We start from the raw sequence: 55,255 nt of genomic DNA, 5'->3' as shown, positions 1-55,255 counted from the left end.
CGTAAATTTCGGGGATCGAGCCTGCGAACAGCTTGTCGGTCGTCGCCATGGAATTGCTCCACCGAATCGGCGCAGAATGATAGCACATACGACAAGCGCCCCGGGTGAAACGCCATGAAGATCATCGACGCCCAGATCCACATCTGGACAAAGACCGTCACACCGCCGTCCGGCCTGCATCGCAAGGTCGAGAAGTACACCGCCGAGGAGGCGCTGAAGGAGATGGACGAGGCGGGCGTCGATGCTGCGCTGATCCATCCGCCCTACAGCTGGGACCCCGACTCGAATGCCTATGCCGTCGAGTCGGCAAAGAAGTATCCCGACCGCTTCGCCGTGATGGGTCAGTTCCCGCTCGACGATCCGGAAAGCCGCAAGCGCATCGTCGGCTGGCGCAACCAGCCCGGCATGATGGGCCTGCGCTGGGCGCTGCTCTACCCCGACCAGCAGAAGGCGCTGCACGAGGGCAAGCTCGACTGGGTGTGGCCGGCGGCCGAGAAGGAAGGGCTCCCCGTGGCCACCATGGCCGGCCTGTTCCTGCCGCAATTCAAGAAGATCGCCGAGGCGCATCCGCAGCTCAGGCTGATCATCGACCATTGCGGCCTGCTGCGGCTCGAGAAGGATGCCGCGGCGTTCGGCAAGCTCGACGAGCTGTGCGCGCTCGCCAAGCTGCCCAACGTCGCCGTCAAGGCGACCGGCGCGCCGGGCTACTCGACCCAGCCCTACCCGTTCCGCAACCTGCACGACGGGCTGCACCGCATCTTCGACGCCTACGGCCCCAAGCGCTTCTTCTGGGGCACCGACATCACCCGCATGCCCTGCACCTGGCGCCAATGCGTGACCATGTTCACCGAGGAGCTGCCGTGGCTCAAAGGCAACGACCTCGAGCAGGTCATGGGCCGCGGCCTCGCTGACTGGATCGGCTGGAAATACAAGTTCGACTAGGCAGTCCAGCAGCTCGATTGCGGCTCTGCGGTCGAACCCTCATAATGTCGTACCGTTTACGGACATGGATGATGGCCAGCGACCTTGAGGAACTCGCCACGCGCGTGGATGCGAAAACCCTCGCAGCGTTGCGTCGACTCGCCGAGAAGGAGGGTCGACAGCTCGAGGCGCTGGTTGACGAGGCGTTGAGGGACCTGCTCGAAAAGCGTGAGCTTGGACGGCCTCGGGATCATGTCATGGAAGCCTATCAGCGCAGTCATGCCCGATACGGCGAGCTCTACAAGAAGCTGGCTCGGTGAGCGACTGGCTCACCGTCGCCGACGTTCTCGCTATTCACGCCGATCAAATCGAGAAGTATGGGGGCTCGTTCGGCCTCCGAGACGGCAACCTTCTGGATGCGGCACTGTCGCGTCCGCAAATCGGCTACTATGCCGACATCATTGAAGAAGCTGCGGCTCTCTGGGAGAGCCTTGGCCAGAATCACCCCTTCATTGATGGTAACAAGCGAACGGCATTCGCTGCCACCTACACCTTCCTGATCATCAACAACGTTGAGATCAAAGAATCCGCCGACGAAACCTACAGCTTTATCGCCAACCTTTACGAAACGAACTCGTTCCGGTTCGAAGCTCTCGTGAGATGGCTCAGGAGCAACACCTAGCCTCCTACTTCTTCAGCGGCAGGATCTGCCCGCGGATCTCGCCGTCGGGATGGTTCACCGTCAGCACGTTGACGTACCAGCGGCCGGCCAGCACCTGGGCGGCCTGCTGCTCGGTCAAGGTGACGCCGTCCCAGATCGTGTAGTCGTAGATTGGGATGTTGATCGGCGCGACCTGCTGGGCGTTCTCGCCGGGCCCGGCCGGGCCCTGCAGGTAGCCCATGGTGATGGGGCTGCTGAGCCCCACCAGATTCAGGCGATATTCCAGCACCTTGGTCGATGGGCGATAGACCGCCTCGAAGTAGCCCCAGGCGCGGCTGTCGGTGGGCGGTACCTCGCTGGCGCCGTTCAGGGTGGCGCGGAAGTCGGTCTTCGCCACCCTGGGCTCGCCGAGATAGGCCGAGCAGCCCGCGGCGAAGAGGATGGTCAGCGCCAGGAAGGCGCGGGCAACGGCGGCGATCATGCAATGGTCTCCCCGACCATCATACGCAGGAACCGCCGGCCGTCTCCCTGCCACAGCATCATGCGGCGAGGCGCGCACCCTGCGACGCCTCGGCCAGCGTCAGCGAACCGCGGTACTGGCCAACGCTGGTCGCCAGCTGCCCGTGCTCGACAGCCTGCGCGAACTGCACGCCGGCTCGCGCTCCAGTCGCGCCCGCAGCGCCGCGCCGAGCAGCATCATCGATTCGTCCGCGGCCATCCGGAAGCGCGGTGTCCCCGCGACCTCCCGCCCGGCGTCGCGGTGCAGTCGCCAGGTGCTGGCGATCTCGTTGGCCAGCAGCCCGTCATGATCGGCGAGGTCCACGGGCTGGTCCGGCATGCCGCGCGCTGCGAGATAGGCCTGGCGAAGTGACGACAACCATCCTCATGCCGCATCACCGCAGCCAACTGCCGGCGGTGCGTGCGGTCGTCGATTTCCTCGTCGCGAACGGAAAGCCGGCATGAGCCGTGCCCGACGGCGACACCTTTGTTGGGCTCTGACAGGACATTCGGCACTGCTCCCGTCCAAGTGGTCTGATCGTTACGATCCGGCGGTCGGTCCTATCGGGAGAGGTCTATCCGGCTCGCCCGCGAGTGCCGGAGCAACGCACAAAGGAGCGTCGTGCTCGTACCCGATTTGTTTCGCATGAAACGCTAGCGGAATATGCACATGAGAACGCGCGTCAGACGGTCTATCTTCGCCTCGAGTTAAAATGCACCGTTCTCTAGGGGGAGAGAATGCTCGGAACAATTCAAGCCGCATCAAAGAAAGCCGCGATCACCTACCGCATTGGTACCAAAAGCATTCTCGATCTCATCAACCTCTACAACAACGAGCATCTAAATCTTGAACCGGGGTTCCAGCGACAGTCCGTGTGGACCGAGCGCGACCGAGCCAAGCTCATCGACAGCATCCTGCGGAACTACCCACTACCAGCAATCTTTCTCTACCGTCGGGAGGAAAATGGCCACCTCGTGTTCGACGTGATTGACGGCAAACAGCGCCTCGAGTCGATTCTGAAGTTCACCGGCAACATGCGCGGTCGCTTCAGGACTAAAACGCAATTGCCGAGCGACGAGGAAGCGGATTGGTTGGATTGGAGTTGGCTGCGCCGCGCCGGCGAGCAACATCGCATCACGGGCTATGAAATCCCAGTAGTTGAAGTAGATGGTGAGATTGGCGACATCATCGATGTGTTCGTGCGCATCAACTCCACCGGCAAAGCGTTGACCAGTCAGGAGCAACGCCACGCCCGTTACTATAATAGTCCCCTCCTCAAGGAGGCAGCTAAAATAGCTCGGCGATACGAGCGCTATTTTCTAGACAACGGCGTCTTCAGCTCCGGTCATATCAGCCGTATGAAGCATGTAGAGTTGATTTGCGAATTGATGCTGTCGATGGTGCAAGGTGACGTTCTGAACAAGAAGACAGCCCTCGACCGCGTGATGAAAACTCAATCCTTCGATGGACGGCAGATCGGGAAGGCCAACAGACTGGTGACGTCGGCCCTAAACCGAGTCCGTAGAATGTTTCCGCAGCTCAGGACTACGCGCCTACGCCAAGTGACGGATTTTTATTCCCTTGCAGTTCTGATCGGAAAATTTGAGCAAGAAGGATTGATCCTCACGGACCGGCACCGCAACCGGCTGGCTTGGGATCTGCTGAAGGCTTTCGCCACTCGCGTAGATGAAGTGCGCGAGCTGCAGCGCAAAGCTAAAGGCGCCGAGCCGCACCAGGAGCTGTATCGCTCGTATCTCATCACTGTCTCGCAAATGACCGACGACGTGAACCAACGCCGCAAACGGGAAGAAGTCCTACGAGGTATTCTCGGCAGCCTGTTCGCCAGCAAAGACACGCAACGTGGCTTCAGCGCGGAGCAGCGCCGTATCCTTTGGAATACGGCGAATGCCCGCGTCTGCGCCGTCGCCGGCTGCAGTACGAAGCTGTCCTGGGAGGACTTCACCATTGATCACATCGACCCGCACAGCAAAGGGGGCCGCAGTCGGCTCGACAATGCCGCCCTGATGTGCCGCAAGCACAACTCTGCTAAGGGCAATCGGCGGCGATGAAAAGCGTTACTACAAGCGCACTTTATGGCAAACGACGATGAGGTCCTTCGCTTACGACGCTTGCTCCTAAGCGTCGGACTCGGGACGACTGAAAGTCGATGTTACGGGACGGCGAGCACCGTCTCCTATTCCCTGTGATGCACCGGGCCGCGACCATAGACCGGCGTCGGCAGGCCCTCGAGACGCGCCTTGAGCTGCAGGGCGAGGTAGCGCGAGTAATGGCGCGACTGGGCGAGATTGCCGCCGTGGAACCACAGGCCATCCTGCGCCGTCGGCTTCCACATGTTGCGCAGCTCGCCTTCCCACGGGCCGGGATCCTTGGCGGTCTGCGAGCCTAGTCCCCAGCACTTGCCGACCTTGTCGGCGACCTCCTGCGAGATCAACGCTGCCGCCCATTGGTTCATCGAGCCATAGCCGGTGGCATAGACGACGAGGTCGGCGGTGATCTCGCGACCATCCGTCAGCACGACGGCCTGCTCGGTGAGCCGCGCCACCTCGACGCCGGAGCAGAGCTTGATCTCGCCGCTGGCCACGAGCTCGGATGCGCCGACATCGATGTAGTAGCCCGAGCCGCGCCTGATATACATCGGCCCGATGCCCGACTCGTCGTCGCCGTGGGTGAGCTTGAAGCCGGCAGCGGCAAGCCGGGCATAGAACTCGGCGTCGTCGCGCTTGATCTGCTCGACCGTCGGCCGTGAGGCCGCGGGCTGCAGGGCATAGGGTAGCGAGGCGACGGTGAGATCAGCATGATCGGTCGTGATCCCGGCCTTCACCGCGGTTTCCGAATAGAGCGTGCGGAATCGCGCCAGGGTCTCGGCGCGCGCCACCAGGGTCGGCGAGCGCTGGATCATGGTGACGTGGGCGCCGTGCTCCCAGAGGTCGGCGGCAATGTCGTGCGCCGAATTGTTCGAGCCGACGACGACGCAACGCTTGCCCTGCCAGCCTTCGCCGCCGGCGTGCTGGCTGGAATGGTGCTGGGCGCCGGCGAAGCGGTCGGCCCCCGGGATGCGCGGTATCTCCGGGAAGCCCGACATGCCGGTCGCCAGCACCACGTGCTTGGGACGCAGGATATGCGGCTGGCCGGCGCGCTCGACCTCGACTGTCCATTCCTGGCGCTGCTCGTCCCATGCCGCGCGGACGCAGGCGGTGTCCGGCCAATAGTCGAGCTCCATGATGCGCGTATAGGATTCGAGCCAGTCCCCCATCTTGTCCTTGGGCGTGTAGATCGGCCAATGATCGGGGAACGGCAGGTACGGCAGATGGTCGTACCAGACCGGGTCGTGCAGGCAGAGCGATTTGTAACGCCGACGCCACGCATCGCCGGGACGCGGCAGCCTGTCGATGATCAGCGCCGGCACGCCGATCCGCTTCAGCCGCGCGCCCAGCCCGATGCCGCCCTGCCCGCCGCCGACAACCAGCACGAAGGGCTGGCGCGTGATGCCGAGCTCTGCCGCATCGGCGGCACGGCGGTCGCCCCAGGTGCGGCGGCCGCGGAAAGCGCCGTGCTCGACGCCGCTTTCGCGCGTCGGCCCGCTGGTTTCCTCGAACCCGTCGAGGCTCATCAAGGCGGTGAACAGGGTGTGGCACTTGCCATCCTTCAGGCGGATGTGCCCGCGCCCGCGGCCGACCGAGGTTGTGAAGGTGAACCAGCCGTCGCTGCCCTCGAGCTCGAACGAGTCGGGCCGCACGTCGGACAGGCGCGCCGCGAGCATGTCAGCAATCGCACTGCGGCTCTCGAAGGTCACGATGTTCCACGTGAAGGCGACGAGATCGCGCCAGTAACTGGTCTCGTGGAAACCGGCGGCTGCCGCCGCGATATCGCCGCGCTTCAGATCAGACGCGAAGCAGGCGAGCCATTCCGAACGGTCCATCGTTCTTCCATTGCAGCGAAAGGTGGAGGGGCGCAGTCTAAACGGTCACTGGCCTGCGAGGAATGTCGCCATGAAATACGATGTCATCTCCGCCGATGGTCATGTCGATCTGATCTGGCTGCCGCCCGACCTGTTCACCGCCAATGCATCGTCGGCGCTGAAGGACCGCATGCCCCACGTCGTCGAGGGACCGAAGGGACCGGAATGGGTCAGCGCCAAAGGCGCCAAGTTCGGGCTGATGAACGGCATGGGCTCGGCCGGCCGCGAGTATGTGCCGGGCGTGATCCATCGTTCCGACCGCATGGCCTCGACCGGCCTCTACGACGACGGCAAGAAGGGGGTGCGCCGCCTGACCGAGCCGGAGCTGCGGCTGAAGGACCAGGACCGCGATGGCGTGCAGGCCGAGATCCTCTACGGCGTCCTGGGCTCGAGCGGCCGGCTGAACGATCCCGAAGCCGCGTTGGAAATGCTGTGCATCTACAACGACTGGCTGCACGATTTCTGCAAGGCGGCGCCCGACAGGTTGATCGGGCTGGCCAACATTCCCGGCTACAACATGGAAGAGTCGGTCGCCGAGATGATGCGCAACGCCAAGCGCGGCGTGCGCGGCTTCGACGTCGCCAACCGGCCGGACATGACGCCGTTGTGGGATCCGTTCTGGGAACCGCTGTGGAAGTGCGCCCACGAGACCGGCATCCCCGTGCACTTCCACACGATCGGCGGCCGCTCGCCCGACACCAGCAAGCTGCCGCACTACGTCGTGCGCCGCGTGCAGGCCGCACAGATCACCAACTTCCAGATGCACATGAGCTACATGCTGATGTCGCTGATCTACTCCGGCGCGCCCGAGCGCTATCCCAACCTCAAGATCGTGATCGGCGAGGCGGGATTGGGCTGGATCCCCTACGTTCTGCAGCATATGGACCTCGAATGGGAGGACCAGTTCAAGGATCTCGAGCTCAAGATAAAGCCGAGCGAGTACTGGTACCGGCAATTCTACGCCACCTACCAGACCGACCCGATCGGCATCCGCCTGCTCGACGTGCTGGGCGAGGACAACGTGATGTGGGGCTCCGACTATCCGCATCCCGACGGCATCTGGCCCGATTCGCAGGAGTTCCTCGATCGCGAGCTCACCGGTGTCACGCCCGAGGTGCGCCGCAAGCTCACGCGCGACAACGCGATGAAGCTCTATCATCTCGGCAACAACTGACGCTCATTCTCTCCTCCCCAAGCGTAGCTTGGGGAGGTGGCCGCGTAATCGCGGACGGAGGGGTCATGAGCAGCGCGACTGGGGCTCATGACCCCTCCGTCGGCGAAGACGCCGACACCTCCCCAGCGGAGCTGGGGAGGAGTATTCGGGAGGAATGACTCCCCCTGCCATCAGCCCGCGCGTCGTCCTTCTCACCGTGCTGGCGATGCTGGCGTTCGCCAGCAACTCGATCCTGTGCCGGTTGGCGCTCACCAGCACGACCATCGACGCGGCGAGCTTCACGGCGATCCGCCTGGTCTCGGGCGCGCTGACCCTGGTCGCCATTCTGCGCCTGCGCGGCGTGCGCCCGACCACGGGGGGCAGCTGGCCAATGGCGGCCATGCTGTCGGCCTATGCCGCGTTCTTCTCCTTTGCCTATCGCGACCTCACGGCGGCGACCGGCGCACTGCTGCTGTTCGGCGCCGTGCAGTTCACCATGACCGGCTACGGCCTGTGGCGGGGCGAGCGCTTCCACGGCCTGCGGCTGGTCGGCCTGATCGTCGCGGCCGCCGGCCTGGTCGGCCTGCTGCTGCCGGGTCTCGCCGCGCCTCCGATCGCCGCTGCTGTGATGATGCTGCTGGCCGGCGTCGCGTGGGGCGTCTATTCCCTGCTCGGGAGATCGGCCGGCGAGCCGATCGCGGCGACCGGCGGCAATTTCCTGCGCTCCGTGCCATTCGCCGCCGTGCTGATCCTGAGCACCTTCGGCCGCGTCGACAGCGACCTCGCCGGCGCGCTCTACGCCGTGCTGTCGGGCGCCGTGACCTCCGGCCTGGGCTACGTCCTGTGGTACGCCGTCCTGCCGGCGCTCAGCGCAACCTCCGCCGCCACAATCCAGCTCAGCGTTCCCGCCATTGCGGCGATCGGGGGAGCAATGCTACTCGCCGAGCCGGTAACCCCGCGGCTGCTGCTGGCTTCGGCGGCGATCCTGGGCGGCATCGCTCTGGTGATCAACAAGAAGGACTAGAAGAAGACCATGTTCGAAGTCGCCGAGCGTCTCAGGAACGTCAAGGTGTCGGCCTCGGCCGCGATGACCCGCAAGGTGCGCGAGCTGCGCGCCCAAGGCGTCAAGATCGTCGGCCTGTCGTCGGGCGAGCCCGACTTCCCGACCCCAAGCCACGCCATCGAGGCAGCGCACAAGGCGGCCCTGGCCGGCGACACCAAGTATCCGCCGCAGGACGGCGTGAAGCCGCTCAAGGAAGCGATCCAGCACAAGTTCAAGCGCGACAACCGGCTCGACTACGCGCTCGACGAGATCATGGTCAGCAACGGCAGCAAGCAGATCATGTACGACGCGCTGATGGCGAGCGTGAACCCGGGCGACGAGGTGATCATCCCGGCGCCGGGCTGGATCTCCTATGCCGACCAGGCGGTGATCGCCGGCGCCAAGCCGGTGCCGGTGTCGTGCCCGGAGAACAACCACTTTAAGCTGCGCGCCGCCGATCTCGAGGCCGCCATTACGCCGCGCACCAAGTGGACGGTGCTGAACTTCCCCAACAATCCGACCGGAGCGGTGTGCTCGCGCGCCGAGATGAAAGAGATCGCCGAGGTGCTGCTGGCGCACCCGCAGGTGCTGATCATGTCGGACGACGTCTACGAGCACCTCGTCTATGACGGCTTCGGCTTCTGCACCATCGCCGAGGTCGAGCCCAGGCTGCGCGAGCGCACCCTGACGGTGAACGGCGCGTCGAAGGCCTATGCCATGACCGGCTGGCGTGTCGGCTTCGCCGGCGGGCCGAAGCCCATGATCGCGGCGATGACCAACATGCAGGGCCAGATCGGCTCGGGCATCTCGACCATCAGCCAGGCCGCGGCGACGGCGGCGCTGATGGGGCCGCAGGAGCTGATCGCCGAGCGGGCTGCCGACTACTGCAAGCGGCGCGACGAGGTGGTGGAGATGCTGCGCCAGGCCCGCGGCATCACCTGCCACAAGCCCGAAGGCGCATTCTACGTTTTCCCCAACATCGCGGGCTGCATCGGCAAGACCACCAAGGGCGGCCGCAAGCTTGCGACCGACACCGACTTCGTCACGGCGTTGCTGGAGGAGAAGCACGTCGCCACGGTGCAGGGCGCGGCCTACGGCATGAGCCCGTACTTCCGCATCTCGTACGCGACCGACATGGCGAGCCTGCGCGAAGGCTGCCGCCGCATCCAGGAATTCTGTTCAGAGCTCAGCTGAGCGCTGCCGGGAGAGAGCGAAAAAGAGAAAGGTCCCTCGCTGCGCTCGGGATGACACTACTGCCGTCAGGGCAGCAGTATTGTTGTCATCCTGAGCGCAGCGAGGGACCTTTCCCCTTGTCCGAGGCCCGGCGTGTCACCGCACCTGGGCCTGCATCGACAGGATCTTGATGTGGGCCATCTGATCGCGCAGGCCGATCTTTCGCGAGCACAGTGGCCAGTGATACGGCTCCTCGAGCTCGAAGATCATGTACTTCGCCAGATCCATGGCACGCTCGTAGTCGTGCGCCAGCTCGGCGGCTTCGCGGCCATTGAGCTGGGTGCCGTCGCGTCGACGCTGGTAATTGATCACCGTGGTCACCGAGAACTGGAAGCGACCGAGATACGTACCGCGGCCGCCGTAGATCGGCCGATCGGACGGACCCGAGCCGCCCGACTCGCAATGGGCGAGCTGACGCATCATCTCGTCCTTGCGCTCGTCGATCTCCGATTTGAGCGCGTCGTGCATCGAGTACGACACGAGGTTCATGGGTTGCTCTTGCGGCTTGCAGGCGCACAGAGCGAGGGCGGTCGTTGCGAGACCGATGGTCGAGGATATTCTTGTCACCACCGGTCAGTGTTCCCACGATTCGCAACACGAGGTAAACCCACAAAATCCACATCGTTGCCCGCACAACGAGACCGAAGCGGGAACGCGTCATGAACCTGGATGAGCTCTTTTGGTGATCGTCGTGAAGATTCACGCAAGGCGCGCGATCAACCGACCTGTCGTGACTGGCCGCTCCAGTATTTCGCACGCAGCACTTTCTTGTCGACCTTGCCAACTGCGGTGAGAGGCAGCGCTTCGACGAACTCGATCTGCTTCGGCGTGTGTGCGCCGCCCTTGCGTTCGCGGACGTGCTGCATCAAGGCATCGGCCGCGGGTTGAGTGCCCGCCTTCCTCACAATCAGGGCGGTCACCGCCTCGCCCCATTTTTCGTGCGGCACGCCGATCACTGCTGCCATGGCGACATCGGGATGCGAGGACAGAGCGTCCTCGACCTCGCGTGGATAGATGTTGAAGCCGCCCGAGACGATCATGTCCTTCTTGCGATCGACTATATAGAGGTAGCCGCGCTCGTCGGCGCGCGCGATGTCGCCGGTATGCAGCCAACCGCCGGCGAAGGCCTCCTCGGTCTGCTCGGGGCGCTTCCAGTAGCGTTCCATGGCATGCGGCCCGCGCACGCAGATCTCGCCCGCCTCGCCCGGCGCCACCTCCTCGTTGGCCTCGTTGCGCAGGCTGACGCTGCAGGCGGCGACGGGGAAGCCGCACGAGGCGAACAGCTCGGGCCGCGCCGCATCGTGATCGACCCGGCGCAGCACGCTCACCGGATAGCATTCGGTCTGGCCGTAGAGCTGGCTGAACACCGGACCGATCCGCTCCAGCCCCTCGACCAGCCGTGTCGGCGACATCGGCGAGGCGCCATAGAGGATGAGCTCGAGCGACGACAGGTCGGTCCTGTCGAGCCCGGGATGATCCAGCAGCACGTAGATCATCGTCGGCACCATCAAGGTGAAGTTGATGCGCTCGCGCTCGATAGTGGCGAGGAACTTCTCTGGATCGAAGCCCTTCAGCAGATGCACGGTGCCGCCGCGCAGCAGCGAGGGCACCACCTTGGTGCCCGAGACATGGGTGATCGGCGCCGCGGCGAGATAGCGCGGCGTGGCGGGAAACTCGAAGTCGGCGGCGATCGCCAGGGTCGAGGCCACGCTCGAGCGATGGCGGCGGATCGCACCCTTCGACTTGCCGGTTGTACCGCCGGTGTAGTTGAGGATCGCGTAATCGTCGGGATGGCTGACGTCGACCGGCGTGGCAGCGCCGATCGCCTCGCCGGCCAACATCACGTCGCGGCCGAAATCGGCCTTGCCCATGGTGAGCACAATTTCGAGGCGATCAGCCGCCTTGGCCGCGAGCTCGGCGCCGCGCGCCCCGTGGGTGCGCGGATCGACGATCAGCGCCGTGGCGCCCGAATCCTCGATGACGTCGAGATGGTCGGCGAGTGCGCCGAGCGGATGCAGCCAGGTCGAGACAAGGCCGAGACCGCTGCTCGCCACGCCGGCGCACCAGGTCTCGGCGCTGTTGGCGCTGAGGAAGGCCGCGGTCTGCCCCTTCTTCAGGCCGGCCACGACCATGGCCGCCTGCAGCCGGCCGATCAGGTCGAAGGCGCCGCGGTAGGTCAGGCTGCCGCCGTCCCAGACGAAGGCCATGCGGTCGGGGAAGCGCGCCAGCGCGCGCAGGACGAGCGTCGTGGAGGTAGGGATCTGGTGGAGCGCGGCAGTCATGAGGCATCGTTTACCATGGTCGTCTCGTTGCATACGACAGGGCATGATCCCGTCTGGCCAACGTGGCGAGACGACAGGAACCTGCCGTCGCCTGGCGACTTGTTGGCAGCAAGACAGAGGTGAAACCATGACCGAATCGCTCATCGTCGCCTGCCCCTCGTGCAATACCCTGAACCGCGCGCCGCGCGACAAGCTTGCCAGCGGCGGCAAATGCGGCCACTGCAAGTCGCCCTTGTTCTCCGGCCATCCCGTGGCGCTCGATGCGACGAGCTTCGACCCGCATGCGGTGAAGAGCGACATCCCGCTGCTGGTCGATTTCTGGGCACCGTGGTGCGGCCCGTGCAAGGCGATGGCGCCGCACTTCGAGAAGGCGGCCGGCCGTCTCGAGCCCACGGTGCGCCTGGCCAAGATCAACACCGACGACGAGCAGCCGCTCGCCGGCCAGTTCGGCATCCGCGGCATCCCGACCCTGATCCTGTTCAAGCACGGTCGCGAGATCGGCCGGCAATCCGGCATGATGGACGCCGCCGGCATCGAGAGCTGGGTCAGCGGGATGCTGGGCGGGTAGATCTCACTTCGCCCTCCCCAGCGAAGCTGGGGAGGTGTCCGCGTAATCGCGGACGGAGGGGTCATGGGCTCATGGCCGGGAGCGCGCCACTCCGTGGCGCTCAAGGGATAGCGGACACACCGATTGCGGATCGAAGATGAGCATGAGCGCCACGGAGAGGCGCGCTCCCGGCCCATGACCCCTCCGTCGCCGTAAGACGGCGACACCTCCCCAGCGAAGCTGGGGAGGTGTCCGAACTCACCCCTGCGCCGGATGCACCTTCATCCAGTGACGGGCGATCTCCTCGCGGGTTGCCACCCAGACCTTGGGCTTGGAGGCGACGTAGTCGAGGAAGCGGGCCAGGGTGGCGGCGCGGCTCGGCCGGCCGCACAGGCGGCAGTGCAGGCCGATCGACATCATCTTGGGGCTGCGCGCGCCTTCGGCGTAGAGCAGGTCGAAGCTGTCCTTCATCGCCTGCAGCCAGCCGTCGCCGGCCGTGTAGCCGGGCGGCACGGCGAACTTCATGTCGTTCACCTCCAGCGTGTAGGGCACGATCAGGTGCGGCATGCCGTCGACGCTCACCCAGTAGGGCAGGTCGTCCGAGTAGGAGTCGCTCGAGTACAGGAAGCCACCGTGCTTGATCACGGCCGCCAGCGTGTGCATGCCGAAGCGACCGGTGTACCAGCCGACCGGCGGCTTGCCGGCGGTGTCGACGATCGCCTTGACCGCGCGGCGCATGTGCTGGAGCTCCTGCTCCAGGGTGAAGTCCTTGTAGTTGATCCAGCGCCAGCCATGGCTCGCCACCTCGTGACCGGCCTGGGCCATCGCCTTGCCGGCGATCGGATTGAGCTCCAGCGCGCGGCCGACCGCCCATGACGTGAAGCGCATGTTGCGTTCGGCGAACAGGCGCAGGATGCGCCAGAAACCGGCGCGGCTGCCGTACTCGAACATCGACTCGGTCGACAGGTCGCGGCTGCCCTGGATCGGCGTGCCGCCGGGCGTCTCGGTGAGGAACACCTCGGAGGCGGCATCGCCGTTCAGGATGTTGTTCTCGCCGCCCTCCTCGTAGTTCAGCACGAAGCTGACGGCGATTCGCGCCTCGCCGGGCCATTGCGGATCGGGGGTGTTGGGGCCGTAGCCCAGGAAGTCGCGGTCGAGATGGCTGTGCATGGTGGAATCCCCCGGAAAACGCCGACGATTGAAGAGCAACTATGCCGCCGCTATAGCTCGCCGGACAAGGTCGGGGAGACAGCATGAGCGCGTTGGCGAACGCAGTGCGCGAAGATCGTCTGTGGCAGCGGCATGCCGACATGGCGAAGCTCGGCGGCACGCCCAAGGGCGGCGTCAACCGCCAGGCGTTGTCGCCCGAGGACGCCGCCGCCCGCAACCAGCTCGCCGCCTGGGCCAAGGCGCGCGGCTTCTCGATTTCGACCGATGCCATCGGCAACCTCTTCGTGCGCCGCGAGGGCAGCGATCCGGCTGCCCGGCCCGTGCTGAGCGGCTCGCACATGGACAGCCAGCCGACCGGCGGCCGCTTCGACGGCATGTACGGCGTGCTGGCCGCCTTCGAGGCGCTCGAGGCGCTGGAGGATGCCGGCGTCACGACCCGGCGGCCCGTCATCGCCGTCGCCTGGACCAACGAGGAAGGCTCGCGCTTCCAGCCCGGCGCCATGGGCTCGGCCGTCTTCGCCGGCCAATACCGGCTCGACGACATGTTGGCCGCCAAGGACTGGAAAGGCGTGAAGCTCGCCGATGCGCTGGCCGAGACGCTCGGCGCCGCGCCGGCGCCGATGCGCGGCGGCGAGCCGGGCTTCGCGCTCGACTATTATATCGAGGCGCATATCGAGCAGGGCCCGCGGCTGGAGAACGCCAGCACGACGATCGGCGTCGTTACCGGCATCCAGGGCAGCCGGCGCTACATCGTCGAGACCGACGGCGAGGAGGCGCACGCCGGCACCACGCCGCGCGCCGCCCGCAAGGACGCGTTCGCGGCGGCCACGCGCATCGCCGCGGCCATGTACGAGGCGACGACCGACGCCGACGACACGCTGCGCTTCACCATCGGCCGGGTCGAGGTCCAGCCCGGCTCGCCCAACACCGTCCCTGGCAAAGCCACCTTCACCATCGACATGCGCCATCCGCAGGATGCCGTGCTCGAATCGCACGAGAAGAAACTGCGCGATATCGTCGCCGGGCGCGCGGCGCCGTGCGCCGCACGGATCGAGCGCGTGACGGCCGTGGCACCGACCGACTTCGACCCGCGCGTCATCGACCTGGTGCGCGACAAGGCAGGTGCGCTCGGCCTCAGCCACATGGACATGCCCTCGGGCGCCGGCCACGACGCCATGCACATCGCCAAGCTCTGCCCCGCCGGCATGATCTTCGTGCCGTGCGAGCGCGGCATCAGCCACAACGAGATCGAGAACGCCACGCCCGCCGACCTCGCCGCCGGCACCCGCGTGCTGGTCGAGGTGCTGGCCGAGCTGGCGAATCGGTGATGTTCAAAGACTTGCATCGACCCAAAGTCACCTCATCCTGAGGAGCGCCCGCAGGGCGCGTCTCGAAGGATGGGGATCAGGCACGGTGCCGATTGCCCATGCTTCGAGACACTCGCTGCGCTCGCTCCTCAGCATGAGGTGTTTTGGTTGCCACGATGTGGGGCCACTCAACACGATCCTCAAAGGAACCATCTTCCGTGCCCAAGAAACCCGCCTCCGAACTCATCGCTATCCTGTCCGATCTGATCGCGCTGCCGAGTCCCTACCCGCCCGGCACGTCGGTCGAGATCTGCGCCTATGCGGCGAAGCGCCTGAAGAAGGCTGGCTACAAGGTCGAGGTCGCAGCCAAGACCAAGGGCGTCGACAACATCGTGGCGCGGCTCAAGGGCAAGGCGAAGGGACCGGTCGTCGCCTTCAACGCCCATGTCGACACGGTGGGCATCGGCGAACGCGCCAACTGGCGCAGCGATCCGTTCAAGGCGCTGGTCAAGGGCGGGCTGGTCTACGGGCTCGGCGCCGGCAACTGCAAGGGCAGCATGGCGGTGCAGATCTGGCTGGCGGAGGAGATCGCGCGCCGCGGCGGGCCGGCCAAGGGCGAGCTGATCTTCACCTTCGTGGCCGACGAGGAAAATCTCGGACCCGACGGCATGTCGTTCCTGCGCGACTCCGGCCGCGTGCGGCCCGACGCGCTGATCCTGGGCGCGCAGACCGAGAACAACCTGATCGTGGCCGAGCGCGGCGTGATGTGGGCCCGCATCACCACCCGGGGCAAGGCCGCGCACGCCGGCAACCCGTCGGCCGGCGACAACGCCATCCTGCGCATGATGCGCCTCGTGGGCGCGCTGCAGGCGCACTACGACAAGGTTCTGCCCAAGCGCGTCGCCGGCGCGATGAAGTCGACCGTGAACATCGGCATGTTCCATGGCGGGCACAACACCAACGTCGTGCCGTCGGCCTGCACGGTCGAGATCGATCGTCGCCTGCTGCCCGACGAGAAGGTGAAGGACGCCTTCAAGGAGCTGAAGCGCGTGGTCGACGGCGCGGGCGAGCCGCGCAAGCTCTACACCGTCGAGTTCCTGACCGGCACAAACGGCTTCTTTGCCCCGGAGAACGGCGCCGCCGTCGCCGCCTTCGAGGCGGCGGTGAAGGCGCAGACCAGGCGCAAGGTGAAATTCCTCAACGCCACCGGCGTGAGCGACGGCCGCTACTATGCCGACGACGGCATCGAGATCATCAATTTCGGCCCCGGTTCCGGCGCGCAGGGCCACGCCGCCAACGAATCGGTGCCGATCGCCGAGATGGTCCAGGCGGCGGCGATCCAGCTCGACGTCGTGCAGCGGCTGACGGGCACGATGCGATGAGTGTCGTGTTCAGTCGGACCGCCCCTCACCTCCGATGTCATCCCGAGGCCGCAGGCGGAGGGGCCTTTCCTGTGGCCCGAAAGATCCCTCGGCCTGCGGCCTCGGGATGACAAGGGAGTATGCGGCCGGAACGCCCGCGGCCCGATAGACCATGAGCATCCCTCCCTTCCGCGCTGATCACGTCGGCAGCCTGTTGCGCCCGGCGGCGCTCCGGCAGGCATTCCGCGATCACGCGGCAGGGCGCATCGACGACGACACCTTCGCCACGATCCAGGACCATGCGATCCGCAACGCCGTCAGGTTGCAGGAGGACGTTGGCCTGCCGGTCGTCAACGACGGCGAGTTCCGTCGCGGCTCCTACTGGGGACGCTTCGTCAAGCGCCTGCAGGGTCTCGCGATCGGTCCGGCACGCTTCAAGTTCCGCGACGATTCTGGCGCCGAGATCGATTTCACGGCGCCTATCGCCGAGGCGCCGCTCAGCCGCACCGTGCCACTCGCCGCCGACGAGGTCGCCTTCGTGGCGCCGCTCACCTCACGCGTCGTCAAGGTGACGATGCCGGCACCCTCGACCCTGCATTTCTATGCCGGCAGCGGCTTCGCCAAGCCCGGCCTCTATCCCGATCTCGACGCCTACTTCGCCGAGCTCGCGACGATCTATCGCGCCGAGATCGCCGACATCGCCCACGCCGGCGGCCGCTATATCCAGTTCGACGAAGTGGCGCTCGCCATGCTGTGCGATCCCATGGTGCGCGAGCTGGTGCGCAGCGACGGCCTCGATCCGACGCGCCTGATCGCGCTCTACGTCGAGGCGCTGAACCGGGCGGTCGAGGACGCACCGCCCGGTCTTGTGTTCGCGGTCCACATGTGCCGCGGCAATTTCGGGGGCCGCTATCTGTCGAGCGGCGGCTACGACGACGTCGCCGAGCAGCTGTTCGAGCGCGCCGAGGTGAGCCATTTCCTGCTGGAGTACGACACGCCGCGCGCCGGCGATTTTTCGCCGCTGCGCCATGTGCCGCGCGACAAGGGCGTCGTGCTGGGACTCGTCAGCTCCAAGGTGCCGGCCCTCGAGCCGGTCGACCTGCTGCGGCGGCGTCTCGACGAGGCGTCGCGCCACGTCGCTATCGACCGTCTCGGCATCAGCCCGCAATGCGGTTTCGCCAGCACGGTGGCCGGAAATCCGTTGAGCGAGGCCGACATGCGGGCCAAACTCGCCCGCTGCGTGGAAGTGGCAAACATCGTCTGGGGCTGAAGAGCCCTGGCCAAGGAGGAAGCGCCATGCCGACCTATGAAAGAGGCAAAGTCCGCATCCATTACGAAGAGATGGGCTCAGGCTTTCCGCTGCTGGTGATTCCGGGCGGCGGGCTCAACTCGACCATCGCCGGTCTCGACACCAGCCACCCCTTCAACGCCATGAAGGAGTTTGCCAAGGACGGGTTCCGCTGCATCGGCGCCGACCTGCGCAACGCCAATGCCGGCCAGTCGTCAGGCCCGCTTGAGATCGACCGGCCGTGGGATTCCTACACCGACGACCATATCGGCCTGATGGATCACTTGGGCATCGATAAGTTCATGGTGCTGGGCTACTGCATCGGCCAGCCGTTCATCTGGAACCTGATCAAGCGCGCGCCGAACCGGGTGGTCGCCGCCGTGCTGACCCAGCCCAGCGGCCATCGTCCGGAGCTGCCCGACCAGTTCTACCAGAACAACATGAACAACTGGGGCCCCGCCCTGGTCGCGCGCCGACCCGACATCACCATCGACCAGGTGAGCCAGTTCCTCGCCAAGATGTATCGCGCCAACGCCGACTTTGTCTTTACCGTGACGCGCGATTTCGTGCGCGCCTGCCAGATCCCGATCCTGGTCCTGCCCGACGACGTTCCGCCGCATCCCTACGCGGTGGCGATGGAGGTGGCGATGCTGGCGCCCAATTCCCAGGTCAGCATGTATCCATGGAAGGACGTGCCGGAGAAGATCCCGCTGGCCGTGCGCCACATCAGGACGTTCCTCAAGGCCAACAAGCCGGCGACGGCGGCGATCGAGCAGCGGGCGGCGGCGGACTGAGAATTGCCGGGAGCACGGCACTCCGATGGCGCTCTTCTTGTTGATTACACATCCCATGAGTGCCATCGGAGTGGTGCGTTCCCGGCGAAAGATGCGCTCCTGCGGGTGACCACTGATGGCGACTATTGCGGTCCAGCCTTGATGCGACCGCCCTTGTCGACCATCACATCGAAAGTTTCGCTGGGAACCTGGCGGCCGCGGACGCCCAGCAGCAGCCTGCCATCGACGGGCTGAATGAGCGGCTCGTCCGCATCGAGCGCTGCCTCGAGTTGCGCGACGCCTGATACGGGTCATCGTCTTCCGGACCGCGAGCAGCCTGCCCTGAGCTTGCCGAAAGGTCTCGCTTGCTCATGACTCTGAGCGAGCGAAATGCTCGTGGTCCGGAAGACGATAACTACGCCGTCTTCTCGGTCTTCAGGCCCAGCTTGCTGATCGTCTGCTCGCGCATGACGAACTTCTGAATCTTGCCGGTGATGGTCATCGGGAATTCGCCGACGAACTCGATGTAGCGCGGGATCTTGTAATGGGCGATCTGGCCCTTGCAGAACTCGCGGATCTCGTCGGCGGTCGCCTGCTTGCCGTCGTGCAGCTTGATCCAGGCGCAGATCTCCTCGCCGTAGCGCGAGTCGGGCACACCGATCACCTGGACGTCCTGGATCTTGGGATGGCGATAGAGGAACTCCTCGATCTCGCGCGGATAGACGTTCTCGCCGCCGCGGATCACCATGTCCTTCAGCCGGCCGACGATGTTGACGTAGCCCTGCTCGTCCATGGTCGCGAGGTCGCCGGTGCGCATCCAGCCGGCTTCGTCGATCGCCTCGCGCGTCTTGTCCTCGTCGTTCCAGTAGCCCTTCATCACCGAATAGCCGCGGGTGCAGAACTCGCCGGTCTCGCCGCGCGGCACCGCCTTGCCCTCGGCGTCGACGATCTTGATCTCGATGTGCGGCAGCACCTGGCCGACCGTCGAGACCCGCCGCTCGACCGGATCGTCGGTCGCACACTGGGTCGATACCGGCGAGGTCTCGGTCATGCCGTAGGCGATGGTGACCTCGCTCATGTTCATCTGGCTCTGCACCTTCTTCATCACCTCGATCGGGCAGGGCGAGCCGGCCATGATTCCGGTGCGCAGGCTCTTGAGGTCGAACTTGGCAAACTCGGGATGGTCGAGCTGGGCGATGAACATGGTCGGCACGCCGTAGAGGGCGGTGCAGCGTTCCTCGGCCACGGTCTGCAGGGTCGCCAGAGGATCGAAGGCCTCGGCCGGATAGACCATGGTCGAGCCGTGCGTCAGGCAGCCGAGATTGCCCATCACCATGCCGAAGCAATGGTAGAGCGGCACGGGGATGCAGAGCCGATCCGCGGGCGTGAGCTTCAGCCCCTCGGCGACGAAGAAGCCGTTGTTCAGGATATTGTGGTGGCTGAGCGTCGCCCCCTTGGGATGACCGGTCGTGCCCGAGGTGAACTGGATGTTGATGGCGTCGTCGAACTGCAGCTTGGGGCCGAGATCGGCGAGCTTCATCTTCTCGGCATTGCCGCCGGCCGTGGCGATGTCGTCGAAATTGAGCATGCCTGGGGTCTTCTCGCGGCCCAGCCGGATGATGTGCTTCAAGAGCGGCAGCTTGCCCGCCTTCACCAAGTCGGAGGCGATCTCGAGATAGTTCGAGGTCTTGAGCGCCGGCGCCAGCACCAGCGCCTTGCACTCGACCTTGTTCATCGCGTACTCGAGCTCGGCCCGCCGGTAGGCCGGGTTGACGTTGACCAGCACCAGCCCCGCCTTGGCGGTGGCGAACTGGATCAGCGCCCATTCCGAGTTGTTGGGCGACCAGATACCGACGCGATCGCCGCGCTCCAGCCCGAGCGTCATCAGGCCGGCAGCAAGGTCGTCGACCCGCCGGCCGAGCTCGTCCCAGCTCCAGCGCACGTTCTGCTGCCGCACCACCAGGGCCTCGCGCTCGCGGTAGGTATCGACGGTGCGGTCGAAGAACGCGCCGATCGTCTCGCCGATCAGCTTCTTGGTCGATACGCCGTGGTCGTAGGAGATCTGGGTCATGGGAGCGGACCTTAGCGGCCCAGTCGCCGCCCCTCAATTGTCGCGCGGCGGCTTGCTGCCGGGAATCGGCTGCCCGGAATGGCGCTCCTGGACTGCCTGATGAAAGCCCGCCTCCTCGGCCCGCTGCTCGAGCCAGCTGGTGGGCTTGCAGGCCAAAGGTTTTTCCTCGCGCGCCCGAGTTAATCTCGCGCAAGCGGCGGGCGGCAAGCCGCTAGGGTGCCGGCCCATGAAGCTCCCGTTCAGCACCGTCGACGTCTTCACCGATCGGCGATTCGGCGGCAATCCACTGGCTGTCGTCACCGACGGCCGCAGCCTGTCGACCGAGCAGATGCAGGCGGTCGCCGCCGAGTTCAATCTCGCCGAAACCACCTTCGTCCTGCCGCCCAAGGATGCCAGGCATACCGCCGAGGTCCGCATCTTCACGCCCAAGGCCGAGATGCCGTTCGCCGGCCATCCCAATGTCGGCACCGCCTTCGTGCTGGCGCGCGCCGGCGAGTGCCATGGCCGCAAGCTTTCGGGCGACCGCCTGGTGTTCGAGGAAAAGGCCGGTCTGGTGGCCATGGATCTGATGCGCGAGGGCGGTGCGGTCGTAGCAGCCCGCCTTGCAGCGCCGGTGCCGCTCGCCCTGGGCGAGGAGCATCCGGTCGAGCTGGTCGCCGAGGCTTGCTCGCTCGAGCCGGCCGATATCCGGATCGACACGCACCGTCCGCGCATCGCCTCGTGCGGCATCCCGCTGATCTTCGTCGAGCTCGTGTCGCGCGGCGCGCTCAAGGCGGCAGCGCCGCGCGGCGACGTCTTCACCCGCCATCTGCCGCGCGACCGCATCACCGGCATCCACCTCTACGTGCCGGCCAAGGAGCACGGTGTCGAGATCCAGTCGCGCATGTTCGCGCCGTTGCACGGCATCCCCGAGGATCCGGCGACCGGTGGCGCCAACGTCGCCCTGATCGGCCTGCTCGCCCACTACCGGCCCGAGACCGACCTCACGCTCGCCAAGACGATCGGTCAGGGCTTCGACATGGGCCGTCCCAGCATCCTCGAGGCGGCCGCGGAGAAGAAAGCCGGCAAGATCGTCGCCACCTATATCGGCGGTCGCTGCGTGCCGATGATGAGCGGCACGATCGAGGTGTGATCACCTCGTGTGGGCGCAGCCCTCATGTCATCCTGAGCGAAGCGAAGGATCTCATCGCCGTGTGCCACGAAGTGCTCCGGTTCCAGCGGCGATGAGATCCTTCGCTACGCTCAGGATGACAACGGTGGGTGTCTCTTACTCCGCCGCCTCGTCCTGCATCACATGGTCAGCGCGGGTCGGGTAGATGATGCGCTCGGCGAAGCGGTACATGTCCTCGATCTCAGCCTGCGTGCGATAGGCGACCTTGGTGCCCATCAGGGCGGCGTGCTGCTCAGCCAGCAGGCAGCGGCGGACCTCGGCGGTCAGCGTGTTCAGCCGGTGATAGGCTTCCGAGACGGTGCGGCCCAGGGTCGTGATGCCGTGGCCCACCAGCACGACCGAGTTGGTGTTCTGGATAAAGTCGGCCACCGAGCTCACGTCGGCTTCGACATCGACATGGGCCGGCACGAAATGCACAGGCTTGCCGAGCACGAAGGGCGGATCGAGCGACAGCACGTTGAACGCATGTGGCGCACCCGAGCCAAGCAGCGCGATGATCGCATCGTCATGCACGTGGATCGTGGCGTTGATGTCGGGTCGCAGCCGCAGGATCTCGCGGCTGAGATTGTGGCCGACGCTGGTCATGCGCTCGCCCCACACGATCCGGCTGGTCGGCACGTCGGTGATGACGATGTTCTCGAGCTCCATCTCCTCGAGCGAGATCTCGGCGTGCTTGGTGTAGGCGAGCCCGCGCGGATAGTCGGGATGCGGCGCGCGCATCACGATGTTGCCGAGCGTGTTGTGGATATAGCCGCGTCCCGCGACAAGGCGGGCGTACTTGATGAACTGGCGGCCGATGGCGGCATCGAAGGCGACTGGCGTCGGCATGGCTGGTTTCCTCCCGGCGCTGCCGAGCCTAGCAGATCGTCCTCCGTCATACGAACACCGGCACCAGCGACAGGACGAGCAGGCTGGCCATCGATCCGTTGAAGACCAGGCGGGCGCGTCGCCCTTCGCATCGGCACGATCGTGCATGGCGCCGCATCATGGTCACGAAAGGCCCCGCCGCAACTACCTGGGGGATACAGCCACCTAATCTCTCCTCCCCAGCTTCGCTGGGGAGGTGTCGCCGTCTTACGGCGACGAAGGGGCGATGAGCAACGGGACTGAGGCTCATGACCCCTCCGTCCGCGATTACGCGGACACCTCCCCAACGAAGTTGGGGAGGAGAATGATGGGGCCGCTCACATGCGAATGCGTGCCGGCACGATCGGCACGCAGCACGATGAAACGATAACGCCGGCGCCGGGCGAATGAAGTGGACACCGAGACTCAAAGATGAAAGACGCAAATCATGGGAAATTTCGCACTTCCAGGGAACCCTCGATATCAGCCAAAGGACCTGCAGTCGGTCTTCGGTTATGACAATCTCTTTCGCGCCGTTGCCGAAGTCGAGATCGCAACCCTGAAAACGTTGGCCGATATCGGGATCATCCCCGCGGCCAACATCGTATCGCTCACGCCCGCCGTCGAGCAGGAACTCCTGGCCATCACGACGTCAGAAGTCGATGACGTGGAACGCAGGGTGACCCGCCACGACATCCGCGCCTGGGTGCGGATCGCCCAGGGCAAGGTCGACCCGGGGCTGCGGCGCTGGATCCATGTTCCGCTCACGAGCTACGATGCCCTCGACACCGCCCGTGCCCTGCAGTTCGTGCGTGGGCACCAGGTGGTAAGGCGGCTCACCGACAAGGTGGTTGGTCTTTTTGCCGAGCAGGTCAATGCCTTCGCTCGACAGCCCCAGATCGGCCGGACACACGGCCAGCACGCGCTGCCCATCACCGTCGGCTTCTGGTTCGCGACGATCCTCAGCCGGATTCTGGCCAACATCCAAAGCGCCAACAGTGCCGCGGAGAGGTTGGTGGGAAAGATCTCCGGTGCCGTCGGTGTCTACAACGCCCAGGTCGGTCTCGGCATCGCCGCACGCTGCGGTGACAAGACCTTCGAGGCGCGGGTGCTCGAGAAGCTCGGTCTCGAGCCTGCGCCGATCAGCACGCAGATCCTTCCGCCGGAGCCGCTCGCCGACTACCTGTTCTGCTGCGTCAAGCTTTCCGCGGCCTTCGGCCAGTTCGGCCGCGACGGCCGCCATCTGATGCGGACGGAGATTGCCGAGCTCGGCGAACCCTTCGAGAAGGGACAGGTCGGCTCGTCGACCATGGCCCACAAGAGGAACCCGATCAATTTCGAGAACCTCGAGGGGACGTGGATCAAGAATCAGGTCGAGTTCGGCAAGGTTCTGGCGACGATGGTGAGCGAGCACCAGCGTGACCTGGTCGGCAGCCCTATCGCCCGGGATTTCCCGACGATCGTGATCAACCTGGTCAACCAGCTCAACACGCTGCTGCGCGAGGCCGACGGCAGACCCTTCCTCTCGCGTCTCTCGGTCGACGAAGCGTCGCTCAGGCGAAACTTCGACGCTCAAGGCGATGCCATTCTTGCCGAGCCGATCTACATCGCCCTCCAGATGGCGGGCTATGAGGGAGACGCTCACGAGCTGGTCAATCACATTGCCCTGCCCCACTCGAGAAAGGAGGGAGTTACCCTTCTCGAAGCGACGCAATGGGCGCTTCGGCAGCAATCGGCGGACGAGGTGTGGAGCAGGATCCCGCCGGAGACGGTCAAGATGCTGGGCAAGCCGGCGACCTACACCGGTGCCGCGGCCGTGAAGGCGCGCGAGATCGCCGGGAGAGCCGAGGCGTATCTCAAGGCGTAATAAAGGGGCGCTCTTCTCATTCTCCTCCCCAGCGCTTCGCTGGGGAGGTGTCTCGGTAATCCGAGACCGAGGGGTCTGAGGCCCGAGTCCCGCTGCTCATGACCCCTCCGCCCCCGATTACGGGTGCACCTCCCCAGCAAAGCTGGGGAGGAGAATGAAAGGGCGCCACTACCCCCCTCACTCCAGCGGCAGTGCGGTGCCCTGCTTCACCGGGCGCAGCGCGAAGGAGCTTCTGATCTGGGCGATGCCGGGGATCTTGGTGAAGTCCATGACGAAGCGTTCGTAGGCTTCGAGGTCGGGCACGACGACGCGCAGCAGGTAGTCGCTGTCGCCGGTCATCAGGTAGCATTCCATCACCTCGGGCCGCGCCGCGGCGGCGCGCTCGAAGGCCTGCAGCGCCTTCTCGATCTGGGTGGTGAGCGACACGCTCATGAAGACGTTGACCGACAGGCCGATCGCCTTGGCGTCGAGCTGCGCCGTGTAACCTTTGATCACGCCCGCCTCCTCGAGCGCCTTGACCCGGCGCCAGCACGGCGAGGAGGACAGGCCGACCTGCTGGGCGAGGTCGGCATTGCTCAGCCGGCCGTCGCGCTGCAGGCGGTCAAGAATGCGCCGATCGATGGCGTCCAGGTTGATCATTGCGCAAGCTAGCCCATTTCAGGAAGGATTTACCCAATACAGCCTGCCACGAGGCCCAAACGCAAGGACCTTTCACGCCACAAGGCGTATGCCTGCACCATGACCACGATCGCCCCCGTGCAACGTCTCAGGTTCCTGCGCGAGCTCGAGCGCAAGGTGCTGTGGCTCAGCGCCTGGACCATCCATCACGCCAATCATATCCGTCCCAACCGCGACGGGCTGAAGGTCGGCGGCCACCAAGCCTCGTGCGCCTCGCTCGCCACGGTGATGACGGCGCTCTATTTCTCGGTGCTGCGGCCGGAGGATCGCGTGGCGGTGAAGCCGCATGCCTCGCCGGTGTTCCACGCCATCCAGTACCTGTTCGGCCATCAGACGCGCGACAAGCTCGAGCGCTTCCGCGCGCTCGGCGGTGCGCAATCCTATCCGTCGCGCACCAAGGACGCCGACGACGTCGATTTCTCGACCGGCTCGGTCGGCCTCGGCGTCGCCATGACGCTGTTCTCCTCGCTGGTGCAGGACTACGTGCGGCTGAAGGCGCTCGGCGACGGCAATCGCCAAGGTAACGAAAAGAGGGCCGGCCGCATGGTGGCGCTGGTCGGTGACGCCGAGCTCGACGAAGGCAACATCTTCGAGGCCCTGCTCGAAGGCTGGAAGCACGACGTGCGGAACCTGTGGTGGGTGATCGACTACAATCGCCAGAGCCTCGACGGCGTGGTCAACGACCGGCTGTTCGGCCGCATCGGCGAGATGTTCGAGCTGGTCGGCTGGCGCGTCGTCACGTTGAAGTACGGCAAGCTCCTGGAAGCGGCCTTCGCCCAGCCCGACGGCGAGCAGCTGCGGCAATGGATCGATGCCTGCCCAAACTCACTCTACTCGGCGCTGGTGTTCATGGGCGGCGCCGGCTGGCGCGAGGCGCTGACCCGCGATCTCAACCAGTATCCCGGCATCCGCCGCATCCTCGACCAGCACGACGATGCCGCCCTGCACAGGCTGATGACCAACCTCGCCGGCAACGACATGCAGGCCGTGCTCGATGCCTTCGAGGAGGTCGACGACGACCGGCCAACCTGCTTCATCGCCTATACCATCAAGGGCCAGGGCCTGCCGTTTGCCGGCCACAAGGACAATCACTCCGGCCTGATGACGCTCGACCAGATGGCGGGCTTCAAGAAGGGCATGGCGATCGAGAACGGGCGCGAGTGGGACAAGTTCGCCGGTCTCTCGGCCAGCGCCGACGAGCTGCAGGCGTTCGTCGACGCCGCGCCTTTCAATGCCGCCGGGCGGCGGCGCACCGAGGCGCCGGTGGTCAAGATCCCGGCGGCGCTGCCGCGGCCCAACGACCGCAAGTCGAGCACGCAGGAAGGCTTCGGCAAGATCCTGAACGCCATCGCCACCGAGGACAACGAGCTGGCGCGCCGCATCGTCACGACGTCGCCCGACGTCACCGTGTCGACCAATCTCGGCGCGTGGGTGAACCGGCGCGGCCTGTGGGCCCATACCGAGGCCGAGGACGTGTTCCGCGAGCTCAAGGTCGTGTCGGCCCAGCTGTGGCGCAAGACGCCGCGCGGCCAGCATCTCGAGCTCGGCATCGCCGAGAACAACCTGTTCATCCAGCTCGCCGCGATGGGGCTCAGCCATCAGCTGTTCGGCGCCCGCCTGCTGCCGATCGGCACGCTCTACGACCCGTTCATCGCCCGCGGCCTCGATGCGCTGAATTACGCCTGCTACCAGGATGCGCGCTTCATGATCGTGGCGACGCCGTCGGGCACGACCCTGGCGCCCGAAGGCGGCGCGCACCAGAGCATCCACACGCCGCTGATCGGCATCGGCCAGCCCGGGCTGCTGAGCTACGAGCCCGCCTATGTCGACGAGCTCGCCGTGCTGATGCGCCATGGCCTCGCCTACATGCAGCAGGCCGACGGCGGCGCGGTCTATCTGCGCCTGTCGACCCGAAGCCTGGCGCAGCCGGCGCGCACCCTGTCGCCGCAGCAGGAGGCCGACATCGTCGCCGGCGGCTACTGGTACGCGCCGCCCGAGCCGGGTGCCGAGATCGCCATCGTCGCCATGGGCGCGGTCACGCCGGAAGCGATCGCCGCGCATGACAGCGTGGTGCGCGATTTTGCCGGCGCCGGCCTGCTGGTGCTGACCTCGCCCGATCGCCTGCATGGCGACTGGCTCGCCGCCCAGCGCAAGCGCGGCCGCACGGTCGGCCGCCTCGAGCCGGCCGAGAGCGCCGTCGAACGCCTGCTGGCGCCGTTGGCGCGCGAGGCGCGGCTGGTCACGGTGATGGACGGCCATCCGCTGGCGCTGTCGTGGCTCGGCTCGGTGCGCGGCCAGCGGGTGGTGCCGCTCGGCATCGAGAGCTTCGGCCAGTCGGGCGATATTCCCGACCTCTATCGCGCCTATCACATCGACACGGCCGCCGTCATCGATGCCGTGGCGCGCGCGATTGCTTGACGCGAGCGGCAAGAGGCCCGACACATCCTCATCGTTCCTCCCCAGCCCCGCTGGGGAGGTGCCCCGTCTTACGGGGCGGAGGGGTCATGGGCCACGAGCGTGCAACTCTGTGGCGCATGCTTTGCTCGCCGCAGCCGAAGAGTGCGCCACGGAGTAGCGCTCCGGCCCATGACCCCTCCGTCCGCGTAAGACGCGGACACCTCCCCACGCGAAGCGTGGGAAGGAGAGTTTATTGCGAGGCGATGACGTGAAGGTCGACGGCGCCCATTATCGCACCATCTGGCTCGGCGCCGACGGCACGACCGTGCAGGTGATCGACCAGACCCTGCTGCCGCACCAGTTCGTGGTGCGCGACTGGCGGAGCATGGCGGACGCCGAGCGCGGCATCCGCACCATGATCGTGCGGGGCGCGCCGTTGATCGGCGCCGCCGCTGCGTATGGCATGGCCCTTGCGATGGCGACGGATGCATCCGATGCCATGCTGACCGAGGCCTACATCAAGCTCATGGCGTCGCGCCCCACGGCGGTCAATCTCCGCTGGGCGCTCGACGATCTGCGCGCCCTGCTCGCCCCGCTGCAGGCGAGCCGGCGGCGCGAGGCGGCCTATCGCCGAGCCGCCGAAATCTGCGACGAGGATGCCGAGATCTGCCACAGCATCGGCCGGCACGGGCTGGCGCTGATCCGCCGCCTGAAGCCGAAGGGAAATCGCCTCGAGGCGCTGACCCATTGCAACGCCGGCTGGCTCGCCACCGTCGATTGGGGCACGGCGCTGTCGCCGATCTACCAGGCGCACGATGCCGGCATCCCGATCCATGTCTGGGTCGACGAGACGCGGCCGCGCAACCAGGGCGCCAGCCTGACGGCCTGGGAGCTGGCGCGGCACGGCGTGCCGCACACCGTGATCGCCGACAATGCCGGCGGCCACCTGATGCAGCACGGCAAGGTCGATTTCTGCATCGTCGGCACCGACCGCACGACACGCCGCGGCGATGTCTGCAACAAGATCGGCACCTACCTGAAGGCGCTGGCAGCGCACGACAACGGCGTGCCGTTCTATGTCGGCGCACCCTCGCCCAGCATCGACTGGACGATCGCCGACGGCCGGCGCGACATCCCGATCGAGGAGCGGCACGCCGACGAGGTCGGCCGCATCACCGGCCGCACCGCGTCGGGCGAGGTGGTGACGGTCGACGTGCTGCCTGCGGGCAGCGCCGCCGCCAACCCGGCATTCGACGTGACGCCAGCCCGGCTGGTCACCGCGCTGATCACCGAGCGCGGCGTCTGTGCGGCGAGCGAAGCGGGCCTGCTGTCGCTCTATCCCGAAAGGTCCCTGGCGGCGTGATCTTCTCGCCCGCCGTCCGGGCGACGATCGGCCTCGGCTTCACACAAATCGTGGGCTGGGGCACCACTTTCCTGATGCCCTCGGTGCTCGGCCGCCACATCGAGGACGCGCTCGGCATCCCGAGCGAGATCGTGTTCAGCGGCATCACCGTGATGTTCGCCGTCGGCGCGATCTTCGCGCCACGCGTCGGCCGCCTGATCGATCGCACCGGCGCGCGCAGCCTCATGGCGGCGGGCTCGGTGCTTTATGCCCTGTCGCTGGCGGCGCTGGCGCTGTCGCAGAACATGACGACGTACCTGCTGTGCTGGGCCGGCCTCGGCGTCGCCTCGACCCTGGCGCTCAGCACCCCGGCCAGCGTCGCGCTCGCCCAGGTGAGCGGCCCTGGCGCGCGCCGGGCAATTGCGCTGCTGGCGATCATCGGCGGCTTCGCTTCGACCGTGTTCTGGCCGTTGTCGGGCGCGCTCGACGTCGCGGTGGGCTGGCGCGGCACCTTGCTGGTCTATGCCGCGATCCATCTTTTCGCCTGCGCGCCGGTGCATTTCCTGGTGCTGCCGCGCCGGCGGCCGGCGCATCATACTGCCGGGACCGCCGCCGCGGCATCGAGCGGCATCCCGCCCGAGGTGCATTCGCGCGCCTTCCTGCTGCTGTCGCTCACGCTGGCCAGCGGCGCCTTCGTCTTCACCGGTGCGATGGTGCACATGATCGAGATCCTGCGCGGCCTCGGCCATCCGGCGGCCTCGGCGGTGCTGCTGGCCTCGATGATCGGGCCGTCGCAGGTCACCGTCCGCGTGTTCGAGCTGCTGTTCGGCCATCGCTACTCGATCATGCGCTCGGCGGTGTTCGGATCGGCCATGCTGACGCTTGGCCTGGGGCTCGCCATGCTGGCCGGCGTCAACTTCGTGGTCGCGCTGGTCTGCATCTTCGCCTACGGCATCGCCAACGGGCTGAAGGCGGTGCAGCGCGCTACCCTGCCGCTCGCCCTGTTCGGCCGCGCCCAGTTCGGCACCTACATGGGCCGGCTGGCGTTGCCGCAGGGCATCGTCTCGGCCATCGCGCCACCCACGATCGCGGCCGTGCTCAGCCTCTACGGCGCGATGGGCGCGCTATGGTTGTTGCTGGCCGCCGCTGCGGTATCGCTGCTGGCCATGGTGCTGCTGGCCCGGCTCGCGCGAACGGTGCGGTAAGTCGAAAGTTGCATGGAATTGCCATGCAACGCCCCTCGCGGGACGGCGTTCTCTGGCCGTCATCGACAAGGACCAAAGGAGTACGACCATGATCCGCACGACCCTGGCTACCCTCGGCCTGATCTGCGCCGCGGGTGTGGCCCACGCCCAGATGCAGCCGCCCAGCACGCCGGAGGGCCGCGACAACCGCTCCATGCCGGGCGCCACCAGCAATCCGAACACCAACCTCCCCAAAACTTCGCCGAACGCGTCGGCGGCCGAGGCAGCCGCCAAGTCGGCCATCGAGCAGAGAGGCTACAACGGGGTGAAGAGCCTCACCCGCGATTCGGCCGGCAACTGGGCGGCCAAGGCGATGCGCAACAACGTCGAGGTCGCGATCGTGCTTCAACCCGACGGCACGATCGTCGAGCAGTGAGACAGGAGGCGGCTTGCGGACCGCGCGGCAATGGCGCGGTCCGCGAGGCTCATGACGAGACAGCTGCATCGCCCTTCCAGCGCAGCAGCACGGACTCGGCGCGGACGACGGCGAAGTTGAGCGTCAACCCGATGACGGCCAGCACCAGAATGGTTCCCAGAACCCCTTCGGCGCGGAAGCTCGCGGCGTAGAAGGCGATGCGCTGGCCGAGGCCCATGCGGGCCGAGATCATCTCGCCGACCACGACGGCGAGCAGGGCGTAGACCACTCCCAGCCGCATGCCGCCGAAAATGGCCGGCACGGCGCCAGGCAGCATGACTTTCCAGAACAGCTGGCGATCGGTCGCGCCAAGCGCGCGCATGGTCAGAATCAGCTCGCGATCGAGCGATCGGATGCCGGCCTCCGTGTTCAGCATCAGGATGAAGAACACCAGGCTGACCGCGAGCGCCACCTTGGAGCCTTCGCCGACGCCGAACCAGATGATGAACATCGGCGCCAGCGCGACACGCGGCAGGACGTTCAGGATCGTCAGGAAGGGGTTGCTGACATCGGCAGCGAACGGGAACTGCATGCGCAGGATGCCGGCCGCGACGCCCGCCGCCGCCCCGAGCGCGAAGCCGACGAGGGTCTCGCGCAAGGTGACGAAGACATGCGGCCAGATGCTGCCGTCACGGATCTCGTCGAGCAGGAAGCCGCCAATGGCGGTGGGTTGGGAGAAGAAGAAGGGATCGATCAGCCGCACCTGGATCGCCCATTCCCACGAGCCCAGGAACAGCACGAGCACGATCAGGCGCGCCGTCCAGACCCAGAAGGTTCTCCGACGCCGGCGCGCAATGCGCTGCACCTCGCTTCGGGCGAGGGCGTCGAGCACGCGGTCGCCGGCAAGGCTGGTGTGGACGGTCACGGTGCGGCCTCCCCGGCTTTCAGCGCCTGCCAGACCTGTTCGCTGAGCTTGAGGTAGCGCTCGTCGAAGCGGATCCGCTCCGGATCGCGCGGCCGCGCCAGGTCGATGGCGATATCGGCCTGGATTCGACCGGGCCTGCGTGTCAGCACGATCACGCGGTCGGACAGCGCCACCGCCTCCGCAAGATCGTGCGTGACGAACAGCACCGTCTTGCGGTCGCGTTCCCAGATGCGCAGGAACTCGGCTTGCAGCATGAGCTTGGTCTGGGCATCGAGCGCGGCGAACGGCTCGTCCATCAGCAGGGTCTCGGGGTCGATGGCGAGCGTGCGCGCCAGCGCCACGCGCTGGCGCATGCCCTGCGAGAGCTGCCAGGGGTAGGCATGGCCAAAGGCGCCGAGGCCGATCATGTCGAGCAGCCGCCTGCCGACCGCGCCGCGATCGGCAAGCGGCACGCCGCGCAGCTCGAGCCCGACCTCGATATTGGAGCGCGCCGATCGCCAGGGCAGCAACCCGTCGCGCGCGAACATGTAGCCGGTGCGACGCGACGGCCGCGCGATGCGCTCGCCGTTCACCGTGATCGTGCCGGCGACCGGCTGGATCAGGCCGGCCGTCATGTTGAGGATCGTTGTCTTGCCGCAGCCGCTGGCGCCGACCAGAGAGAGGAACTGGCCGCGCGGCACGTCGAACGACACGTCGTCCAGGGCGAGCATTGGCCGGTCTTCCGCCGTCGGAAAGGCGTGCGAGACGCCCTCGACCCGGATGGCGAGGTCGGGCACGGCCGTCATCTGCCGGGCGAGGAGCTCATCGTTCATGCTCTTGCGGACCGCGAGCACATGAGCTCCCATGTTTGGCTCACGGCAGGTATTTCTTTGCTCCCGACCAGGCGAGCTGCTCGCAGCTCTGGACCTGATCCGGCTTGATCAGGCCGTTGTCGACCTGGAACTTGCCGACATTCTCGGTGCCCTTGCAGTTGAACTTGACGTCGAACGACTTGCCGAGCCGCGCCAGCACGCCCTTCATCTGCTCCGGCGTCAGCGCCTTGTTGTACTTCGACCATATCGCGGCCACCTTCTCGGCATTGGCAGGATCGCGCACGAAGGCGATCGCCTCCTCCTGCGCCGCCTGGAAGCGCTTCATCATCTCGGCGTTCTTGTCGGCGTGCGCCTTGGTCGAATGGTAGACGCTCGACGTCCACGACGCGAACTCCGGGATCGTCTTGTCGGCCAGCAGGTCGAGCACGACCTTGCCGCCCAGCGCCTCGAGCACCGTCTGCACCGGCTCGATCGCCATCACGGCGTCGAGCTGACCTGCCTTGAAGGCAGCCACCGCGTCGGGCCCGAGGCCGACTGCCAGGAAGGTCACGTCCTTCTCCGGATCCATGCCGGCGTCGCGCAGGAAGCGGCGCGCGAAGTTGTGGCCGTCGGAGCCGATCGCCGGCACGCCGATCTTCTTGCCCTTGAGGTCGCGCATCGGCGCAGGGTAGCCGGCGGCCTTGTTGGTCGTCGCCACGTCCTTGCCGGCGACCAGGCTCCAGACCGGTGCCGGGAAGTTGTCGACGACCGCCACCAGGTCGCGGCCGCGGCTGTTGACCAGCATCATGTTGCCGGGACTGTTGCTCATCAGGTCGACGGCACCGCTGAACAGGGCGGCGGTCGCGTCAGGCGCGGCACGGAAATCGAGCAGGCTGACGTTGAGGCCATGCTTGTCGTAGATGCCGAGATCCTTGGCGACATAGGTCGGCACGGTGACCAGCGCCCCGGTATAGACCGCGACATTGGCAGGCAGGGCCTGCGCCGCAGCGAGGCCGGGCAGCAGGCCCACCAGGGCCGCGGCGGTCATCATCATTCGCCTGTACATGGTCTTCCTCCCATTCTGATTTCGTGATTGCCCCGACTCTACACCCCGTCCACCAGGCGCACCGCGCCATCGCGCGCCAGCGATGCGATCTCCTCGCGCGCGAATCCCGCTTTCAACAGGATATCCCGCGTGTCGGCACCCAGGGTCGGCGCCCCACGCGGCGCTTCGTTGCCGAGCCCGAGCATGCCGGGCCCGAGCTGGAGAAAATCGCCGTCGCCGCCGACCAGCTGCTGCAGGTCGAGGCCGACATGCCGGCCGGCGCGCGCCTCGCGCAGGAATTCGCCCATGCGCCGCACCCGGGCGGCGGGCACGCCGGCTTCGTTGAGCTGCGCCTCGAGCTCTGCGGCCTTCCTGCCGGCAATGGCTTCATCGAGACGCCGCGTCATCTCGAGCGGCTCGACGTCCTCCTCGGGTGCCGGCAAGTCGAGACGATCGCAGAGCGTGGCGAACTGGCGCGGACTGTTGGCCGCGACGGCAAGCCAGCCATCGAGGCAGCGGAAGGTCGACGCCCCCGGCGAGCCGCTGAAGCCGCGATTGCCCGGCCGCGGCTCGTCGCGGTCGGAGGCGAGCACGCGGCTCGCCACCGGTCGCATCAACTGGATCGCTGCCTGCGCCAGCGAGGTGTCGATGTGGCATCCGAGAGTGGCGGCGTCGCGCCGCCGCAGGGCCGCCAGGACGGACATCGCGCCCAGCATGCCGGTGGCGATGTCGATCACCGGAAACCCGACCTTGGTCGGCGGACCATTCTCCTCGCCGTTGGTCATCATCATGCCGGTCAGAGCCTGCACCACCTGGTCGTAGGCGCCGAAACGGCTCCAGGCGCCCTGCTGCCCGTAACCCGAGATCGAGAGATAGACGATGCGCGGATTAAGGGCGCGCAGCGCCGGGTAGTCGAGCCCGAGCCGCGCGGCGGTGCCGGGCCGGAAGTTCTCGATGAACACATCGGCGTCGCGCACCAGGCCGAGCAGCAGATCGCGCAGCCGCGGGACCTTCAGATCGATGGCAAGTGACCGTTTGGCCGCATTGAGCGTCGCAAAGGTGTTCGAGGTCGCGCCGGCCTCGCCGCCGCGCATCACGTCGGGCGCACGCGGGTTCTCCACCTTGAGAACATCGGCGCCGAGAGCCGCGAGGTACATCGAGGCGGCCGGACCGGCGATGACATGGCTGAGATCGATGACCCGTACATCGGCCAGGCATTGCAACGCCATTGGGTTCGGCCGTCCTCCCTTTTTCCTTCAGGCGAGCATAGGCAATCCGGTGATCGGCTCGTAATACCGAATTTCGATATCTTGATATAAATTGCTTATCGCATGGACCATCTGCGCCTGCGCGCCCTCACCCTGGTCGAGACCTTGTCGACGACCGGCTCGCTTCACGAGGCCGCCCGGCGGCTGAACGTCTCGCAGCCCGCCCTGTCGGTCATGCTGCAGGAGATCGAGCGCGCCCTGGGCGGCCGTCTGTTCGAACGGTCGCGTCGCGGCCTGGTGCCGACCGACAAGGGCGACTACATGATCCGTCAGGCCCGACTCATGCTGGCCGATCTGCGGCGTGTCCGGAGCGAGTTCGATCCGGCGAACGAGGGCCGCGCCCTGCTGCGCATCGGCGCCCTGCCGCTGGTCATGCTGGAGATCGTGCCCAAGGCGCTGGCGCTGCTGCGCCGCAGCCAGCCGGCGGTTCGAGCCGAGTTTCACGAAGGGGCGGCACCGGACATCCTGACGGACCTGGCCGAAGGCAGGCTCGATCTGGTGATCGGCCGCATGCTGCCCGACTTCGCCGACAACGAGGACCTGTCGGCCGATTTCCTGTTCGCCGAGTCGTTCTGCATCGTCAGCGGCCCCGGCCATGCGCTCGCCCGGCGGCGCAAGATTTCCTGGCCACGGCTCGCCGAGGCCGACTGGATCGAAGCGCCGGCCAACACCGCCCTGCACGATTTCTTCGCCGAGGCCTTCCTGCGGCGCGGCCTGCGGCCGCCGCAACCGGCCTATCGCTCGGCCTCGTTCTATTCCTGCGTCGCCATCCTCGGCACGTCGGACTGCCTGATGATGGTTCCGCGCGAGGTCGGCCGGCACTTCGCCCGCCAGTCCCGCCTACGCCTCCTGCCGGTCGCGATCGAGGAGGCCTCGGCGCCGTTCTCGCTGATCGCGCGGCGCTCGCGTGCCCGCACGCGCGCCATGATGGCGTTCGAAGCCGCGGTGCGGCAAGTTGTGAGCGACAGGAGCAAGTCATGACGTCGCCCGCCGCAACAGCAGCTTTCGTCCGTTCGTCGACCGTCCGGCATGTCGGCTGGCTGGACTTCGACCGGCCGCCGGTCAACGCTTTCACCCACGCCATGGTCGACCAGACGCATGATGCGATCGCCGCTGCGCTGTCCGATTCCGAGGTGCGCGTGCTGGTCCTGGGAAGCGCCGTCGAAGCTTATTTCAGCGCCGGCGCCGATCTGAATGTCTTCAAGGGCATGACGCAGGACGGCATGCGGCAGTGGGCGATGCGTTGCCACGACATCGTGCGGCTGCTGCGCGGGTCGCCCAAGCCGCTTCTGGCGGCGATCAACGGCACGGCGGTGGGCGGCGGGCTGGAGATGACCCTGCATTGCGACCTTCGCTTCGCCGCGACCAACGCGCGCCTGGGGCAGCCGGAGATCCGCATCGGCTTCATTCCGCCGATCGCCACCACGCAGGCGCTGGCCCGCCTGATCGGCCGGCCACGCGCAATCCGCTACCTGTACGACGGCGGGCTGGTGCCGGCGACCGAGGCGCTGGGCTGGGGCCTGGTCGACGAGCTGGTCGAGCCGGCGGCCCTGCGCGATCGCGTGCAGGCCTATGCCGAGGAACTCGCGGCCAAGTCGCCCGCGGCGCTCGCCGCCATCCGCCGCACCGTCACCTTGGGCGGCGGCTTGACCTTCGAGGAAGGCATGGCCTACGAGCTCGAGACCGTGACCGAGCTCGCCGGGACGCCCGACTTCGTCGAAGGAGTCGACGCCTTCCTTTCCAAACGCTCTCCAGACTGGCCCAGACCATGACCCAGCTCGCCGAAGTCGACTCCCTCGACATCCAGATCCTCGTCGACAACGTCACCGATTCGCTGTCCTCGGTGCCAAGCTTCGTGGAGACCGAGCTGGGCGGTCTCGGGCGGCGACGCGGCCCCGCCTGGGTGCTGGGCGGCAACTGCCTGTGCTGCGCCGCGCACGGCCTGTCGTGCCTGCTTACGCTTCGCGTCGCCGGCAAGACCCACAGCGTGCTGTTCGACAGCGGGCCGGAGGATCGCACCTTCGAGCAGAACGTCTCGCGCCTGGGCATCGATCTCGGCCCGCTCGAAGCGATCGTGCTGAGCCACGGCCATTGGGACCATGCCGGCGCGATGCTGCGCGCCCTTCAGCTTGCGCTCGACCGCAACGGCGGCCGGACCGTGCCGTGCTACGTGCATCCGGACATGTTCCGCAGCCGCGCCGTGAAGCTGCCGGACGGCTCGTTCCGTCCGATGGAGGACGTCCCTTCTCCGGCCGCGCTCGCCGCTTACGGCGGCGCGGTGGTGAGCACGCGCGAGGCGCAGACGGCGGCCGGCGACACGGTGTTCGTGAGCGGCGAGATCCCGCGCCGCAGCGGCTTCGAGATCGGCTTGCCCGGCCAGCATCGCCGCACCGCCGACGGCAGCGGTTGGGAATTGGACGAGCTCCTGATCGACGAGCGCTTCATCGCCGTGAACGTGCGGGGCAAGGGCCTGGTCGTGTTGACTGCGTGTAGCCACGCTGGCGTGATCAACGTGCTTGCCCATGCGCGCGACTGCTTCCCCGGGGTCAAGCTGCACGCCGTGCTGGGCGGCCTGCATCTCTCCGGCCCCAACGAGCGCATCATCCCGCAGACGGTGACGGCGCTCGGCGGCTTCGGCCTCGACGTCATCGCCGCCGGCCACTGCACCGGCTGGCGCGCCATGACCGCGCTGGCCAACGCCTTCGGCGACAGCAAGCTGGTCCCGCTCGCGGTGGGGAAAAGGCTGAGGTTTTGAGTCTTCTCATCGCTGGCAGCGCGCCGCTCGAGTTTCCTCCCCAGCTTCGCTGGGGAGGTGTCCGCGTAATCGCGGACGGAGGGGTCATGAGCCGCAGTCCCGCTGCTCATGACCCCTCCGTCGCGTATGACGCGACACTTCCCCACGCAAAGCGTGGGGAGGGATCATGAAGGAAAAATGCTTTTCCGCACGATCGCGTGGACGCCCCAGTTGCCGTCGACCACCTGCGCCCAGTTACGTTCACCTGATGCGTCGAGCTCATAGATCGTCACGACCTCGCGCGTGTCGCCGTCGAGGAAGTCCTTGTAGTGGAAGCCCCATATCGGCATTGGCCGGCAGATGATGATGCCGCGGCGCTGACGTCGGCCGCACGGCGCGCGATGCCAGCGTCACGCCGCCGGCGGCCAGCGCTGCAGCGCCGCCTTTCGCGGCAAAGTTGCTGGCAAGGAATTCGCGGCGCTGGCGCGCCATGTCCTCGAGGAACTGCCGGTGATGCGTCTCGAACTCGGCGCAGGTCGGATCATCGCCCTTGCACATCGCACACTCCGGATCAGCGTCGCGCGAGAAGATCGATCTCGACCATAGCGCCGCGCGCCAGGCCGGTGACGCCGATGCAGGTCCGCGCCGGCCGGCGGTCGGCCGGGAAATAGCCGGCATAGACCGCGTTCATGCGCGGATAATTGACCTCGAAGTCGGTGATGTAGATACGCACGCAGACGACGTGCTCGAGGCCGAGCTTCAGGCCCGCGAGCACGATCTTGAGGTTCTCCATCACCCGCACCGTCTGACCTTCGATGTCGGGCGGCAGCGGCCTGGAGTCATCCTCCGGGAAGGTCGGCATCTGGCCGGTGACGAAGCACCAGCCGTCGGCCTCGACGGCATGGCTGAACGGCGCCACCGGCGTCGGTGCGCCGGGGGCCATGAAGAAGATCGGTGGGCTCATGCTGCGACTATGGAACGGTCGTCTGTCGAGCAGCAAGACGTGTGCCAGCAGCCTCTCCCGGACCGCGGGCGTCGTAGTGCAGGAAGCCGCCGTCGGTCGGCAGGTAACCGTCCGAGCCGAACTCGGCCATGAGCTCGGCGCGGCGATCATGGTTGCCGGGCACCAGATAGACCGGCATCGACAGGGGGTCGAGGATATCGCGCAGCACCTCGTACTCCTCGGCGAGGCCGCAATCCGTCAGATCGCCTCGTCGGCCTTCATTCTTGCCGTTCATCATGGCCTGGATCTCGTCCTCCAGCGCCTTGCGCACGGCGACCGTCTGGTAGGGCGCGAGCCAAGGCTTGGCGAACGGTAGCTGATCCAATGCTACTCTGGCATCGGGAGTCTAGGCGATGAACTCCTTCATCTCCGCTTTGTCGTAGGCCGAGTTGAGATAGTCCGGGTGATCCTGCACGGATTCGCGGGCTCCGGCCGCGCCGGCCACGCTCATGCTCATCTCGCGCGCTCCCGCGGCCGGATGGAACAAGGAACGGCTACAGGCCGGCTACCTTTGCGTGACGTCCGGCGCGCGATGGGGATAATCGCCAGCCATGCGAGACCTTCATCCTCTCGTCCCCGGATTCCTGGTGGCGCTCGGCATCGGCCTGCTGGTCGGCATCGATCGCGAGCGCCGCAAAGGCGACGGCCCATCGCGCAGCGCCGCCGGCCTGCGGACGTTCACGCTGGCATCCTTGCTCGGTGCCGTCGCCATGGCGGCAGGCGAAGCGCAGCTGCTCGCCGCAGCCGGGCTTGCGGTCGCTGCCTTCGCCGGCCTGTCCTATTGGCGCGCCCGCGAGGAGGATCCCGGGCTGACGACCGAGACTGCGCTGGTCGTCACCACCCTGATCGGCGGGCTGGCGATCCGCGAGCCGGTCGTTGCCGCCGGTCTCGGCGTGGTCGTTGCCGTGCTGCTGGCCGCCCGCACGCCGCTGCACCGCTTCGCACGCTCGGTTCTCACCGATGAAGAGCTGCGCAGCCTGCTGATCTTCGCCGGCGCCACGCTGGTCGTGCTGCCGCTGCTGCCCGATCATACGATCGGCCCGTATGGTGCGCTCAACCTGCGCAATATCTGGCTGATCGTCATCCTGGTCATGGCGATCAGCGCGCTGGGCTACATCGCGGTGCGCCTAGCCGGCGCAAAGTTCGGGCTGCCCCTCGCCGGTTTCGCCTCCGGCTTCGTCTCGAGCAGCGCCACGATCGGCGCGATGGGCGCACGCACGCGCGGCCACCCCGAGCTGATGAAGCCCGCCGTCGCGGGCGCGGTCCTGTCGTCGGTCGCCACCATCGTCCAACTCGCCCTGCTGATCGCCGCGATCAGCATGGAGACGCTGCTCGCCTTCTGGCTGCCGCTGGTCCTGTCCGGTGCCGCCGCCGTGGTCTATGGCGGCATCTTCACCCTGTGGGCGCTCGAGCATCGGATCGAGGAGCATTCGGCGCCGGGCAGCGCCTTCAGCCTCAAGACCGCGCTCGGCTTCGCGGCCATCCTCGCGGTCATCCTGCTGGTTGCCGCGGCGGCGCAGGACTGGTTCGGCGAGACCGGCGTGCTGATCGCCGCCGCGATCGGCGGCCTTGCCGACACCCACTCGGCGGCCGTGTCGATCGCCTCACTGGTCCAGGAAAAGCGAATCGAGGCGTCGATGGCGGTCGTGCCGATCCTGGCCGCGCTCAGCGCCAACACCGTCACCAAGGCCGCCTTCGCCATCGCTGTCGGCGGGCGGACCTTCGCCCTCTATGTCATTCCCGGCCTGATCCTGATGGTCGCGGCGGCCTGGCTCGGCGCCTTCCTCGCGGGGCCGATCAAGGCCTGAGCATGCGCGCCGCCATCTCGACGACGAGGTCGAGCAGCGCCTCGTCCTGGCCGGCCCGGCGACGATCCCGAGGCCGAGCGGCAAGCCATTCGGGCGGCGATCGGCACGGTCACGGCCGGCAATCCGGCATGGCCGGCAACGGAGCTCAAGGTGAGCGCCATGGCATAGAAGCAGCTCGCTTCCTCGCCGCGCAGGAAGCGGCGCGGCGCGGTCGACGGGGTCGCCGGCAGCAGCAGGAATGTCCCCGGCGGCAGCAGCCCGTGCAGGCGATCGGCCGTCGCGATGCGCCAGCCGTGCCAGCGCGCGGCATTGGCCGGATCGAACGCACATGACCCCTCCGTCGCGGCGATCGATCATTCGCTGACCGACGCCAACTTCCTGGGCTACGGCTGTGTGCTGGTCGAGGATTGCTGTGCCACCACCTCGCCCGATCTCTGCACCGAGGCCACGGTGTGGAACGTCAAGAAGTGCTTCGGCTTCGTCACCGATTCAGGGAAGATTCTGCGGACGCTGAAAAAGTAAGCACACCGGCGCGACGCAACCGCTACAATCCCGCTGTCATCCCAAGACAGGCACCTGACACGCAAGCGGTGTCAGCGCGGGACTTTCATTCAGCAATGAAAGGTCCCTCGCCAGGCTCAGGATGACAAGCGCGTCGTAACGAAGAGTTCAGCTGTCTTGTCACAGACCCCGACCAAGCGTTTGCGCGATCTCGTCCTTCTCCCAGGCTTCATGTGCGATCAGGATCTGTGGACCGACATGGTCCCCGATCTCGAGGCCGCGGCGACCCTGCACTACGGCAACGTCTACGAGGATACCTCGCTCGAAGGCATGGCGCGGCGCGTCCTCAGCTCCTCACCCGAGCGCTTCGTGCTGGTCGGCTTCTCGATGGGCGGTTTCGTGGCCCGCGTGCTCGCCTTGATGGCGCCGGAGCGGGTGCGCGGCGTCGCCTTCGTCGCTTCGTCTGCGCGCGGCTACTCGGCCGAGGAGACAGCGCGGCGCCAGGCCGGCTACCAGCCGGGTGACCGTCCGCCGCGCAAGGCCGGTGAAGAGTCGGTGGCGCGCGGACTGCATCCGGCGCGCGAGACCGATCCCATCCTGCTCGACCGGCTGCGCGGCATGCAGCGGCGGCTCGGCCGTGAGGTGCGGGCGCGCCAGGCCCAGCTGGTGCGCAACGATGGCTACGCCGACCTCGAGCGTATCGCCTGCCCGTCGCTGGTCGTCGCCTGCCGGCAGGACCGGCTGCGCCGGTTCGCCGAGACCGAGCGCATGGCGCAGCACCTGCCAAATGCCCAGTTCGCCGTCCTCGAGGACTGCGGCCACATGGCGCCGCTCGAGCGGCCGCGGGAACTGGCCAGCCTGTTGGTCGACTGGATCGGGGGATCGGGGTTGTAAAGAAGCGTACGCTCCGGGCAGTACCATTGCGCCTCCTGATTGACAGAGCATGGGGCTGGAAACATGCGGCTGCTTGATGCACATCAGTGCCGTGAGTCGCGACCTCTCCGACAAGCTCCCATCCTTCGCAGTCGCAGCAAACGTCCCTCGTTGTCGCGTCGATGACCCTGGCCTATCGTGGCGCGTGACCTCGTTACGCGACCTCTGATGGCGTCTCCGTCTCGCGCTGCCGATTCGGCCGACCGGATCTACTTCACGCTGGTGGCCCTGATTGGCGGCGCCCTGCTGATCTACTTCGCCGCGGTGCCGGCACTCGGGCTCAACGTCGCCTTCCACTTCTACCTGATGCTGTGGATCACCATGGCGTCGGCCTTCAATGTCGCCTCGGGCTTCGCCGGCTACATGCCGTTCGGCTACGTCGCCTTCTACGGTGTCGGCGCCTTCACGACAGCGATCCTGGTCAAGAAGGCGGCCTTTCCGCTTTTCCTCGCGCTGCCGCTGTCGGGCGTTGCCGGCCTCGTGCTGGCATTGCTGTTCGCGCCGACGCTGCGCCTGGCCGGCATCTATTTCGGCATCGTCAGCCTGGCGCTGGCCGGCATCTGCCGGCTCGTCATCACCAACATGCCGGAGCAGATCACTGGCGGCAGCTTCGGCCTGCAGCTCGGCAGCCGCGCCCAGCCCCTGCAGAGCTTCTACGTCATGATGGCGGTGATGGTGCTGGCCCTGGCCACCATCCTGTGGCTGTCGCGTTCGCGGCTGGGCAAGGCGCTGCGCGCCACACGCGATGATGCCGAGGCGGCCGACATGATGGGCGTCAACGTTCCGCGCGTCCGTCTCTATGGCTGGCTGATCTCGGCCTTCTTTCCGGCGGTCTGCGGCGGCATCGAGGCCTGGTACACCAACGTCGTCGACACCGAGACCGCCTTCAACACCCTGATCACCGCCAAGACGGTCATCTACGCGGTGGCTGGCGGCATGGGCACGGTGACCGGACCGATCGTCGGCGCTGTTGCCATGGTGTGGCTCGACGAGCTGATCTGGCGCCAGTTCCCGCTGCTCAATCTCCTGATCCTGGGTGTGGCCACGGTGATCCTGGTGCTGTTCCTGCCGCGCGGTATCGTCGGCACCATCCTGCGCCGCAAGCCGCATTGGCGGCGTTACGTGCCGTAGGCGGTCGCGGTGGAGCTGCTGATCCTGAACGGCCTCGCCAACGGGCTGATCGTGGGCGGAATCTATGCCCTGGTCGGGGTCAGCCTGACCCTGCTCTACGGCGTGCTGCGGGTCGTCAACTTCGCCCACGGCGAGTTCGTGATCGCTGGCTCGTTCTTCGCCTTTGTGCTGTTCAGCACGCTGCACATCCCGCCGCTGCTCGCCGTGCCGCTCGCCGCCGTCGCCTTTTTCGCCGCCGGCTGGCTGCTCTACTACGTGCTGATCCCGCGCCTGTCGCAGAGCGACGATCCCGAGCTGATGTCGTTCCTGATGTTCTACGGCGTCTCGATCGCGGCGGCGGCGCTGATGCTGCTGCTGTTCGAGGCCGATTCGCGCTCGATCGACTTCACCTTCACCCCGGTCTCGGTCCAGGTCGGCCCGATCTACATCTCGACTGCCCGCATCGTGGCGCTCGCCATCACCATCGTGATCTCGATCGCGCTGGCGCTGTTCCTGTTCCGCACGCTCCCCGGCAAGGCCTTGCGCGCAGCAATCATGAATCGCGAGGCGATCCAGATCATGGGCGTCGACATCGTCCGCCTGTCGGCCTTCGCCTTCGCCCTCGCCTCCTCGCTGGCCGGCGTCACCGGCGTGCTGGTCGCGCTGGTATTCCCCGCCTTCAATCCGTTCTCCGGGACGGAGTACACCATCATCGCCTTCATCGTCGTGGTGCTGGGCGGCCTCGGCAATCCGGTCGGCGCCTTGCTTGCCGGCGTGGTATTCGGCCTCGCCGAGCAGATGGCGACGGTGTTCCTGCCTCAGGCCCTGGCGCAGATCGTGGGCTTCGTCATCTTGGTCGGCACGATCTTCTTGCGGCCGTCGGGCCTGCTCGGCACGAGGTTCCGACGGTGACCAGCGTCATCGAAACCCGCGGGCTGATCAAGCGCTTCGGCGGCCTGGTGGCGCTCGACGGCGTCAACCTGCAGGCCGACGCCGGCGAGACCCTGGGCATCATCGGCGTCAACGGCGCCGGCAAGACCACCCTGATGAACTGCATCTGCGGCCTCTACCGGCCGGACGGCGGCGACGTTTTCATCGGCGGCGAACGCGTCACCGGCCAGCCGCCGCACGTCATCGCCCATCACGGCATCGGGCGGACCTTCCAGGTGCCGCGCGTGTTCCGCAGGATGTCGCTGATCGACAATCTCCTGGTGCCAGTGCTCGACCGGTCGGTCTCCGATTCCGAGCTGATCGGTCGCGCCGAGGCGATGCTCGAGCGCATGAGTCTGATCGAGCTGCGCCACAACTATGCCGAGGAGCTGTCGGGAGGCCAGCAGAAGCTGCTCGAGATGGCGCGCATGCTGATGCCCGATCCGGCCATCGTCATGCTCGACGAGCCGTTCGCCGGGGTCCATCCGCTACTCTGCAAGTTCATGATCGAGCGCATCGAGGAAACGGCCCGGGCCGGCAAGGTCGTGCTGCTGATCAGCCACGACTTGACCTCGATCTATCGATTGTCGACCCGCGTCGTTGCGCTCAACCAGGGGCGAGTCATCGCCGAAGGCGGTGTCGACGACATCCGCGGCAATCCCGCCGTCATCGAAGCCTATCTCGGGACATGACGATGGCGACCCACGACTCGACTGGACCGCCGGTCCTTGCGCTCGACAACGTCGACGTCGCCTATCACGGCGACATTCGCATCCTGCGCGGGCTGTCGCTCGCAGTCAGGCCGGGACTGATCACCGGCGTCATCGGCCCCAATGGCGCCGGGAAGTCGACGGCGCTGCGCGCTCTTTACGGCCTGTTGAAGCCGGTTGCCGGCGAGGTGCTGATCGACGGCCGCACGGCGACCGGCCTGCCGCCGTGGAAGTTCATCGAGCACGGCATCGCCCTGGTGCCGCAGCAGCGCAGCCTGTTCAACGAGCTGTCGGTCGAGGACAATCTGCGCCTCGCCTGCTGGTCGTTCCGGCGCGATCGCCAGCGGGTCGAGGAGGCGCTAGAACGCGCCTACGTCCAGTTCCCCATGCTGCGCGACAAGCGCCGCGACCTAGCGGGCTCGATGAGCGGCGGCCAGCAGCGCTTCCTCGAGCTCGGCCGCGCCCTGGCATTGCGGCCGCGGGTGCTGCTGCTCGACGAGCCCACGGCGATGATCGCGCCGCGCATCAGTGCCGACATCTACGACTTCATCAGCGGGCTGCCCGCCCAGGGCATCACCGTGCTGCTGGTCGACCAGAACGTGCGCCAGTGCGTGCGCATCGCCCAGCACCTGTATGTTCTCGAGCTCGGCCAGAACAAGGTCGACGGCTCGGCCCATGCCTTCCAGGAGGATTCGGGGCTGCGCGACCTGATCGCCGAGTGGGTCGACTATCGCATCGACACGTGACCACCCGGCCGCCGGTTGGTAGCCTTCGGCAAAAGGACAAGGAGGGACGCCAATGACAAGCAATCTACCGAGGAGAACGCTGCTCGCCGGTGCGGCCGGTACGCTCGCGATCGGCGGCGCGCGGGCGCAGGACGCCAAGCCGATCCGCATCGGCATGACAGTGTCGTCGACCGGCGCTTTCGCGCTCGCCGCCCAGTCGGGCCTGCGCGGCGCCGAGATCTGGGTCGACGACGTCAACAGCCGCGGCGGCATCGCGATCGGCGGCACCAAGCGCAAGGTCGAGCTGGTGAAGCTCGACGACCGCAGCGACAAGACCATCGTGCCCAAGGTCTACGAGACCCTGATCAAGGAAGAGAAGGTCGATCTCTGCTTCGGTCCGTTCGGCTCGACCCTGACCGCGGCTGCCGTCAACGCCACCGAGGCGGCCGACAAGTTCATGGTGATCTGGTCGGCGTCGGCCGATTCGATCTACCAGCAAGGCTACAAGTACGTCGTGTCGGCGACCCAGCAGGCCGGCACCCTGCTCGGCCGGCCCGGAGTCAAGGCATTCGCCCAGCTCGGCGCCAAGAAGATCGCTTTCGCCTATCTCGACGAGCCGTTTCCCGCCGCGCTGACCAACGGCGCGATCGAGGAGGCGAAGAAGCTCGGCCTCGAGGTGACGATCAACGAGAAGTTCGCCAAGGGTACCAAGGACTTCAACATCCTGATCCAGAAGGCCAAGGCGACCGGCGCCGACGTCTTCATGCCGACCGCCTACGAGGGCGACCAGATGACGATCGCGCGCCAGCTGCGTGAGATGAACGTCGAGTTCAAGGCCGTCTACCTGGTCTATGCCTCGCAACCTCAGTTCCTGGCCATCGGCAAGGACGCGCTCTACCACTTCAGCCAGACCCTGCTGCACGAGCGCATCAACTGGAAGGTGACGGGCGGGCTTGATCGGGCGCAGATGATGGAGCGCTATGCCAAGCTGTTCCCCAATGCCCAGTATGCCGCCGACTTCCAGACCGCGCTCGCCTATGGCGCCGGCGCTGCGCTGGAGCAGATTATCGTCGAGGCGCAGTCGCTCGAGGCGGCCAAGCTCAAGGCGGCGGCGTTGAAGCTCAACAACAAGATCGTCACCGTCACCGGTCCCTACGAGATCGACGAGACCGGCAAGCAGTTCAAGAGCGAGTTCGCCGTCATGCAGAACATGCCGTCCGGCCCCGAGGCGGTCTTCCCGCCCGAGATCGCCACCGCCAAGGCAGTCTACCCGGCGCCCCCCTACAAGGACCGGAAGTAGGTCCCTTCATGCGCTCCTCCCAGCTTCGCTGGGGAGGTGTCGGCGTCTTCGCCGACGGAGGGGTCAAAGGCCGCAGTCCCGCTGCTCATGACCCCTCCGTCTCGGATTACCGAGACTCCTCCCCAACGAAGTTGGGGAGGAGAATGAGCGAGCGCCGCGCCGCTATATCGGAGACGTCGACGTCGCCGGGCGCTGGCGCAGCGCGTCGACGATGGCGACCAGTCGCGCGCCCTGCGGGCTGGCCGGGTCGAGCAGGCGGTCACGTGGCGTTTTCTCGGCCAGGCGGCTCAGCTCCATGAGGGCGCGGATGTGCTGGCGGCGCGTCAGGCGGTGCTCGGCCGAACGATGGCGGAAGAACAGGCGGGCGAGCTGGCCCTCGCCGACGAGGGCGTTGAGTTCCGATGCCGAAACGTAGACCAGGAAGCAGAGGAAGATCCAGATCTGCACCGCGGCGAAGCGATGCCAGGTGAACTCTCGCATCAACGTTTGAAAGACATCGCCGAAGCCGTGCGCCTCGATGGCGAAATCCACGACCTTCTCGACGATGCGCACCACCAGCACGACGAAGGAGTAGAAGATCGACTTGTAGAGGATCGGCAGGATGAGCGGCGCGCCACGATAGCGGTCGATGATGCGCACCCGATCGACCACCAGCACCACCTTGGCAACCACCAGCGCCGTGGTGGTGGACAGGACGACCGAATGGAGCTCGAACCAGACACTGCGAACGGCGAGGTTGGTCGAGAACGAGATGAGGTTGAAGGTGATGATGAAGTAGAGCGTCGGCGGCAGCAAATGACGAACGAACCTCGCCGCGGCGACGCTGGCGCGACGCCAGAGCCTTCCGGCGAATGGCCTCACATTCGGCCCCCGTCGACCACGAAGTTCTGCGCCGTCACCATCCGGCTGTCGTCGGCGGCGAGCCATAGCGCCATGCGGGCGATGTCGGGCGGATAGACCTTCTCCTTGAGGCACTGCGCCTGCATCAGGCCCGCCTCGGCCTCGGGCGTCAGCCACAGATCGATCTGCCGCTGGGTCATGATCCAGCCCGGCGTGATCGAGTTCAACCGGATCCTGTCCGGGCCGAGATCACGGGCGAGGCCGCGCGACATGCCGATCACGGCCGCCTTGGCGGCCTGGTAGACGGACAGGCGGGGCGTCATGGCGTGGTAGCTCACCGAGCTGAAATTCACGATCGAGCCGCCGCCCGCCCGCTGCATGCCCGGCACCACCGACTGGATCGCGAAATACTGGTGCCGGAGATTGACCGCGATGCGCTCGTCCCAGAAGTCCGGCGTCACCTCCTCGAGGTCGTGTCGATCGTCGCGCGCGGCGTTGTTGATCAGCACGGTGAAGGCTCCCAGCTGGCCCGCCAGCTCGGCGAGCACGCCCTGGTAGGCGGCGATGTCACGCACGTCGCAGCGCCGGTAGGTCGGCACCGCATGACCTGATGCGGAGAGCCTGGCCACCAGCGCCTGCGAGGCGGCATCGTCGATGTCGCAAAACCCCACCTTGGCGCCCTGCTCGGCGAAGTGCTCGACGATCGAGGCACCGATTCCCGAACCGCCACCGGAGACGAACACGGCGCGGTCTTTCAGGCTGGGATAGGAGGCGAAGGGCAGCATGGGTCCTCACTGAATGGTCAGGCGGAAGGTGACGTCGCCGGCGATCGTATCACCCGCGGCGAGTCTGGTGGCAGCGATCTGGCCATTGGCATGGCTGACCGGCTCGACACAGAAGAACGGCCGTTGCGGCGGCGTGAAGATCACCAGCGTGCGAAGCGCCTCGCTGGCCGACATCTCGAGCGTCAGTCCGCGACCGGGCCAGGCGATGCGCGCCAGCCCATCCCAGCCCTCGAAGCAATTGTCGAGCGCGACCGCACCGATTCGACGGCCGGCGCTGAAGTCCCAAGCGACAGGGACGTCGATGCGCTCGGTCGGCAAGACCTCGGGGTCGGCAAGCCAGACGCTTTTCGTGCGACACTGCAGGTCGGTCGCCGCGTCGCACACGAAGAAGGGGTGCAAGCCAATCCCGGCCGGCACCGCTCGCGCCTCGCGATTCTGCAGGGAGATGCGCACGGTCAGCCGATCCTCGTCGAGGCGATAGATTTGGCGGGCGCGATAGGCGAACGGCCAGCCGCCGTCGCTTGCGGCCTCGTGGTCATAGGCGATCTCGGCCGACCGCACATCATGACGCTCGACTGTCCAGGCCATCGCCCAGCCGTCGCCGTGCATGGGATGATTCACGCAAGGCCAATTGCGCTGCAGCGCGATCTGTTGTCCGTCGAAACGGAAGCGACCGCCGGCAATGCGATTGGAAAAGGGCAACAGTGGATAGCAGGCCGTATTGTTACCGCGGGTCGCGGCCGTTGCCTCGGCCAGCATGTCGGCGGGCGTCCGGCGCAGCACGTCGCGACTGCCGTCGACGCTGAAGCGGACGATCGATCCGCCCGCCCGAGGTGCGAGGTCGACCTGGAGCCGGCCGGCGCGCAACGACAACAGAAGCGTCATGGAGCTGGTCCTCCGAGGCATGTTTTTTGCTGCCTCGTATCTACTGGCTGGCGTGCCGGGGTGCTAGGGTCCCGTCATCCGGGGGGACTCTCAGGGGGTCGAAATGAATGATGACGTGATCCGCAAATGGGAATTGAGCCGCCGCCGCGTTCTCGCGACGGCAGGCGGTCTCGGGCTAGCCGGTCTGTCCGGCAGCGCCCTCGCGCAACAGGGTGGGCCGTGGAGCGTGCCGCCGAAGAGCAAGGTCGACCGGGTCAATTTCGTGGTCTGGACCTACGGCGACATCTACGCGCGCATCGCCAAGCAGTTCGAGGCCGATTGGGGCGTCAAGGTCGATTCGACGATCTCGTCCTTCAACGACCACCCGACCAAGCTCGCGACCATGTTCGCCGCCGGCGAGAAGATCGACGTTTCGCAATCCTCGCCCTTCTCCTTTCCGAACTTCGTTGCCCAGGGCCTGGCCGAACCGATCGACAACCTCCCCGGTGCCGCCGACTACATCAAGGATTTCACGCCCTTCACCAAGCAGGTGGCGACGGTCGGCGGCAAGACCATGGGCCTGCCTTATTTCTCGGCGGTCTGGGTGTGGAACTACTACGCCGACATGCTCGAGAAGCTGAAGATCGACAAACCGTTCGCGACCTACGACGAGTTCATCGAGCATTGCGTCAAGGCCAAGAAGGACGGCGTGTCGCGTTACCCGATCCTGTGGGTGGCGGGTGTCGGCCTCGAGCAGTTGCCGGGCACCTGGTACCAGATGACCTGGAACAAGGGCGGCACGTTCTTCGACAAGCAGGGCAACCACATGCTGGGCGCCGGCTCGATTGCCCGCGAGACCCTGAAATGGTGGGCCAACACCTTCGAGAAGGGCCTCGACATCGCCGACCCGGAATCGCTCAAGGTCCAGTTCACCACCTCGGCCAAGGCGTTCGGCGCCGGCAAGAACCTCTATCGTGGCCCCAACCATCACTACGGCCTCAACGTCGTCAACGATCCGGCGCAATCGCCGATCGCCGGCAAGGTCAAGGTCCATGGCTCGCCCGGCGAGGGCAAGACGATCGGCGTCACCCACGTCTACTTTCTGTCGTCGGCCAATCGCGACAAGGAATGGGCCTGGAAGCTGCTGCAGTATCTCGGCGGCAAGACCAAGGACGGCACCTACACGCAGGCCATCAGCCTCGCCAAGGACGCCATGCTGGGCTCGGGCTACAACTCGGTGATGAACAGCGATGCCGTCAAGCAGGGCTGGGCGCCGTGGGGCGACGTGCCGGAAATTCTCAAGATCTGGGACAAGGCGGCCTATATCGGCGACGCCTGCTCGTCGGTCTATCAGCCCTGGCATTTCCCGTGGACCGACCAACTCAACATCGAGGTCCAGAAGTGCCTGACCGGACAGCTCACCGCCGATCAGTGCTGCGACAACCTGATCAAGGGCATCGCCGACGCCAAGCGCAAGGTCTGACGTCCTGACCAGCGAGACAACGGGAATGGTGATGACCAGGGCCGGCCGCCGGCCCTGGTATCGGCGCGAGATGTCGGCTCGGCATTTCGCCCTGCTCCTCAACCTGCCCACCCTGCTGTTCCTCGGGGTGGTGCTCGCCTACCCGGTGATCTATGCCGGCTACCTGTCGGTGCACCGGGTCGGCCTGGCGCAGCTTCGCCGCGGCGAGTTCCCGTTCAACGGCCTGGAGAACTATGGCCGCGTGCTCGAGGATCCGCTGTTCTGGGTCGCCATCAAGAACACGCTGATCTTCACCTTCATCACCGTCGGCACCGAGGTCATCCTGGCGATCGCCATCGCGCTGCTGATCAACCAGACCAGCGTCTGGACCTCGCGCGTGACGCGATTCCTGATCCTGCTGCCCTACGCCATCCCGCCGATCTGCAACGGCCTGATCTGGTCGTTCCTCTACAGCTTCCAGTTCGGCTTCCTGAATCGCATCCTTTTCAGCGTCGGGCTGATCGACCAGCCGATCAACTGGGCCGGCAATCCCGACACCGCGCTCTACGCCGTCACCGTGCCCTACATCTGGCGCACCCTGCCCTTCGCCATCATCCTGGTGCACGCGGCGCTGCAGGGCATTCCGCGCGATCTCTACGAGCAGGCGGCGATCGACGGCGCCAATGCCTGGCATCGCTTTCGCCAGATCACCTGGCCGATGCTGCAGCAGATCATCGCCATCATCCTGATCCTGCGCACCGCTTTCGCCTTCGCGGTATTCGAGGAGATCCTGGCGATCACCCAGGGCGGGCCGGGCGACGCCACCTGGGTGGCCGCCTGGTACAGCTACAAGATCACCTTCTCGCCGCCCAACAATTTCGGCATGGGCTCGGCCTCCGCCTTCATCCTGACCTTGATGATCGCGGCGATCGCCCTGGTCTATGTGCGCACCGTCTATCGCCGGGTGACGCTCTGATGTTCAAGGTCACGCCCACCGGCAAGGTCCTGCTGCACGCCGCCAACCTCACGGTGATCGTCTTCATCCTGCTGCCGCTACTGGCCGTGCTCATCGCCAGCATCCAGTCCGAGAAGTCGCTGCAGGCCGACACCCGCCGGGTGCTGCCGGCCGAGGTCACGCTCGACAATTTCACCGTCATCCTGACCAAGGGCCAGCAGAGGGGACGCATCTTCGAGCAGGCGACCTACCTGCCCGAGAACATCAAGAGCTTCTACGCCGCCTTCCTCAACTCGACCATCGTGGCGGTCTCGGTCACGGCGCTGACCCTGCTGTTCGGCTCGCTGTCGGCCTACACCATCGCCCGCCTGCGCTTCCGATGGACGCTGTTCCTGCTGCAGGCCAACATCGTTGCGCGCTTCGTGCCGGTGATCGTGCTGATGATCCCGCTCTACATCGTCATGCGATCGATGGGCCAGCTCAACTCGCTGAGCGGCGTGATCCTGGCCGAGACCGGCTTTCTGCTGCCCTATGCCATCCTGATCCTGGCGCCCTACTTCGACAGCATCCCCTCGGAGCTCGAGGAGGCGGCGCGGATCGACGGCTGCACCCGTCTCGGCGCCTTCGTGCGCATCGTCCTGCCGCTGGCGACGCCCGCCCTTGCCGCCTGCGGCGTCATCATGTTCATCGTCTCCTGGCACGAGTTGCTGATCCCCTTGATCCTGAACGCCCGGCCGGACTTCATGACCCTGCCCGTCGTCATCGCCAGCTTGGTCGGCGACGTGTTCGTCTTCTTCAACCTGATGATGGCGATTTGCCTGCTGGCGCTCGCCCCCACCGTGGTGCTGGTGGTGCTGCTGCAGCGCTACATCGTGGAAGGCCTGTCGGCGGGTGCGGTGAAGGGGTGACTCATGCTTCCTCCCCAGCTTCGCTGGGGAGGCTTCTCATTCTCCTCCCCAAGCGCAGCTTGGGGAGGTGTCCGCGTAATCGCGGACGGAGGGGTCAGAGGCCCCAGTCCCGCTGCTCATGACCCCTCCGTCTCGGATTACCGAGACACCTCCCCAGCTTCGCTGGGGAGGAGAATGAGAAGCTTGGAGGAGGAGGACTGCACAGCGGCAAAGCCCGATGGCCTCACGCCGGCCTGCTGCCTATGATCCGCGCTTCCGGAACACGACGAGCAAGGGAAACGCCGACATGACGAACATGCTGAAGAAGCGGCTGCAGGCGGGCAAGGCCTGCGTCAATGCCTGGCTGGCCATCCCCAGCGGCTTCTCGGCCGAGGTCATGGCGCAGTGCGGCTGGGACAGCGTCACCGTCGACATGCAGCATGGCGTGCAGGACTACCAGTCGATGGTCCAGTGCTTCCAGGCGATGGACAAGCATCCGATCACGCCCTTGGTGCGCGTGCCGTGGAACGAGCCGGGCATCGTCGGCAAGGTGCTCGACGGCGGCGCCTGGGGCGTCATCTGCCCGATGGTCAACAACGAAGCCGAAGCACGGGCTCTGGCCTCGTACGCGCTCTATCCGCCCAAGGGCAAGCGCAGCAACGGCCCGATCCGCGCCGGAGCCTATGGTGCGGCGACGCCCTACCAGGCGACGGCCAACGACGAGGTGCTGATCATTCCGATGATCGAGACCCAGGAGGCGATCGACAACATCGACGCCATTCTCGACGTGCCGGGCATCAGCGGCATCTATATTGGCCCCAGCGATCTCGGCCTGTCGCTCGGGCTGGCGCCGCGGCTCGATCGCGAGGAACCCCAAATCTTGGCGATCTACGACAAGCTCGTGGCCGCCTGCAAGAAGCGCAACCTGTTCGCCGGCCTGCACAACGGCACGGCCTCCTACGCCGCCAAGATGATCGGCAAGGGCTTCCAGTTCGTCACCATCGCCAACGATTCGGGCCTGATGGCCATGGCGGCACGCGCCGCCGTCGCCCAGACCCGCAAGGAAGCGGGCGCGGTCGCCGCCCTCTAGGTCTGGCCCTCTAGGTCTGGCCCTCTAGGTCTGGCCCTCTAGGTCTGGCCCTTTAGGTCTGGCCCTCTAGAACTGGGCCCCTAGAACTGGCACGCGCCTTGCTTTCCTGCGGCCAACAACTGGCTGGCGGAGGAAGCATGAGCGGACTGGGCGGTCTCAACAAGGCGCCGGATGGCATGGTCATCGGGCTGGTGCAGATTCAGAACCCCGTCGTCGTCACGCCCGAGGATCTGGCGCGACAGACCGATCGCATCTGCGGGCTGGTCGCCAAGGCGCGGCGCAACCTCGCGACCATGGACCTCGTGGTCTTCCCGGAATACGCTCTGCACGGGCTGTCGATGGACACCAACCCGGCGATCATGTGCAGGCTCGACGGGCCCGAGGTCGCGAAGTTCCGCAACGCCTGCATCGCCAACGACATCTGGGGATGCTTCTCCATCATGGAGCTGAACTCCCACGGCAATCCGTTCAACTCCGGGCTGATCATCGACAACAAGGGCGAGATCAAGCTTTATTACCGCAAGATGCATCCCTGGGTGCCGGTCGAGCCGTGGGAACCGGGCGACCTCGGCATCCCGGTGTGCGACGGGCCCAACGGCTCGAAGATCGCGCTGATCATCTGCCACGACGGCATGTTCCCCGAGATGGCGCGCGAATCAGCGTACAAAGGTGCCAACATCATGCTGCGTACGGCAGGCTACACTGCGCCGATCCGCCAGAGCTGGCACTTCACCAACCAGTCGAACGCCTTCTGCAACCTGATGTACACGGCCAGCGTCTGCCTCGCCGGCTCGGACGGCTCGTTCAACTCGATGGGCGAAGGCATGATCGTGAACTACGACGGCACCCCGCTGGTGACAGGCAACGGCATTCCCGACGAGATCATCACCGGCGAGGTGCGGCCGCGCCAATGCGACGAGGCACGCGTGCACTGGGGCGTCGAGAACAACATCTACCAGCTCGGCCATCGCGGCTACGTCGCCGTGAAGGGCGGCGCGCGCGATTGTCCCTACACCTACATGAGCGATCTCGCTGCCGGGAAGTACGCCGTGCCATGGGAGAAGGACGTCAAGGTGACCGACGGGACGAGCTGCGGCTTCCCCGCACCGACCCGCCCCTTCAAGCTCGTGCCAACCACGCTGCCACCGGGTAAGCTCGCAGCCGAGTGATCCTCAGCAACGCAACCCTGCCTGACGGCGCCCGGCGCGATATCGAGATCAAGGACGGCCGCATCGCGGCCCTCCTGCCGCCGAGCCATGCCGAGCCCGGCGTCGTGGTCCTGCCGGCGCTGGTCGATGGCCACATCCATCTCGACAAGACGCTGCTCGGCCTGCCGTGGGTGCCCAACCAGGCGGCCGGCAATCGCGTCGCCGACCGCATCGAGGCCGAACGCAAGGTGCGCGCGGCGCGAACCGTGCCCGAGTCGCAGACCGGGGCCAACCTGGTGCGCCAGGTCGTGGCCAGCGGCACGCTGCACATGCGGAGCCACGTCGACATCGACAACCAGCTGGGGCTCAGGAACCTGCACGAGGTCCTGGCGGTGCGCGACCAGTTCCGCGACCTCGTCACCATCCAGATCGTGGCCTTCCCGCAAAGCGGCATCCTCAGCTCGCCGGGTACGGCCGAGCTGCTCGATGCCGCCATTGCCGAGGGCGCCGACCTTGTGGGCGGCCTCGATCCGGTGGGCATCGACGGCGACCTCGACGGCCATCTCGATCCGATCTTCGCCATCGCCGAGCGCCGCGGCGTCGGCATCGACATCCACCTGCACGACGGCGGCGAGGGTGGCATCGCCCAGCTGACGGCAATCGCCCAGCGCACGGTCGCGGCCGGCCTTCAGGGCAAGGTCGCAGTGAGCCACGCCTTCGCCCTCGGCTCGGTGCCGATCGACATGGCGGCGCGCACAGCCGACCTGCTGGCGGACGCCAGCGTCGCCATCATGAGCCACGGTCCCGGCGGCGCCGCCATCCCACCCTTGAAGCTTCTGCACGAGCACGGCGTCGAGGTGTTCGGCGGCTCGGACAACATCCGCGATGCCTGGTCGCCGTTCGGCAACGGCGACATGCTCGAGCGCGCCATGATGATCGGCTATCGCGCCAACTTCCGCCACGACGACGAGCTGGCCTTCGCGCTCGACATGGTGACGGGCGCGGCAGCGCGCGTGCTGGGCGTGGCGCCCTACGGCATCGCGATCGGCGCACCCGCCGACTTGGTCGTGGTCGAGGCCGGCTCGCTGGCCGAGGCCGTCGCGACCCGCCCACGCCGCAAGCTGGTGATCAAGGCGGGTCGCATTGTCGCCAGGGATGGCGTACTGGTCTCCTGAAGAGGCACAATCACTCGCGGACCGCGTGCCCTCATTCTCCTCCCTAGCTTCGCTGGGGAGGTGTCTCGGTAATCCGAGA

Annotated in this window: 55 protein-coding genes and 1 pseudogene; 36 read left to right on the top strand and 20 right to left on the bottom strand. The window is 66.5% G+C overall.

Annotation, left to right across the window (positions count from 1 at the left end; translation table 11 throughout):
• Positions 1-114: 114 nt before the first annotated feature.
• The 3 genes from ACILR9_RS19455 to ACILR9_RS19445 all read left to right on the top strand — a co-directional run bounded on the left by ACILR9_RS19455 (position 115) and on the right by ACILR9_RS19445 (position 1,603).
• Positions 115-942: an amidohydrolase family protein gene (locus tag ACILR9_RS19455; protein ID WP_395711611.1), complete on the top strand. Its 828-nt coding sequence runs from the start codon at positions 115-117 to the stop codon at positions 940-942.
• 71 nt (positions 943-1,013) lie between these two features.
• Positions 1,014-1,241 carry a hypothetical protein gene (locus ACILR9_RS19450; RefSeq protein ID WP_395711610.1) on the top strand — a complete coding sequence of 76 codons (228 nt, stop codon included), beginning with the start codon at positions 1,014-1,016 and terminating at the stop codon, positions 1,239-1,241.
• Positions 1,238-1,603: a type II toxin-antitoxin system death-on-curing family toxin gene (locus tag ACILR9_RS19445; protein WP_395711609.1), complete on the top strand. Its 366-nt coding sequence runs from the start codon at positions 1,238-1,240 to the stop codon at positions 1,601-1,603. Before ACILR9_RS19450 ends, ACILR9_RS19445 begins: the two co-directional genes overlap by 4 nt.
• A 4-nt stretch (positions 1,604-1,607) precedes the next feature.
• Here the strand turns inward: ACILR9_RS19445 and ACILR9_RS19440 are convergent, their stop codons facing one another.
• Positions 1,608-2,063: a CHRD domain-containing protein gene (locus tag ACILR9_RS19440; protein ID WP_395711608.1), complete on the bottom strand. Its 456-nt coding sequence runs from the start codon at positions 2,061-2,063 to the stop codon at positions 1,608-1,610.
• Between the two features lie 99 nt (positions 2,064-2,162).
• The gene (locus tag ACILR9_RS19435) at positions 2,163-2,459 is read right to left on the bottom strand and encodes a hypothetical protein (RefSeq protein WP_395711622.1); all 297 of its coding nucleotides are present in this window, start codon (positions 2,457-2,459) and stop codon (positions 2,163-2,165) included.
• On the opposite strand from ACILR9_RS19435, the pseudogene ACILR9_RS19430 reads away from it, so the two are divergent.
• Positions 2,444-2,545: pseudogene (locus ACILR9_RS19430) on the top strand (LysR family transcriptional regulator); the annotation flags it as partial. The gene ACILR9_RS19435 and the pseudogene ACILR9_RS19430 overlap by 16 nt on opposite strands.
• A 273-nt stretch (positions 2,546-2,818) precedes the next feature.
• The gene (locus ACILR9_RS19425) at positions 2,819-4,150 is read left to right on the top strand and encodes an HNH endonuclease family protein (RefSeq protein WP_395711607.1); all 1,332 of its coding nucleotides are present in this window, start codon (positions 2,819-2,821) and stop codon (positions 4,148-4,150) included.
• A gap of 125 nt (positions 4,151-4,275) precedes the next feature.
• Here the strand turns inward: ACILR9_RS19425 and ACILR9_RS19420 are convergent, their stop codons facing one another.
• A complete protein-coding gene (locus ACILR9_RS19420; RefSeq protein ID WP_395711606.1) occupies positions 4,276-6,021 on the bottom strand; it encodes an NAD(P)-binding domain-containing protein in 1,746 nt (581 codons plus the stop codon).
• A gap of 70 nt (positions 6,022-6,091) precedes the next feature.
• On the opposite strand from ACILR9_RS19420, the gene ACILR9_RS19415 reads away from it, so the two are divergent.
• The 3 genes from ACILR9_RS19415 to ACILR9_RS19405 all read left to right on the top strand — a co-directional run bounded on the left by ACILR9_RS19415 (position 6,092) and on the right by ACILR9_RS19405 (position 9,449).
• Complete coding sequence (locus ACILR9_RS19415) at positions 6,092-7,234, top strand: amidohydrolase family protein (protein ID WP_395711605.1); 1,143 nt, start codon at positions 6,092-6,094, stop codon at positions 7,232-7,234.
• 154 nt (positions 7,235-7,388) lie between these two features.
• The gene (locus ACILR9_RS19410; RefSeq protein ID WP_395711604.1) at positions 7,389-8,237 is read left to right on the top strand and encodes a DMT family transporter; all 849 of its coding nucleotides are present in this window, start codon (positions 7,389-7,391) and stop codon (positions 8,235-8,237) included.
• Between the two features lie 9 nt (positions 8,238-8,246).
• The gene (locus ACILR9_RS19405) at positions 8,247-9,449 is read left to right on the top strand and encodes a pyridoxal phosphate-dependent aminotransferase (protein ID WP_395711603.1); all 1,203 of its coding nucleotides are present in this window, start codon (positions 8,247-8,249) and stop codon (positions 9,447-9,449) included.
• A gap of 135 nt (positions 9,450-9,584) precedes the next feature.
• On the opposite strand, the gene ACILR9_RS19400 is transcribed toward ACILR9_RS19405, so the two are convergent.
• Positions 9,585-9,977: a hypothetical protein gene (locus ACILR9_RS19400; protein ID WP_395711602.1), complete on the bottom strand. Its 393-nt coding sequence runs from the start codon at positions 9,975-9,977 to the stop codon at positions 9,585-9,587.
• A gap of 227 nt (positions 9,978-10,204) precedes the next feature.
• Positions 10,205-11,770: an AMP-binding protein gene (locus ACILR9_RS19395; RefSeq protein WP_395711601.1), complete on the bottom strand. Its 1,566-nt coding sequence runs from the start codon at positions 11,768-11,770 to the stop codon at positions 10,205-10,207.
• A 127-nt stretch (positions 11,771-11,897) separates the two neighbouring features.
• On the opposite strand from ACILR9_RS19395, the gene trxC reads away from it, so the two are divergent.
• A complete protein-coding gene (gene trxC, locus ACILR9_RS19390) occupies positions 11,898-12,338 on the top strand; it encodes a thioredoxin TrxC (protein WP_395711600.1) in 441 nt (146 codons plus the stop codon).
• 237 nt (positions 12,339-12,575) lie between these two features.
• Here the strand turns inward: trxC and puuE are convergent, their stop codons facing one another.
• Positions 12,576-13,487: an allantoinase PuuE gene (gene puuE / locus ACILR9_RS19385; RefSeq protein WP_395711599.1), complete on the bottom strand. Its 912-nt coding sequence runs from the start codon at positions 13,485-13,487 to the stop codon at positions 12,576-12,578.
• Positions 13,488-13,570: 83 nt separating this feature from the next.
• Between puuE and ACILR9_RS19380 the strand changes: the two genes are divergently transcribed.
• From ACILR9_RS19380 to ACILR9_RS19365, 4 genes are all read left to right on the top strand, one after another.
• On the top strand, positions 13,571-14,815 hold the full coding sequence (locus tag ACILR9_RS19380) for a Zn-dependent hydrolase (protein WP_395711598.1): 1,245 nt from the start codon (positions 13,571-13,573) through the stop codon (positions 14,813-14,815).
• 197 nt (positions 14,816-15,012) lie between these two features.
• Positions 15,013-16,176 carry a M20 family metallopeptidase gene (locus tag ACILR9_RS19375; RefSeq protein ID WP_395711597.1) on the top strand — a complete coding sequence of 388 codons (1,164 nt, stop codon included), beginning with the start codon at positions 15,013-15,015 and terminating at the stop codon, positions 16,174-16,176.
• A gap of 151 nt (positions 16,177-16,327) precedes the next feature.
• Positions 16,328-17,425, top strand: a complete 1,098-nt coding sequence (locus ACILR9_RS19370) for a cobalamin-independent methionine synthase II family protein (RefSeq protein WP_395711596.1) — start codon at positions 16,328-16,330, stop codon at positions 17,423-17,425.
• Positions 17,426-17,451: 26 nt separating this feature from the next.
• Complete coding sequence (locus ACILR9_RS19365; protein ID WP_395711595.1) at positions 17,452-18,237, top strand: alpha/beta fold hydrolase; 786 nt, start codon at positions 17,452-17,454, stop codon at positions 18,235-18,237.
• A 394-nt stretch (positions 18,238-18,631) separates the two neighbouring features.
• Here ACILR9_RS19365 and ACILR9_RS19360 read toward each other — a convergent pair whose 3' ends face one another.
• Complete coding sequence (locus ACILR9_RS19360; RefSeq protein WP_395711594.1) at positions 18,632-20,287, bottom strand: AMP-binding protein; 1,656 nt, start codon at positions 20,285-20,287, stop codon at positions 18,632-18,634.
• Positions 20,288-20,320: 33 nt separating this feature from the next.
• Entirely contained in the window at positions 20,321-20,443 is a 123-nt protein-coding gene (locus ACILR9_RS19355; protein WP_395711593.1) for a hypothetical protein, read from the bottom strand.
• Positions 20,444-20,513: 70 nt separating this feature from the next.
• Between ACILR9_RS19355 and ACILR9_RS19350 the strand changes: the two genes are divergently transcribed.
• On the top strand, positions 20,514-21,419 hold the full coding sequence (locus tag ACILR9_RS19350) for a PhzF family phenazine biosynthesis protein (RefSeq protein ID WP_395711592.1): 906 nt from the start codon (positions 20,514-20,516) through the stop codon (positions 21,417-21,419).
• Between the two features lie 135 nt (positions 21,420-21,554).
• On the opposite strand, the gene ACILR9_RS19345 is transcribed toward ACILR9_RS19350, so the two are convergent.
• Positions 21,555-22,286, bottom strand: a complete 732-nt coding sequence (locus ACILR9_RS19345) for a class II aldolase/adducin family protein (RefSeq protein WP_395711591.1) — start codon at positions 22,284-22,286, stop codon at positions 21,555-21,557.
• A 586-nt stretch (positions 22,287-22,872) separates the two neighbouring features.
• Between ACILR9_RS19345 and ACILR9_RS19340 the strand changes: the two genes are divergently transcribed.
• A complete protein-coding gene (locus ACILR9_RS19340) occupies positions 22,873-24,171 on the top strand; it encodes a lyase family protein (protein ID WP_395711590.1) in 1,299 nt (432 codons plus the stop codon).
• A 177-nt stretch (positions 24,172-24,348) separates the two neighbouring features.
• Here ACILR9_RS19340 and ACILR9_RS19335 read toward each other — a convergent pair whose 3' ends face one another.
• Complete coding sequence (locus ACILR9_RS19335; RefSeq protein WP_395711589.1) at positions 24,349-24,810, bottom strand: Lrp/AsnC family transcriptional regulator; 462 nt, start codon at positions 24,808-24,810, stop codon at positions 24,349-24,351.
• Between the two features lie 99 nt (positions 24,811-24,909).
• Between ACILR9_RS19335 and ACILR9_RS19330 the strand changes: the two genes are divergently transcribed.
• The 4 genes from ACILR9_RS19330 (at position 24,910) to ACILR9_RS19315 (ending at position 30,208) form a co-directional block, all read left to right on the top strand.
• Positions 24,910-27,267 carry a transketolase gene (locus tag ACILR9_RS19330; protein WP_395711588.1) on the top strand — a complete coding sequence of 786 codons (2,358 nt, stop codon included), beginning with the start codon at positions 24,910-24,912 and terminating at the stop codon, positions 27,265-27,267.
• A 247-nt stretch (positions 27,268-27,514) separates the two neighbouring features.
• The gene (gene mtnA / locus ACILR9_RS19325; RefSeq protein WP_395711621.1) at positions 27,515-28,609 is read left to right on the top strand and encodes an S-methyl-5-thioribose-1-phosphate isomerase; all 1,095 of its coding nucleotides are present in this window, start codon (positions 27,515-27,517) and stop codon (positions 28,607-28,609) included.
• On the top strand, positions 28,606-29,793 hold the full coding sequence (locus ACILR9_RS19320; RefSeq protein WP_395711587.1) for an MFS transporter: 1,188 nt from the start codon (positions 28,606-28,608) through the stop codon (positions 29,791-29,793). The genes mtnA and ACILR9_RS19320 overlap by 4 nt, the downstream gene beginning before the upstream one ends.
• 88 nt (positions 29,794-29,881) lie before the next feature.
• A complete protein-coding gene (locus tag ACILR9_RS19315; RefSeq protein ID WP_395711586.1) occupies positions 29,882-30,208 on the top strand; it encodes a hypothetical protein in 327 nt (108 codons plus the stop codon).
• A gap of 49 nt (positions 30,209-30,257) precedes the next feature.
• On the opposite strand, the gene ACILR9_RS19310 is transcribed toward ACILR9_RS19315, so the two are convergent.
• Genes ACILR9_RS19310 through ACILR9_RS19295 form a run of 4 tightly spaced genes read right to left on the bottom strand, consistent with a single transcriptional unit; the run spans position 30,258 to position 34,177 of the window.
• On the bottom strand, positions 30,258-31,112 hold the full coding sequence (locus ACILR9_RS19310; protein ID WP_395711585.1) for an ABC transporter permease: 855 nt from the start codon (positions 31,110-31,112) through the stop codon (positions 30,258-30,260).
• A complete protein-coding gene (locus ACILR9_RS19305) occupies positions 31,109-31,924 on the bottom strand; it encodes an ABC transporter ATP-binding protein (RefSeq protein ID WP_395711584.1) in 816 nt (271 codons plus the stop codon). The genes ACILR9_RS19310 and ACILR9_RS19305 overlap by 4 nt, the downstream gene beginning before the upstream one ends.
• A 40-nt stretch (positions 31,925-31,964) precedes the next feature.
• The gene (locus tag ACILR9_RS19300; protein ID WP_395711583.1) at positions 31,965-32,969 is read right to left on the bottom strand and encodes an ABC transporter substrate-binding protein; all 1,005 of its coding nucleotides are present in this window, start codon (positions 32,967-32,969) and stop codon (positions 31,965-31,967) included.
• Between the two features lie 38 nt (positions 32,970-33,007).
• Complete coding sequence (locus ACILR9_RS19295; RefSeq protein ID WP_395711582.1) at positions 33,008-34,177, bottom strand: CaiB/BaiF CoA transferase family protein; 1,170 nt, start codon at positions 34,175-34,177, stop codon at positions 33,008-33,010.
• Between the two features lie 102 nt (positions 34,178-34,279).
• On the opposite strand from ACILR9_RS19295, the gene ACILR9_RS19290 reads away from it, so the two are divergent.
• The 3 genes from ACILR9_RS19290 to ACILR9_RS19280 are packed head-to-tail and all read left to right on the top strand — an operon-like array spanning position 34,280 to position 36,971.
• The gene (locus tag ACILR9_RS19290) at positions 34,280-35,197 is read left to right on the top strand and encodes a LysR family transcriptional regulator (RefSeq protein ID WP_395711581.1); all 918 of its coding nucleotides are present in this window, start codon (positions 34,280-34,282) and stop codon (positions 35,195-35,197) included.
• On the top strand, positions 35,194-35,988 hold the full coding sequence (locus ACILR9_RS19285; RefSeq protein ID WP_395711580.1) for an enoyl-CoA hydratase/isomerase family protein: 795 nt from the start codon (positions 35,194-35,196) through the stop codon (positions 35,986-35,988). Before ACILR9_RS19290 ends, ACILR9_RS19285 begins: the two co-directional genes overlap by 4 nt.
• Positions 35,985-36,971, top strand: coding sequence for an MBL fold metallo-hydrolase (locus tag ACILR9_RS19280; protein WP_395711579.1), 987 nt, complete (start codon positions 35,985-35,987; stop codon positions 36,969-36,971). The genes ACILR9_RS19285 and ACILR9_RS19280 overlap by 4 nt, the downstream gene beginning before the upstream one ends.
• A gap of 258 nt (positions 36,972-37,229) precedes the next feature.
• On the opposite strand, the gene ACILR9_RS19275 is transcribed toward ACILR9_RS19280, so the two are convergent.
• Genes ACILR9_RS19275 through ACILR9_RS19265 form a run of 3 tightly spaced genes read right to left on the bottom strand, consistent with a single transcriptional unit; the run spans position 37,230 to position 38,278 of the window.
• Positions 37,230-37,508: a hypothetical protein gene (locus ACILR9_RS19275; protein ID WP_395711578.1), complete on the bottom strand. Its 279-nt coding sequence runs from the start codon at positions 37,506-37,508 to the stop codon at positions 37,230-37,232.
• A 13-nt stretch (positions 37,509-37,521) separates the two neighbouring features.
• On the bottom strand, positions 37,522-37,914 hold the full coding sequence (locus tag ACILR9_RS19270) for a RidA family protein (protein ID WP_395711577.1): 393 nt from the start codon (positions 37,912-37,914) through the stop codon (positions 37,522-37,524).
• Between the two features lie 7 nt (positions 37,915-37,921).
• A complete protein-coding gene (locus ACILR9_RS19265) occupies positions 37,922-38,278 on the bottom strand; it encodes a metallophosphoesterase (RefSeq protein ID WP_395711576.1) in 357 nt (118 codons plus the stop codon).
• 226 nt (positions 38,279-38,504) lie between these two features.
• Here ACILR9_RS19265 and ACILR9_RS19260 point away from each other — a divergent pair, with 226 nt between their 5' ends.
• The 8 genes from ACILR9_RS19260 (at position 38,505) to ACILR9_RS19225 (ending at position 45,970) form a co-directional block, all read left to right on the top strand.
• Positions 38,505-39,761, top strand: coding sequence for an MgtC/SapB family protein (locus ACILR9_RS19260; RefSeq protein ID WP_395711575.1), 1,257 nt, complete (start codon positions 38,505-38,507; stop codon positions 39,759-39,761).
• Positions 39,762-40,043: 282 nt separating this feature from the next.
• Positions 40,044-40,283: an isochorismatase family protein gene (locus ACILR9_RS19255; RefSeq protein WP_395711574.1), complete on the top strand. Its 240-nt coding sequence runs from the start codon at positions 40,044-40,046 to the stop codon at positions 40,281-40,283.
• A gap of 156 nt (positions 40,284-40,439) precedes the next feature.
• Positions 40,440-41,156, top strand: a complete 717-nt coding sequence (locus ACILR9_RS19250; RefSeq protein ID WP_395711573.1) for an alpha/beta fold hydrolase — start codon at positions 40,440-40,442, stop codon at positions 41,154-41,156.
• A 207-nt stretch (positions 41,157-41,363) separates the two neighbouring features.
• Positions 41,364-42,326, top strand: coding sequence for a branched-chain amino acid ABC transporter permease (locus ACILR9_RS19245; protein ID WP_395711572.1), 963 nt, complete (start codon positions 41,364-41,366; stop codon positions 42,324-42,326).
• Between the two features lie 9 nt (positions 42,327-42,335).
• Positions 42,336-43,217, top strand: coding sequence for a branched-chain amino acid ABC transporter permease (locus ACILR9_RS19240; protein WP_395711571.1), 882 nt, complete (start codon positions 42,336-42,338; stop codon positions 43,215-43,217).
• The gene (locus ACILR9_RS19235) at positions 43,214-43,927 is read left to right on the top strand and encodes an ABC transporter ATP-binding protein (RefSeq protein WP_395711570.1); all 714 of its coding nucleotides are present in this window, start codon (positions 43,214-43,216) and stop codon (positions 43,925-43,927) included. The genes ACILR9_RS19240 and ACILR9_RS19235 overlap by 4 nt, the downstream gene beginning before the upstream one ends.
• Positions 43,928-43,929: 2 nt before the next feature.
• Positions 43,930-44,691, top strand: coding sequence for an ABC transporter ATP-binding protein (locus ACILR9_RS19230; protein ID WP_395711569.1), 762 nt, complete (start codon positions 43,930-43,932; stop codon positions 44,689-44,691).
• Between the two features lie 52 nt (positions 44,692-44,743).
• Entirely contained in the window at positions 44,744-45,970 is a 1,227-nt protein-coding gene (locus ACILR9_RS19225; protein WP_395711568.1) for an amino acid ABC transporter substrate-binding protein, read from the top strand.
• Between the two features lie 162 nt (positions 45,971-46,132).
• On the opposite strand, the gene ACILR9_RS19220 is transcribed toward ACILR9_RS19225, so the two are convergent.
• The 3 genes from ACILR9_RS19220 to ACILR9_RS19210 form a co-directional block, all read right to left on the bottom strand.
• Positions 46,133-46,765, bottom strand: coding sequence for a hypothetical protein (locus ACILR9_RS19220; RefSeq protein ID WP_395711567.1), 633 nt, complete (start codon positions 46,763-46,765; stop codon positions 46,133-46,135).
• A 62-nt stretch (positions 46,766-46,827) separates the two neighbouring features.
• The gene (locus tag ACILR9_RS19215; RefSeq protein ID WP_395711566.1) at positions 46,828-47,595 is read right to left on the bottom strand and encodes an SDR family NAD(P)-dependent oxidoreductase; all 768 of its coding nucleotides are present in this window, start codon (positions 47,593-47,595) and stop codon (positions 46,828-46,830) included.
• 6 nt (positions 47,596-47,601) lie between these two features.
• A complete protein-coding gene (locus ACILR9_RS19210) occupies positions 47,602-48,480 on the bottom strand; it encodes an aldose 1-epimerase (RefSeq protein WP_395711565.1) in 879 nt (292 codons plus the stop codon).
• 103 nt (positions 48,481-48,583) lie between these two features.
• Between ACILR9_RS19210 and ACILR9_RS19205 the strand changes: the two genes are divergently transcribed.
• The 6 genes from ACILR9_RS19205 (at position 48,584) to ACILR9_RS19180 (ending at position 55,176) form a co-directional block, all read left to right on the top strand.
• Positions 48,584-49,942 (top strand): extracellular solute-binding protein, encoded by a 1,359-nt coding sequence (locus ACILR9_RS19205; RefSeq protein WP_395711564.1) that lies wholly within the window; start codon positions 48,584-48,586, stop codon positions 49,940-49,942.
• A gap of 25 nt (positions 49,943-49,967) precedes the next feature.
• Positions 49,968-50,897, top strand: coding sequence for a carbohydrate ABC transporter permease (locus ACILR9_RS19200; RefSeq protein WP_395711563.1), 930 nt, complete (start codon positions 49,968-49,970; stop codon positions 50,895-50,897).
• The gene (locus ACILR9_RS19195) at positions 50,897-51,784 is read left to right on the top strand and encodes a carbohydrate ABC transporter permease (protein ID WP_395711562.1); all 888 of its coding nucleotides are present in this window, start codon (positions 50,897-50,899) and stop codon (positions 51,782-51,784) included. Before ACILR9_RS19200 ends, ACILR9_RS19195 begins: the two co-directional genes overlap by 1 nt.
• Positions 51,785-52,070: 286 nt before the next feature.
• On the top strand, positions 52,071-52,853 hold the full coding sequence (locus ACILR9_RS19190) for an HpcH/HpaI aldolase/citrate lyase family protein (RefSeq protein WP_395711561.1): 783 nt from the start codon (positions 52,071-52,073) through the stop codon (positions 52,851-52,853).
• Positions 52,854-52,990: 137 nt separating this feature from the next.
• Positions 52,991-54,022: a formamidase gene (locus ACILR9_RS19185; RefSeq protein ID WP_395711560.1), complete on the top strand. Its 1,032-nt coding sequence runs from the start codon at positions 52,991-52,993 to the stop codon at positions 54,020-54,022.
• The gene (locus tag ACILR9_RS19180) at positions 54,019-55,176 is read left to right on the top strand and encodes an amidohydrolase family protein (RefSeq protein ID WP_395711559.1); all 1,158 of its coding nucleotides are present in this window, start codon (positions 54,019-54,021) and stop codon (positions 55,174-55,176) included. The genes ACILR9_RS19185 and ACILR9_RS19180 overlap by 4 nt, the downstream gene beginning before the upstream one ends.
• Positions 55,177-55,255 lie beyond the last annotated feature (79 nt).

This window comes from Reyranella sp., from assembly GCF_044224635.1.
Lineage (GTDB): Bacteria > Pseudomonadota > Alphaproteobacteria > Reyranellales > Reyranellaceae > Reyranella.
The sequence above is the reverse complement of the archived record's forward strand: the minus strand, read 5'-3'. Positions and strand labels throughout refer to the sequence as shown.

Bases quoted from the DNA above. Each gene is read 5' to 3' on its own strand.
- ACILR9_RS19440 (WP_395711608.1), bottom strand. From the start codon at position 2,063: ATGATCGCCGCCGTTGCCCGCGCCTTCCTGGCGCTGACCATCCTCTTC.
- ACILR9_RS19270 (WP_395711577.1), bottom strand. From the start codon at position 37,914: ATGAGCCCACCGATCTTCTTCATGGCCCCCGGCGCACCGACGCCGGTG.
- ACILR9_RS19370 (WP_395711596.1), top strand. From the start codon at position 16,328: ATGAGCATCCCTCCCTTCCGCGCTGATCACGTCGGCAGCCTGTTGCGC.
- ACILR9_RS19335 (WP_395711589.1), bottom strand. From the start codon at position 24,810: ATGATCAACCTGGACGCCATCGATCGGCGCATTCTTGACCGCCTGCAG.
- ACILR9_RS19395 (WP_395711601.1), bottom strand. From the start codon at position 11,770: ATGACTGCCGCGCTCCACCAGATCCCTACCTCCACGACGCTCGTCCTG.
- ACILR9_RS19195 (WP_395711562.1), top strand. From the start codon at position 50,897: ATGTTCAAGGTCACGCCCACCGGCAAGGTCCTGCTGCACGCCGCCAAC.
- ACILR9_RS19245 (WP_395711572.1), top strand. From the start codon at position 41,364: ATGGCGTCTCCGTCTCGCGCTGCCGATTCGGCCGACCGGATCTACTTC.
- ACILR9_RS19415 (WP_395711605.1), top strand. From the start codon at position 6,092: ATGAAATACGATGTCATCTCCGCCGATGGTCATGTCGATCTGATCTGG.
- ACILR9_RS19295 (WP_395711582.1), bottom strand. From the start codon at position 34,177: ATGGCGTTGCAATGCCTGGCCGATGTACGGGTCATCGATCTCAGCCAT.
- ACILR9_RS19305 (WP_395711584.1), bottom strand. From the start codon at position 31,924: ATGAACGATGAGCTCCTCGCCCGGCAGATGACGGCCGTGCCCGACCTC.
- ACILR9_RS19410 (WP_395711604.1), top strand. From the start codon at position 7,389: ATGACTCCCCCTGCCATCAGCCCGCGCGTCGTCCTTCTCACCGTGCTG.
- ACILR9_RS19290 (WP_395711581.1), top strand. From the start codon at position 34,280: ATGGACCATCTGCGCCTGCGCGCCCTCACCCTGGTCGAGACCTTGTCG.
- ACILR9_RS19205 (WP_395711564.1), top strand. From the start codon at position 48,584: ATGAATGATGACGTGATCCGCAAATGGGAATTGAGCCGCCGCCGCGTT.
- ACILR9_RS19400 (WP_395711602.1), bottom strand. From the start codon at position 9,977: ATGAACCTCGTGTCGTACTCGATGCACGACGCGCTCAAATCGGAGATC.
- ACILR9_RS19285 (WP_395711580.1), top strand. From the start codon at position 35,194: ATGACGTCGCCCGCCGCAACAGCAGCTTTCGTCCGTTCGTCGACCGTC.
- ACILR9_RS19230 (WP_395711569.1), top strand. From the start codon at position 43,930: ATGGCGACCCACGACTCGACTGGACCGCCGGTCCTTGCGCTCGACAAC.
- ACILR9_RS19300 (WP_395711583.1), bottom strand. From the start codon at position 32,969: ATGTACAGGCGAATGATGATGACCGCCGCGGCCCTGGTGGGCCTGCTG.
- ACILR9_RS19215 (WP_395711566.1), bottom strand. From the start codon at position 47,595: ATGCTGCCCTTCGCCTCCTATCCCAGCCTGAAAGACCGCGCCGTGTTC.
- ACILR9_RS19330 (WP_395711588.1), top strand. From the start codon at position 24,910: ATGACCACGATCGCCCCCGTGCAACGTCTCAGGTTCCTGCGCGAGCTC.
- ACILR9_RS19260 (WP_395711575.1), top strand. From the start codon at position 38,505: ATGCGAGACCTTCATCCTCTCGTCCCCGGATTCCTGGTGGCGCTCGGC.
- ACILR9_RS19450 (WP_395711610.1), top strand. From the start codon at position 1,014: ATGGCCAGCGACCTTGAGGAACTCGCCACGCGCGTGGATGCGAAAACC.
- trxC (WP_395711600.1), top strand. From the start codon at position 11,898: ATGACCGAATCGCTCATCGTCGCCTGCCCCTCGTGCAATACCCTGAAC.
- ACILR9_RS19200 (WP_395711563.1), top strand. From the start codon at position 49,968: ATGGTGATGACCAGGGCCGGCCGCCGGCCCTGGTATCGGCGCGAGATG.
- ACILR9_RS19455 (WP_395711611.1), top strand. From the start codon at position 115: ATGAAGATCATCGACGCCCAGATCCACATCTGGACAAAGACCGTCACA.
- ACILR9_RS19365 (WP_395711595.1), top strand. From the start codon at position 17,452: ATGCCGACCTATGAAAGAGGCAAAGTCCGCATCCATTACGAAGAGATG.
- ACILR9_RS19190 (WP_395711561.1), top strand. From the start codon at position 52,071: ATGACGAACATGCTGAAGAAGCGGCTGCAGGCGGGCAAGGCCTGCGTC.
- ACILR9_RS19350 (WP_395711592.1), top strand. From the start codon at position 20,514: ATGAAGCTCCCGTTCAGCACCGTCGACGTCTTCACCGATCGGCGATTC.
- ACILR9_RS19280 (WP_395711579.1), top strand. From the start codon at position 35,985: ATGACCCAGCTCGCCGAAGTCGACTCCCTCGACATCCAGATCCTCGTC.
- ACILR9_RS19405 (WP_395711603.1), top strand. From the start codon at position 8,247: ATGTTCGAAGTCGCCGAGCGTCTCAGGAACGTCAAGGTGTCGGCCTCG.
- puuE (WP_395711599.1), bottom strand. From the start codon at position 13,487: ATGCACAGCCATCTCGACCGCGACTTCCTGGGCTACGGCCCCAACACC.
- ACILR9_RS19420 (WP_395711606.1), bottom strand. From the start codon at position 6,021: ATGGACCGTTCGGAATGGCTCGCCTGCTTCGCGTCTGATCTGAAGCGC.
- ACILR9_RS19360 (WP_395711594.1), bottom strand. From the start codon at position 20,287: ATGACCCAGATCTCCTACGACCACGGCGTATCGACCAAGAAGCTGATC.
- ACILR9_RS19275 (WP_395711578.1), bottom strand. From the start codon at position 37,508: ATGTGCAAGGGCGATGATCCGACCTGCGCCGAGTTCGAGACGCATCAC.
- ACILR9_RS19210 (WP_395711565.1), bottom strand. From the start codon at position 48,480: ATGACGCTTCTGTTGTCGTTGCGCGCCGGCCGGCTCCAGGTCGACCTC.
- ACILR9_RS19315 (WP_395711586.1), top strand. From the start codon at position 29,882: ATGATCCGCACGACCCTGGCTACCCTCGGCCTGATCTGCGCCGCGGGT.
- ACILR9_RS19255 (WP_395711574.1), top strand. From the start codon at position 40,044: ATGCGCCAGCCGTGCCAGCGCGCGGCATTGGCCGGATCGAACGCACAT.
- ACILR9_RS19185 (WP_395711560.1), top strand. From the start codon at position 52,991: ATGAGCGGACTGGGCGGTCTCAACAAGGCGCCGGATGGCATGGTCATC.
- ACILR9_RS19380 (WP_395711598.1), top strand. From the start codon at position 13,571: ATGAGCGCGTTGGCGAACGCAGTGCGCGAAGATCGTCTGTGGCAGCGG.
- ACILR9_RS19345 (WP_395711591.1), bottom strand. From the start codon at position 22,286: ATGCCGACGCCAGTCGCCTTCGATGCCGCCATCGGCCGCCAGTTCATC.
- ACILR9_RS19225 (WP_395711568.1), top strand. From the start codon at position 44,744: ATGACAAGCAATCTACCGAGGAGAACGCTGCTCGCCGGTGCGGCCGGT.
- ACILR9_RS19425 (WP_395711607.1), top strand. From the start codon at position 2,819: ATGCTCGGAACAATTCAAGCCGCATCAAAGAAAGCCGCGATCACCTAC.